56 protein-coding genes (1 of these 56 only partly in view) are annotated in these 56,321 nt (G+C 65.2%); 33 read left to right on the plus strand and 23 right to left on the minus strand.

Annotated features, from left to right (window positions below):
* Window positions 1–1,552 carry the 5' portion of a sensor histidine kinase gene (locus DWV00_RS06010; protein ID WP_115532616.1) on the minus strand. Its footprint begins 422 nt before the window's first position, so the window shows 1,552 of its 1,974 coding nt (coding positions 1–1,552); it begins with the start codon at window positions 1,550–1,552; its stop codon lies beyond the left edge, outside the window.
* Window positions 1,553–1,624: 72 nt separating this feature from the next.
* Window positions 1,625–2,932 carry a dicarboxylate/amino acid:cation symporter gene (locus DWV00_RS06015; RefSeq protein ID WP_115532617.1) on the minus strand — a complete coding sequence of 436 codons (1,308 nt, stop codon included), beginning with the start codon at window positions 2,930–2,932 and terminating at the stop codon, window positions 1,625–1,627.
* 285 nt (window positions 2,933–3,217) lie between these two features.
* Here DWV00_RS06015 and DWV00_RS06020 point away from each other — a divergent pair, with 285 nt between their 5' ends.
* Window positions 3,218–3,487: a BrnT family toxin gene (locus DWV00_RS06020; protein ID WP_425452723.1), complete on the plus strand. Its 270-nt coding sequence runs from the start codon at window positions 3,218–3,220 to the stop codon at window positions 3,485–3,487.
* Window positions 3,484–3,774 carry a BrnA antitoxin family protein gene (locus DWV00_RS06025; RefSeq protein ID WP_115532618.1) on the plus strand — a complete coding sequence of 97 codons (291 nt, stop codon included), beginning with the start codon at window positions 3,484–3,486 and terminating at the stop codon, window positions 3,772–3,774. The genes DWV00_RS06020 and DWV00_RS06025 overlap by 4 nt, the downstream gene beginning before the upstream one ends.
* 196 nt (window positions 3,775–3,970) lie before the next feature.
* Here DWV00_RS06025 and DWV00_RS34320 read toward each other — a convergent pair whose 3' ends face one another.
* Window positions 3,971–4,189 carry a hypothetical protein gene (locus DWV00_RS34320; RefSeq protein WP_220274664.1) on the minus strand — a complete coding sequence of 73 codons (219 nt, stop codon included), beginning with the start codon at window positions 4,187–4,189 and terminating at the stop codon, window positions 3,971–3,973.
* Window positions 4,190–4,571: 382 nt separating this feature from the next.
* Here DWV00_RS34320 and DWV00_RS06035 point away from each other — a divergent pair, with 382 nt between their 5' ends.
* Window positions 4,572–5,189 carry a Mu transposase C-terminal domain-containing protein gene (locus DWV00_RS06035; RefSeq protein ID WP_245964738.1) on the plus strand — a complete coding sequence of 206 codons (618 nt, stop codon included), beginning with the start codon at window positions 4,572–4,574 and terminating at the stop codon, window positions 5,187–5,189.
* The gene (locus DWV00_RS06040; protein WP_115532621.1) at window positions 5,186–5,929 is read left to right on the plus strand and encodes a TniB family NTP-binding protein; all 744 of its coding nucleotides are present in this window, start codon (window positions 5,186–5,188) and stop codon (window positions 5,927–5,929) included. Before DWV00_RS06035 ends, DWV00_RS06040 begins: the two co-directional genes overlap by 4 nt.
* A gap of 34 nt (window positions 5,930–5,963) precedes the next feature.
* Here DWV00_RS06040 and lipA read toward each other — a convergent pair whose 3' ends face one another.
* The 3 genes from lipA to DWV00_RS06055 form a co-directional block, all read right to left on the minus strand.
* A complete protein-coding gene (gene lipA / locus DWV00_RS06045) occupies window positions 5,964–6,971 on the minus strand; it encodes a lipoyl synthase (RefSeq protein WP_115532622.1) in 1,008 nt (335 codons plus the stop codon).
* Window positions 6,964–7,755, minus strand: a complete 792-nt coding sequence (gene lipB, locus DWV00_RS06050; RefSeq protein WP_115532849.1) for a lipoyl(octanoyl) transferase LipB — start codon at window positions 7,753–7,755, stop codon at window positions 6,964–6,966. The genes lipA and lipB overlap by 8 nt, the downstream gene beginning before the upstream one ends.
* 129 nt (window positions 7,756–7,884) lie before the next feature.
* Window positions 7,885–8,208 (minus strand): DUF2917 domain-containing protein, encoded by a 324-nt coding sequence (locus DWV00_RS06055; protein WP_115532623.1) that lies wholly within the window; start codon window positions 8,206–8,208, stop codon window positions 7,885–7,887.
* 128 nt (window positions 8,209–8,336) lie between these two features.
* Here DWV00_RS06055 and DWV00_RS06060 point away from each other — a divergent pair, with 128 nt between their 5' ends.
* Window positions 8,337–9,206, plus strand: coding sequence for a transcriptional regulator GcvA (locus DWV00_RS06060; protein ID WP_115532624.1), 870 nt, complete (start codon window positions 8,337–8,339; stop codon window positions 9,204–9,206).
* Here DWV00_RS06060 and DWV00_RS06065 read toward each other — a convergent pair.
* The 8 genes from DWV00_RS06065 to DWV00_RS06100 all read right to left on the minus strand — a co-directional run bounded on the left by DWV00_RS06065 (window position 9,190) and on the right by DWV00_RS06100 (window position 16,075).
* The gene (locus DWV00_RS06065) at window positions 9,190–9,459 is read right to left on the minus strand and encodes a DUF493 family protein (RefSeq protein WP_115532625.1); all 270 of its coding nucleotides are present in this window, start codon (window positions 9,457–9,459) and stop codon (window positions 9,190–9,192) included. The genes DWV00_RS06060 and DWV00_RS06065 overlap by 17 nt on opposite strands.
* Before the next feature lie 13 nt (window positions 9,460–9,472).
* Window positions 9,473–10,711 (minus strand): D-alanyl-D-alanine carboxypeptidase family protein, encoded by a 1,239-nt coding sequence (locus DWV00_RS06070; protein WP_115532850.1) that lies wholly within the window; start codon window positions 10,709–10,711, stop codon window positions 9,473–9,475.
* A 385-nt stretch (window positions 10,712–11,096) separates the two neighbouring features.
* A complete protein-coding gene (locus DWV00_RS06075) occupies window positions 11,097–11,723 on the minus strand; it encodes an alpha/beta hydrolase (protein WP_115532626.1) in 627 nt (208 codons plus the stop codon).
* A 43-nt stretch (window positions 11,724–11,766) separates the two neighbouring features.
* Window positions 11,767–12,108, minus strand: coding sequence for a (2Fe-2S) ferredoxin domain-containing protein (locus DWV00_RS06080; RefSeq protein WP_115532627.1), 342 nt, complete (start codon window positions 12,106–12,108; stop codon window positions 11,767–11,769).
* Window positions 12,109–12,336: 228 nt separating this feature from the next.
* The gene (locus tag DWV00_RS06085; RefSeq protein ID WP_425452725.1) at window positions 12,337–12,966 is read right to left on the minus strand and encodes an ABC-type transport auxiliary lipoprotein family protein; all 630 of its coding nucleotides are present in this window, start codon (window positions 12,964–12,966) and stop codon (window positions 12,337–12,339) included.
* Between the two features lie 86 nt (window positions 12,967–13,052).
* Window positions 13,053–14,018, minus strand: a complete 966-nt coding sequence (locus DWV00_RS06090) for an MlaD family protein (protein WP_115532628.1) — start codon at window positions 14,016–14,018, stop codon at window positions 13,053–13,055.
* A 54-nt stretch (window positions 14,019–14,072) separates the two neighbouring features.
* Window positions 14,073–14,951, minus strand: a complete 879-nt coding sequence (locus tag DWV00_RS06095; RefSeq protein WP_115532629.1) for an ABC transporter ATP-binding protein — start codon at window positions 14,949–14,951, stop codon at window positions 14,073–14,075.
* Window positions 14,948–16,075: an MlaE family ABC transporter permease gene (locus DWV00_RS06100; protein ID WP_115532852.1), complete on the minus strand. Its 1,128-nt coding sequence runs from the start codon at window positions 16,073–16,075 to the stop codon at window positions 14,948–14,950. The genes DWV00_RS06095 and DWV00_RS06100 overlap by 4 nt, the downstream gene beginning before the upstream one ends.
* Window positions 16,076–16,251: 176 nt before the next feature.
* Between DWV00_RS06100 and DWV00_RS06105 the strand changes: the two genes are divergently transcribed.
* The 3 genes from DWV00_RS06105 to DWV00_RS06115 are packed head-to-tail and all read left to right on the plus strand — an operon-like array spanning window position 16,252 to window position 18,339.
* Window positions 16,252–17,175, plus strand: coding sequence for a biotin--[acetyl-CoA-carboxylase] ligase (locus tag DWV00_RS06105; RefSeq protein ID WP_115532630.1), 924 nt, complete (start codon window positions 16,252–16,254; stop codon window positions 17,173–17,175).
* Complete coding sequence (locus DWV00_RS06110; protein WP_115532631.1) at window positions 17,172–18,080, plus strand: type III pantothenate kinase; 909 nt, start codon at window positions 17,172–17,174, stop codon at window positions 18,078–18,080. Before DWV00_RS06105 ends, DWV00_RS06110 begins: the two co-directional genes overlap by 4 nt.
* A 19-nt stretch (window positions 18,081–18,099) precedes the next feature.
* A complete protein-coding gene (locus DWV00_RS06115) occupies window positions 18,100–18,339 on the plus strand; it encodes a hypothetical protein (RefSeq protein ID WP_115532632.1) in 240 nt (79 codons plus the stop codon).
* Window positions 18,340–18,396: 57 nt separating this feature from the next.
* Here DWV00_RS06115 and rfaE2 read toward each other — a convergent pair whose 3' ends face one another.
* The 6 genes from rfaE2 to DWV00_RS06145 all read right to left on the minus strand — a co-directional run bounded on the left by rfaE2 (window position 18,397) and on the right by DWV00_RS06145 (window position 24,373).
* Entirely contained in the window at window positions 18,397–18,891 is a 495-nt protein-coding gene (gene rfaE2, locus DWV00_RS06120; RefSeq protein ID WP_115532633.1) for a D-glycero-beta-D-manno-heptose 1-phosphate adenylyltransferase, read from the minus strand.
* Complete coding sequence (locus tag DWV00_RS06125; protein ID WP_115532634.1) at window positions 18,891–19,763, minus strand: ferritin family protein; 873 nt, start codon at window positions 19,761–19,763, stop codon at window positions 18,891–18,893. The genes rfaE2 and DWV00_RS06125 overlap by 1 nt, the downstream gene beginning before the upstream one ends.
* Window positions 19,764–20,177: 414 nt before the next feature.
* Window positions 20,178–21,398, minus strand: a complete 1,221-nt coding sequence (locus DWV00_RS06130) for a patatin-like phospholipase family protein (protein WP_115532635.1) — start codon at window positions 21,396–21,398, stop codon at window positions 20,178–20,180.
* Between the two features lie 88 nt (window positions 21,399–21,486).
* Window positions 21,487–22,293 (minus strand): PhaM family polyhydroxyalkanoate granule multifunctional regulatory protein, encoded by an 807-nt coding sequence (locus DWV00_RS06135; protein ID WP_115532636.1) that lies wholly within the window; start codon window positions 22,291–22,293, stop codon window positions 21,487–21,489.
* A gap of 77 nt (window positions 22,294–22,370) precedes the next feature.
* Complete coding sequence (locus DWV00_RS06140; RefSeq protein WP_115532637.1) at window positions 22,371–23,219, minus strand: enoyl-CoA hydratase/isomerase family protein; 849 nt, start codon at window positions 23,217–23,219, stop codon at window positions 22,371–22,373.
* A 161-nt stretch (window positions 23,220–23,380) separates the two neighbouring features.
* Window positions 23,381–24,373, minus strand: coding sequence for a fumarylacetoacetate hydrolase family protein (locus DWV00_RS06145; protein ID WP_115532638.1), 993 nt, complete (start codon window positions 24,371–24,373; stop codon window positions 23,381–23,383).
* A gap of 148 nt (window positions 24,374–24,521) precedes the next feature.
* Between DWV00_RS06145 and DWV00_RS06150 the strand changes: the two genes are divergently transcribed.
* From DWV00_RS06150 to metH, 7 genes are all read left to right on the plus strand, one after another.
* Entirely contained in the window at window positions 24,522–25,397 is an 876-nt protein-coding gene (locus DWV00_RS06150) for an IclR family transcriptional regulator (RefSeq protein WP_115532639.1), read from the plus strand.
* A 166-nt stretch (window positions 25,398–25,563) separates the two neighbouring features.
* A complete protein-coding gene (locus tag DWV00_RS06155) occupies window positions 25,564–26,802 on the plus strand; it encodes a DUF3108 domain-containing protein (protein ID WP_115532640.1) in 1,239 nt (412 codons plus the stop codon).
* A gap of 300 nt (window positions 26,803–27,102) precedes the next feature.
* Entirely contained in the window at window positions 27,103–27,360 is a 258-nt protein-coding gene (locus DWV00_RS06160; protein ID WP_115532641.1) for a BTH_I0359 family protein, read from the plus strand.
* A 164-nt stretch (window positions 27,361–27,524) separates the two neighbouring features.
* Window positions 27,525–28,592 (plus strand): homocysteine S-methyltransferase family protein, encoded by a 1,068-nt coding sequence (locus DWV00_RS06165; protein WP_115532642.1) that lies wholly within the window; start codon window positions 27,525–27,527, stop codon window positions 28,590–28,592.
* Between the two features lie 32 nt (window positions 28,593–28,624).
* The gene (locus DWV00_RS06170) at window positions 28,625–29,719 is read left to right on the plus strand and encodes an AAA family ATPase (RefSeq protein ID WP_115532643.1); all 1,095 of its coding nucleotides are present in this window, start codon (window positions 28,625–28,627) and stop codon (window positions 29,717–29,719) included.
* Entirely contained in the window at window positions 29,719–30,390 is a 672-nt protein-coding gene (locus DWV00_RS06175) for a DUF4276 family protein (RefSeq protein WP_181885372.1), read from the plus strand. Before DWV00_RS06170 ends, DWV00_RS06175 begins: the two co-directional genes overlap by 1 nt.
* Window positions 30,391–30,424: 34 nt before the next feature.
* Complete coding sequence (gene metH, locus DWV00_RS06180) at window positions 30,425–33,142, plus strand: methionine synthase (RefSeq protein WP_181885373.1); 2,718 nt, start codon at window positions 30,425–30,427, stop codon at window positions 33,140–33,142.
* Between the two features lie 182 nt (window positions 33,143–33,324).
* Here metH and DWV00_RS06185 read toward each other — a convergent pair whose 3' ends face one another.
* The gene (locus tag DWV00_RS06185; protein ID WP_115532645.1) at window positions 33,325–33,651 is read right to left on the minus strand and encodes a DUF1840 domain-containing protein; all 327 of its coding nucleotides are present in this window, start codon (window positions 33,649–33,651) and stop codon (window positions 33,325–33,327) included.
* Window positions 33,652–33,927: 276 nt separating this feature from the next.
* On the opposite strand from DWV00_RS06185, the gene argS reads away from it, so the two are divergent.
* The 10 genes from argS (at window position 33,928) to DWV00_RS06235 (ending at window position 44,079) form a co-directional block, all read left to right on the plus strand.
* Entirely contained in the window at window positions 33,928–35,703 is a 1,776-nt protein-coding gene (gene argS, locus DWV00_RS06190; protein ID WP_115532646.1) for an arginine--tRNA ligase, read from the plus strand.
* Between the two features lie 132 nt (window positions 35,704–35,835).
* Window positions 35,836–36,675, plus strand: coding sequence for an SPOR domain-containing protein (locus tag DWV00_RS06195; protein ID WP_115532854.1), 840 nt, complete (start codon window positions 35,836–35,838; stop codon window positions 36,673–36,675).
* Window positions 36,676–36,837: 162 nt separating this feature from the next.
* Window positions 36,838–37,485 carry a thiol:disulfide interchange protein DsbA/DsbL gene (locus tag DWV00_RS06200; protein WP_115532647.1) on the plus strand — a complete coding sequence of 216 codons (648 nt, stop codon included), beginning with the start codon at window positions 36,838–36,840 and terminating at the stop codon, window positions 37,483–37,485.
* A gap of 24 nt (window positions 37,486–37,509) precedes the next feature.
* Window positions 37,510–38,280, plus strand: coding sequence for an SDR family oxidoreductase (locus tag DWV00_RS06205; protein ID WP_115532648.1), 771 nt, complete (start codon window positions 37,510–37,512; stop codon window positions 38,278–38,280).
* Window positions 38,281–38,333: 53 nt separating this feature from the next.
* Entirely contained in the window at window positions 38,334–39,137 is an 804-nt protein-coding gene (locus DWV00_RS06210; protein WP_115532649.1) for a helical backbone metal receptor, read from the plus strand.
* A 110-nt stretch (window positions 39,138–39,247) separates the two neighbouring features.
* Window positions 39,248–40,831, plus strand: a complete 1,584-nt coding sequence (locus DWV00_RS06215) for an ABC transporter substrate-binding protein (RefSeq protein ID WP_115532650.1) — start codon at window positions 39,248–39,250, stop codon at window positions 40,829–40,831.
* 83 nt (window positions 40,832–40,914) lie between these two features.
* The gene (locus DWV00_RS06220; RefSeq protein WP_115532651.1) at window positions 40,915–41,787 is read left to right on the plus strand and encodes a hypothetical protein; all 873 of its coding nucleotides are present in this window, start codon (window positions 40,915–40,917) and stop codon (window positions 41,785–41,787) included.
* Window positions 41,788–41,914: 127 nt separating this feature from the next.
* Complete coding sequence (locus tag DWV00_RS06225; RefSeq protein ID WP_115532855.1) at window positions 41,915–42,268, plus strand: YciI family protein; 354 nt, start codon at window positions 41,915–41,917, stop codon at window positions 42,266–42,268.
* Window positions 42,269–42,385: 117 nt separating this feature from the next.
* A complete protein-coding gene (locus DWV00_RS06230; RefSeq protein ID WP_115532652.1) occupies window positions 42,386–42,799 on the plus strand; it encodes a YciI family protein in 414 nt (137 codons plus the stop codon).
* Between the two features lie 2 nt (window positions 42,800–42,801).
* Entirely contained in the window at window positions 42,802–44,079 is a 1,278-nt protein-coding gene (locus DWV00_RS06235; protein ID WP_115532653.1) for an RNA polymerase sigma factor, read from the plus strand.
* A 95-nt stretch (window positions 44,080–44,174) separates the two neighbouring features.
* On the opposite strand, the gene DWV00_RS06240 is transcribed toward DWV00_RS06235, so the two are convergent.
* Together DWV00_RS06240 and DWV00_RS06245 are read right to left on the minus strand one after the other, a co-directional pair.
* Window positions 44,175–45,779, minus strand: a complete 1,605-nt coding sequence (locus DWV00_RS06240) for a methyl-accepting chemotaxis protein (protein ID WP_115532654.1) — start codon at window positions 45,777–45,779, stop codon at window positions 44,175–44,177.
* Between the two features lie 121 nt (window positions 45,780–45,900).
* The gene (locus DWV00_RS06245; RefSeq protein WP_115532856.1) at window positions 45,901–46,974 is read right to left on the minus strand and encodes an MBL fold metallo-hydrolase; all 1,074 of its coding nucleotides are present in this window, start codon (window positions 46,972–46,974) and stop codon (window positions 45,901–45,903) included.
* A 102-nt stretch (window positions 46,975–47,076) separates the two neighbouring features.
* On the opposite strand from DWV00_RS06245, the gene DWV00_RS06250 reads away from it, so the two are divergent.
* The 8 genes from DWV00_RS06250 (at window position 47,077) to DWV00_RS06285 (ending at window position 55,731) form a co-directional block, all read left to right on the plus strand.
* Window positions 47,077–47,538, plus strand: coding sequence for a MerR family transcriptional regulator (locus tag DWV00_RS06250; RefSeq protein WP_115532655.1), 462 nt, complete (start codon window positions 47,077–47,079; stop codon window positions 47,536–47,538).
* Window positions 47,535–49,388: a bifunctional isocitrate dehydrogenase kinase/phosphatase gene (gene aceK, locus DWV00_RS06255; RefSeq protein ID WP_115532656.1), complete on the plus strand. Its 1,854-nt coding sequence runs from the start codon at window positions 47,535–47,537 to the stop codon at window positions 49,386–49,388. The genes DWV00_RS06250 and aceK overlap by 4 nt, the downstream gene beginning before the upstream one ends.
* 79 nt (window positions 49,389–49,467) lie before the next feature.
* Window positions 49,468–50,229, plus strand: coding sequence for a carbonate dehydratase (gene can / locus DWV00_RS06260; protein ID WP_115532657.1), 762 nt, complete (start codon window positions 49,468–49,470; stop codon window positions 50,227–50,229).
* The gene (locus DWV00_RS06265; RefSeq protein WP_115532658.1) at window positions 50,222–51,427 is read left to right on the plus strand and encodes an acetyl-CoA C-acetyltransferase; all 1,206 of its coding nucleotides are present in this window, start codon (window positions 50,222–50,224) and stop codon (window positions 51,425–51,427) included. The genes can and DWV00_RS06265 overlap by 8 nt, the downstream gene beginning before the upstream one ends.
* A gap of 120 nt (window positions 51,428–51,547) precedes the next feature.
* On the plus strand, window positions 51,548–52,225 hold the full coding sequence (locus tag DWV00_RS06270) for an SDR family oxidoreductase (protein ID WP_115532659.1): 678 nt from the start codon (window positions 51,548–51,550) through the stop codon (window positions 52,223–52,225).
* A 128-nt stretch (window positions 52,226–52,353) separates the two neighbouring features.
* A complete protein-coding gene (locus DWV00_RS06275) occupies window positions 52,354–53,487 on the plus strand; it encodes an acyl-CoA dehydrogenase family protein (RefSeq protein WP_115532660.1) in 1,134 nt (377 codons plus the stop codon).
* Window positions 53,484–53,954, plus strand: a complete 471-nt coding sequence (locus DWV00_RS06280; protein ID WP_115532661.1) for a YchJ family protein — start codon at window positions 53,484–53,486, stop codon at window positions 53,952–53,954. The genes DWV00_RS06275 and DWV00_RS06280 overlap by 4 nt, the downstream gene beginning before the upstream one ends.
* 451 nt (window positions 53,955–54,405) lie before the next feature.
* Entirely contained in the window at window positions 54,406–55,731 is a 1,326-nt protein-coding gene (locus tag DWV00_RS06285) for a dienelactone hydrolase family protein (RefSeq protein ID WP_115532662.1), read from the plus strand.
* Window positions 55,732–56,321: the final 590 nt, after the last annotated feature.

The raw sequence follows: 56,321 nt of genomic DNA on the forward strand, positions 1-56,321 counted from the left end.
TTAGATCCAGCAGTTGGTAAGCGTTCGCATCGCCTGCCGTTTCCGGCGGCGGCGCATCCGGCAATTGCGGCACTTGCGGCACTTGCGGCAATTCCCCGGCGAGCTCACGTATGCGCACCTGAAGGGGGACGCGCTGCAGCCGCTCCCGCAGCAGTTGCAATGCGTTGCGCAGCGCCCGGGCGAGCGGCGAACACGCATTGCTCGGCTGCGCCCGGCCGACGAACAGCTTCAATTGATTCGTGATCTTCCCCATGCGATCGGTCAGCGCGGCGATCGCCTCCAAGTTTTCGCGCGCGTCGGGCAGCGCACCGCGCTCGATCAGGATGCGCGTGTTGTCGGAAAACGTGCGCAGCGCCGCGAGCGGTTGATTGAGTTCGTGCGTGATGCCGGCGGCCATTTGCCCGAGCGCGGCGAGCTTGCTCGTTTGCAGCAACTCGGCGTGCGCCGCGCGTAACTCGTTTTCGGCGCGCGTGCGCTCGGCCACCTCGGTCTGCAATTGCGCGTTGGCGGCGGACAGATCGGCCGTGCGGGCCTCGACACGCCGGTTCAATTCCGCGTAGGCCGCTTGCAGCATCGCGCGCCCGGTCTCCATATCGCGTGCCCGCGCGCGGCGCATGCGCCAGTAGAACGCGAGCAAGCACAGCGAGATGAAGCCGAACCCCACGGCGGCGGTCGCATTGCGCGCATCGTCGATAACCGAGTTCACCGGAGCCAGCGTCATCAACTGCCAATCGGGCACACTGATCGGACGCTGTGCCAGCAAGTAATACGGTGAAGGGCCGCGAGCGCCGATGCGCACGATTCGCGCACCGGGGGTATCGAGCGCACGCACCGGCCTGATCGGCAGCCGCGCGATCGGCGCCCCGTCATACTGGCGCGTCTGTTCTATTGAAGCCGCCACGCTGCTGGGCAGGTCCCGCACCGCGTGGTATTTCCAAGCGCGCACCGACGACAGAAAAATCACGCCGTGCTTGTCGACGACGAGCACCGGCTCATTGGCGTCCGTACCCGGAAACCATTCGAGATTGAGCTTGAGAACGGCCGCACCGACGATGCGCCCGTTGCGGCGAACGGGCTGCGAGATGTAGTAGCCGGGCACGTGCGAGACGGTGCCGATGCCGAAGAAGCGGCCCACGCGCGCGCCGATCGCATCGACGAAATACGGACGGAATCGGTACTGCGATCCGACGAAGCTGTCCGAGCGGTCCCAATTGCTGGCCGCGAGGCACAGGCCGTCCGCACGGATGATGTAGGTGACGTCTGCATGCGCGTGCGCGTTCGCGTCTTCGAGATAGCGATTGGCTCGCGCGATCGCGTCGGGCGAACCCGTATCGAGCGCCTCGCCGACGAGGGGATGGCTCGCCACCAGATAGGAAAGCGATTCGTAGCGCTCGAGCGTGTCGCCGAGCGCGCTGGCCGTGCGGTCGGCCCGCACGGCGGCCTGCTGCTGCAACACGTCGATCCCGCGCAGCCACGTGATGCGCCAGGTTGCGGCGCACACTGCGAGCAGCGCCGCGGAAAGCACGAGAACGACGGTCAGACGGCGCGTCACGATGGCGGATTCCGGACAAAAACCTGGCCTATTGTGGCATAGCCATCCGGCCGGACACCCGCCCCAAGCGCATCAAACGCCGGCGGTGTTCGTCTCCGCCCCGGCCTCGACGGCGCGGCCGCCGCGACCGAGCGCCGCGCGCAGCTTCGAGCGGTCGAGCTCCTTCTCCCAAGCCGAGACGACGACCGTTGCCACGCCGTTGCCGACGATGTTCGTCAGCGCGCGGCACTCGCTCATGAAGCGGTCGATGCCGAGGATCAGCACCATGCCCGAGAGCGGAATCGTCGGCACGACGGCGAGCGTCGCCGCGAGGGTGATGAAGCCGGCGCCCGTCACGCCGCTCGCGCCCTTGGACGTCAGCATCGCCACGGCGATCAGCGTGAGCTGCTGCATGAGCGTGAGATCGGTGTTCGTTGCTTGCGCGATGAACAGCACGGCCATCGTCATGTAGATGTTGGTGCCGTCGAGATTGAACGAGTAGCCCGTGGGCACCACGAGTCCGACGACCGAACGCGAGCAGCCGAGATTCTCGAGCTTGCCCATCAGTTGCGGCAGCGCGGCTTCCGACGAACTCGTGCCGAGCACGATCAGCATCTCTTCCTTGATGTAGGCGACGAAGCGGACGATGTTGAAGCCGACGAGGCGCGCGACAGTGCCGAGCACGACGAGCACGAACACGATCGAGGTCAGATAGAACGTGCCGATCAGCTTCATCAGCGGCAGCAGCGAGCCGAGGCCGTACTTGCCGATCGTGAAGGCCATCGCGCCGAAGGCGCCGATCGGCGCGAGCTTCGTCACGATGCGCACGATCCCGAACAGCACCTGCGAGAGGCTTTCGATGAACTCGGTGACGGGCTTGCCGCGTTCGCCGATCGTCGCGAGCACGCTGCCGAACAACAGGGCGATCAGCAGGATCTGGAGCACCTCCCCTTGAGCGAACGCATCGGCGATCGTGCTCGGGATGATGTGCATGAAGAAGTCGACCGCGCTCTGGCCGTGCGCCTTCGCCGCATACGAAGCCACGGCTTTGCCGTCGAGCGAGTGGACGTCGACGTTGAAACCCGCGCCCGGCTTCAGCACGTGCGTGGCGATGAGACCGAGCATGAGCGCGAAGGTCGAGATGACTTCGAAATAGAGCAGCGCCTTGCCGCCGACGCGGCCGACCTTCTTCATGTCCTCCATGCCGGCGATGCCGGTGACGACCGTGCAGAAGATGATCGGACCGATGACCATCTTCACGAGCTTGATGAATGCGTCCCCGAACGGCTTCATGTCGATGGCGAGGGCGCTCGAGTAGTGCCCGAGCACGACGCCGGCGATGATCGCCGCGATGACCTGCAGATAGAGGATCTTATAGAAGGGCTTCTTTAGAGGACGCATCGGTTGTCTCCCAGCTTAGGAATGATTCGAGAGGCCAGGGCGACCGCTCGTGGGGTCCATCGATTGCAAGGTCGATGCCAATGCGCAACGTGACACAAGTCGTTAATTTTATTGAATTTTTAAAAGCAAAAGACTTTCATTCGTCCAGGTTCCCAGAAAGCTGGAGAATCGACGTCCAGCCGCCCGGACTCCTCAATCCGTCTGAATCTCAAGCCTTGTAGAGTCGAATTCAATTTACGGGGGTACAAATAAGCATTGACAAGTGATTTATCGGGGGTACACTATTTGCTGGACATCTCGTACGATCCAAGCAAGAGCCGAGCAAACGTCATCGATCGAGGACTATCGTTCGAGGCAGCGCGTGACTTCGAAATGGCCGACGCATTGATAGTGGAAGACGGTCGAAGGGAGTATCCGGAACGACGGTTCCAGGCGCTCGGCTATATCGACGATCGGTTGCACATGCTGGTATTTACGCCTCGCGACGGTAAGGTGCACGTCATCAGTCTGCGCAAGGCGAACCAGCGAGAAATCAGGCGATATGAGGCGATATGAGCAAGCGAAAAGTGAATGAGCCAGCAGATGACAATCCCGCTTGGAGCGAGGCGGAGTTCACCCGAGCGCGCCCGGCGGAAGCGGTACTGCCCGAACTGTTCGGTCAGCCTGCCGCCGAACAAATGCTGAAGCGCCGCGGACGCCCCAAATCTGCGGACGCAAAAATCGCGCTGAAGTTACGAATCGATCCCGATGTCGTCGCAGCCTATAGAGCGCAAGGCGCTGGCTGGCAAACTCGCATCAACGACGCACTACGCGATTACGCGAAATCGCACGGGTTGCTTTAAGCCGTCGATTGAAGCAAAAACGCGGCGGCCCTAAGGCGAACGCCTCAAACCACGCCTTCTACTAACAATTACATCGCTCTTTTGTACTGGCCGAGATGCATCGCACCATGCCGGCCGACCTCCTGGCGGCCTGCTACCGGGACGAATGGCACCGAGCGGCCTTGATCCCGACCCTATGGTACCTAGTCTGGACGCATCAAATCGGCGCCAACCTGGACGAGACGCTGACCATGGCTTCACCGATCTGGAGCCTCGGCGTATGAACACCCTGACCCAAATGTCCTTCATTCCGGGAACCGAGGTGCTGTTCCTCGGCCGTCCGCACCGCATCGCGCAGGCCGTGGATTTCGACGAGGTGCTGCTGCGCGACCTCGAAACCAAGCAAGTGGTGCGCGCGAAGCTCATCGACCTTCAAATCGTTCAGCCCACGTCCGTGAGGCCCCGGCCGGACTTACTGTCGATCGAGGAATCCGACTGGTCGGAGGCCGAACGCCGCGAAGCGATCATCCGGCCGCTGCTCGCCCAGCACGGGCGCAAGCGCGACGACGTCGTGGCGCGCGCCGCAGAGTTCGGGCTGCACGCGAACACCCTATACAAATCGCTCAAGGCCTACGAGTCCGCGGGGCTCATGACCGCCCTGCTCCCCAAGCAGCAACGCAAGGACAAGGCCGCAACCAAGCTTCAGGCAGAGATCGAGGCGATCATCGAAGACGTCATCAAGACGGAATACCTGACGACGCAGAAGAAATCGAAGCAGTGGGTCTGCAACGAGGTGAGGCGCCGCTGCAGTGCCGCCGATGGCGATGTACCGCAAGGCCATCTTCGGCGACGAGCGCCAGCCCGGCGTCGGCCTGCCGGCGCGCATCCAGGACGAGGACCGGCTTCGGCTCGACCTGATGCCGTTCGAGGAACGGACCGTCCAGGACTACGGCGTCGTGATCGACGATATCCACTACTACAGCGACGTGCTGCGCCGCTGGATCAATGCGCCGGACCCGCAAAAGCCGAAGTACAAGCGCAAGCTCATGTTCCGCCGTGACCCGCGCGACATCAGCGCGATCTGGTTCTACGACCCGGAACTCGGCCAATACTTCACGATCCCGTACCGGGACACGTCGCACCCGCCCATCAGCGTGTGGGAACTGCGCGAAGCGAAGAAGGCGCTTGAAGATCAGGGGCGGCAGCACCTCGACGAGCGCGCCATCTTCGATGCCTACGAGCGCATGCGCGAAATCGAGCGCTCGGCACAGGCGAACACGACTGCGGCACGCCGCGCCCAGCAGCGGCGGAAGCTGGGGCTCGCCGCGCCGAAGCCACGGGGTAGCGCCACGCCCCCGATCGCACTGGCAGACGAAGTTCCGCCTGCGAACCCAGCGAGTATCCAGCCCTTCGACGAATTGGACGACATGGCATGAGCGTCGACCACCTGAACGAGGCGACCGCCAGATTGCTCGACCCCGACGACGCGGCGCGCATCGAGCGCATCCGCTCGCCGCGCTGGATAGGCCACCCGCGCGCCAAAGAGGTGCTGGCCAAGCTCGAGGATCTGCTGACTTACCCGAAGTCGCACCGTATGCCGAACCCGCTGATCGTCGGCGACACTAACAACGGCAAGACCATGCTGATCGAGCGCTTCTGCTCCCAGCATCCCGCCGACGACAACCCCGGCGGAGACGGCGTGATCGTTCCCGTGTTGTCGATCCAGGCACCGCCGGTCCCGGACGAGGGGCGCTTCTACAACGCCATCCTCGAGTTGCTGTTCGCGCCGTATAAGCCGAACGACCGAGTCGACAAGAAGCAGCTTCAGGTCGTCAAGCTGCTGCGCTACGTCGGCCTCAAGATACTGATCATCGACGAGATCCACCATGTCCTCGCCGGCAACCTGAACCGGCAGCGCGCGTTCCTAAACGTGCTTAAGTTCCTCGGCAACGAACTGCAGGTCCCCATCGTCGCCGCCGGCACGCGCGACGCCTTCCGCGCGCTTGAGCGCATCCATGATCTGGCTATCCGTAAACTTCGACTTCTTCATTGCGTAGAACTCCCTTTGCTGGAAATTCTACTTCTGATCCCGCTTACTCGACGGGGGTATTACCGTCCGCGTCACCCCATCCCCCAGTCGCTTTTATCGTTGCGTAGTCGCGCCGATCGTTGTTAAGTCGCGTTAATCGTTGGAAATGTCACCGAACGCCTCAAACCACGCCTTCGACGCCTGCGTCGTGCGCTTGTTGATCGGCGTGATAGCTCGAGCGCACCATCGCGCCCACGGCCGCGTGCGTGAAGCCCATCTTGTAGGCCTCTTCCTCGTACATCTTGAACGTGTCGGGATGCACGTACGACCGCACGGGCAGGTGATGCTCGGACGGCTGCAGATACTGGCCGATCGTCAGCATGTCGACGTCGTGCGCACGCAGATCGCGCATCACTTGCAGAATCTCTTCTTCCGTCTCGCCCAGGCCCACCATGATGCCCGACTTCGTCGGGACGTCCGGATGCAGCGCCTTGAAGTCCTTGAGCAGCTTCAGCGAGTGCGCATAGTCCGATCCGGGGCGCGCTTCCTTGTACAGACGCGGCACCGTTTCGAGGTTGTGGTTCATGACGTCGGGCGGCGCGGCGTTCAAAATCTCCAGCGCGCGGTCGAGACGGCCGCGGAAATCCGGCGTGAGAATTTCGATGCGCGTTGCAGGCGAATGCTCGCGAACCTGCCGAATGCATTCGACGAAATGCCCCGCTCCGCCGTCGCGCAAGTCGTCGCGGTCGACGCTCGTGATGACGACGTACTTGAGCTTGAGCGCCGCGATCGTGCGCGCAAGATTGCCCGGCTCTTCCGTGTCGAGCGGATCGGGACGGCCGTGGCCGACGTCGCAGAACGGGCAGCGGCGCGTGCACTTGTCGCCCATGATCATGAACGTGGCCGTGCCCTTGCCGAAACATTCGCCGATGTTCGGGCAGCTCGCCTCTTCGCACACCGTATGCAGGTTGTGCTCGCGCAGGATCTGCTTGATTTCGGAGAAACGCGAATTGCCCGTCGCCGCCCTCACCCGGATCCAATCGGGCTTTTTCAGCTTCTCGATCGGCACGATCTTGATCGGGATGCGCGCCGTCTTCGCCTGCGCCTTTTGCTTGGCGGTGGCATCGTATGGCGTTGCGGACTGCGGCGCGTCGGGAGCGCCGCTCGGGGAAGCGGTAACGTCAGTCATTCGGTGATCCAGTCGATGAGCGTGCGCGCAGCGCGCCGCCGAGGTTCGCGGCGAGGCTTGCCGCCAGGGTTTCGGCCACTTCGTTCCAGCCGGCGGCGACGCCGAGCGTCGCCATGTCGACCGTCTCCAGCCCCGCGTAGCCGCAAGGGTTGATCGCGAGAAACGGCCGCAAGTCCATCTTCACGTTCAGGCTCACGCCGTGATAGCTGCATCCGTTGCGGATTTTCAGGCCGAGCGCGGCGATCTTCGCGCCCTCGTGCCCGAGCGCCCCCTCTCCCGGCGCTACGTAGATGCCGGGCGCACCGGGCCGGCGCTCGCCGACGAGATTATACGCCGCGAGGGTGTCGATCACGCCTTGCTCGATCAGCGTGACCATTTCGCGCACCATCAGCTTGCGCCGGCGCAAATCGAGCAGCAGGTAGGCAACGACCTGCCCCGGGCCGTGATACGTGATCTGCCCGCCTCGATCGACTTTCACGAGCGGAATGGCTGGATCGGCCGCGAGCAGATGGGCGGGATCGCCGGCTTGGCCGAGCGTGAAAACGGACGGATGTTCGACGAGCCAGATTTCGTCGGGCGTTTCGGCGGTGCGCGAATCGGTGAAGGCACGCATCGTGTCGAAGCTGACGTCGTAGGGCTCAAGCCCTCGCCACCGGACGATCGGAGCCAAATCCGCGGCCGTCGCATCGAGCACGGCGGCACCGTTTGAAACCGCGTCCGGCGACGCCGCGTTCGAGGAAGACGGTAGCGCGGACACGGACGAAAGAGACGATGCGGCACACATGATGGCCGCCAGTTTACCGGAATCGGGCCCGGCTCGCCCGGGCCGGCCTTGGATCGCTCGCGCGAAATCAAGGCCGGGCCCGTCGACCGACAAACGAGGGAACGCGTCCGAAGGAACGCGTTTCTCGGCTCAGACCGTCCGCCACCCGCCCCAGCGCGTCGCCCACCAGTCGGACAAAGATCGGGCCAGATCCGCCAGCACCGCCGCACGCGAGAGCGGCGCGACGAACGCGACACAAGCCGTGCCCGGGCCTTCCGTGCTGAGCCAGAGCCGCTCCCCGGGCCGCAGGCGCAACGAGCGGCCGGGCTCGAGCCAGTAATCCTCGACATCGTTGCTGCGAGTGACCCACACCGGCGCGCCGCGCACAGCCAAACGCGTGCTGTGGGCCACCATCATCGGCATCGTTTCGCCAGGCGCGATTTCGAACGTGATACTTGAGGAAATTTGTCTCATGATCGTTCCACCCAAAAAGTGCTTCGTGGCTAGAATCCTAGGCAAGACAAGCCATTCGGCAAAACGATCAATTCTCACGCTTATGTGAGAAAAATTAACAATGCTCAACAACGGCTTCGAGGGTACCGGTGAATCTACGACAACTGCCCGCGCTCAACGCCTTGAGAACGTTCGAGGCCGCCGCGCGCCATGAAAGCTTCTCGCGCGCGGCCGACGAATTGTTCGTCACGCACGGCGCCGTCAGCCATCAGATCCGGGCGCTCGAGGACGCACTCGGCACGCCCCTATTCTTGCGCGAGGGCAAGCGTGTCCGCCTGACCGACGTCGGCTGCCGCTATGCCAAGGACGTGCGCGCCGCGCTGATGGCCCTGGCGGACGCTACGCGCGAGGTACGCGAGGGCCAGCGCGCGCGCCGGCTCGTCGTTTCGTCGTCGTCCTCGTTCTCCGCGCGCTGGATCACGCCGCGGATCGGCGGCTTCATCGAGCGGCACCCGGAGATCGATCTGGAGTTGTTGTCGACGAACACCTTGACCGATTTCACCCGCGAGGACGTCGACGTCGCCATTCGTTTCGGCGCCGGCCCCTATCCCGAGCTGCACGCCGAGCCGCTGTTGGATGAAGTGGCATTCCCCGTTTGCGCGCCGACGTTCAACGGCGGCGCGCTGCCGACAACGCCGGCCGAGCTGGCGGCATCGTCGCGGCTGCTGCGCTCGGACGATCAGATGTGGCGCGTTTGGTTCGAGGCGGCCGGCGTCGGCAACGTGCCCGAGCCGCGGCGCGGCGTGCTGTATCAGGATTCGTCGAATTTGCTGCAGGCCGCGGTGGACGGACAAGGCATCGCGCTCGTGCGCTTGTTCGAGATCGACGCGCGAAGCGCGTCGTCTCACTGGTTCGTCTGCCCGCAGCCGCTCCTGGCGAGTGCGCGGGTTCAGGCGTTCCGGATCTGGCTGATGGAAGAAGTGGAGCGCTTTCGCGCGCAGTTCACAGTACGACCTTGACCATCGGATGCCCCGTGAGGGCCCGATAGATGTCGTCGAGCTGTTCGCGGCTTTGCGCGCGCACCGTCACGGTCAGGCCCGTGTAGTTGCCGCCGCTCGAGGGCCGGATTTCGACGCGCGAAGCGTCGAATTCCGGATCGAATTGCCGCACGACGGTCGCGATCGTCTCGATGAAGTCGGGATGTGCCTTGCCCATGACTTTGATCGGAAAGTCGCAAGGAAACTCGAATAAGGACTCGTTCACCGGGCTCATGATCGCGCCTCCGTTACTTCTTCTTGCCGAACATCAGCAAGAGCGAATCCCAGACGCGGCCGCCGATACCGGCTTGCGGCACGGCCTGCAGCGCAACGACCGGGAACTGCGTGAGCGTCTTGCCGTCGGCGACGATTTGCACCGTCCCCACTGGCTGGCCGTTCGCGAGCGGCGCCACGAGCGGCTCGTTCAGCACGAACTGCGGCTTGATCTTATCGCCCATGCCGCGCGGCACGGTGATGTACTGATCGCTCTTCACGCCGACTTGCACGGTGTTGGCCGCGCCCTTGTAGACACGCGGCGTCTGCACGGGCTGGTTCGCCTTGAACAGGCGCACGGTGTCGTAAGCCGAGTAGCCGTAGTTCAGCATCTTCATGCTGTCTTGTACGCGCTCGTGCTCTTTGTCCTCGCCCATCATCACGCTCACGAGGCGACGCGACGCGTCGGCCACGCCCGGCAGCGGACGCTTGGCCGAAGCGATCAGGCAGTAGCCGGCCGCTTGCGTATGGCCCGTCTTCAAGCCGTCGACGGTCGGGTCGGTCCAGAGCAGCCGGTTGCGGTTCGGCTGCTTGATCTTGTTGTACGTGAATTCCTTGACCGCGAAGATGCTGTAGTACTCGGGGAAGTCGCGAATCAGATGGGCCGAGAGCACGGCGAGATCGGCCGCCGTCGTGTAGTGCCCCGGCGACGGCATGCCGTTCACGTCGGCGTAGTGCGTGCCCTTCATGCCGAGCCGCTGCGCTTCGGTGTTCATCATTTCGACGAAGTGCGCTTCGCTGCCGCCGACGAGTTCGGCCAGGGCGATCGCCGCGTCGTTGCCCGACTGGATGATCATGCCGTAGACGAGATCGTGCACCGTGACCGGCTTCTCGGCTTCGATGAACATCCGCGATTCGTCGTTTTTCACGCGGCGCACGGCATCGCTCGGGATCACGACCTGATCCATCGAAATCTTCTTCGTCTGCAGGGCTTCGAAGACGAGATAGGCCGTCATCAGCTTGGTCAGCGAAGCGGGCTCGACGCGCTCGTCGGCATTGCCGGACGCGAGCACTTGATTGCTCGTCGCGTCGACGAGCACCCACGACTTGGCCGTCACGGCCGGCGGCGGCACCTGCGCCGACGCGGCAGGCGCATAGGCGGCGCCCGCGATTAGCGTGGCGGCAACGAGCGCGCACACGGGCGCGGTGCGTTGAAGCGACGAGGGAACGAAGGACGAAGCAAACGACGGGAGGCAAAACGAGGAAGAACGCATAGATCGATTCGTGCAGAAGAGCGCCGCGCGCGATGCGCGCGATCGGGAAGTGCCGGCCGCCGATCGGCGGTTCTCGCCGCCCGTCACGACGCGCGATGAACGAGCGGCGCGCAAACGCGGCGCCCGTTGGACCGGCGGCGCGCGATTCGGTTCGCTCGATTCGCTCGCGGCGCCGTCAAGCGACCCGCGATGCATCGAGCAAGGCTTCGCCGACGGGGCGGTGCGAAAAAAATTGCGCCCATTATACGCGGCACATCTTGTCGAAAACGCGTCGAAAGCGCGTTTTTTCTCGGAGCGCGCGAATGCGGGCTCACGGCTCGGAAGCAGGCTGCACGGGCCTTGCGGCCCGCTCGATTCGTCAGCTTTATGGCAGTCGAATGTCAGCTCACCGCCAGGCATCGAGCATGATGCGTTTCAGGATGTGGAGCTTGCGATGAAGAAAGTGCTCCGCGCCGGGAATGACGACGATGGGCAGTTCCTGCGGCCGTGCCCAGTCGTAGACGGAACCGATCGGCACCGTGTCGTCCTGCTCGCCGTGAATGACGAGCGTATTTTCCGGCACGCTTGCCACGTCGAAGCGGCTCGCGGCCGTGCCGACGAACACCATCCGCTCGATGCTCTGCCCATGCTCGGCGAGCATGCGCGCCACGTGCGAAATCACCGCCGTGCCGAACGAAAAGCCCGCCAGCACGAGCGGCAGCGATTCCTGCCCCGGCTCGGCACGCATGTGCTCGAGCAGCGCGAGCAAATCGTCGCGCTCGCCGACGCCTTCGTTGAATTCGCCCTCGGTCTGCCCCACGCCGCGAAAATTCGAACGGTAGGTCGCGTAGCCCAGTTGCACGAGCGTGCGCGCGAGCGTTTGCGCGACCTTGTTGTCCATCGACCCGCCGAACAACGGATGCGGATGCGCGACGAGCGCGATGCCACGCGGCGCGCCCTCGGGTGCGTCGAGTGCGACTTCGATCTTGCCGACGGGGCCGTCGATCAGAAATTTCTTCGTATGAACGTTCATGGGCGGTGCCGCGCGAAAACGCTAAATTCGATCATTCGGCCGATCAGACGGGCCGATTGGGCGGGTCGATCAGCAGGCGCTCGACGACCTTGCCGTCCTTCAGGTGCGACTCGACGATTTCATCGAGGTCGGCTTCGTCGAAATAGGTGTACCAGGTGCCTTCCGGATAAATGACGACCGCCGGACCCTGCTCGCAGCGATCGAGGCAGCCGGCTTTGTTGATACGCACATTGCCCGGGCCCGCGAGGCCGAGCTTTTTCACGCGCTTTTTCGTGTGGTCGAGCATCTTCTCGGCATCGCAGCGCAGGCCGCAGCTCGGGCGCTCCGCACCGGGGTCGCGTTGATTCAAGCAGAAAAAGACGTGGTACTTGTAGAAGGAGTCCATGGTCTTGCCGTTCGCAGGGTGAGCCGGGCCGCCGCGCTTGCGGCATCGAGAACGCGCATCGCAGCGATGCGATGCGATCCTTGCGTCGCGACCGGCACGGGTGAGATGGGAAAGTCGGCCGATTATAACGAGCGTTGCGCGCGGCCGCTGGCGCCGATCAAACGACGCAGGCGGCGGATCCGGTGCCGGGCGCCGGTTCGGCGCGGCGAGGCCGCGCGCCGCCGCGCATCATTGCGTGACGGTGCCGGCCTGCATGCCGAGCCAGGCCACGAGCTGCGCCACGAATTCGTCGCTCGCGTCCGCCAGCGCCTGCACGCCGCCCGCGGCGTTGGGCATGCGCGCCGGCGCGCGCGCCACGAACGTCTGCTGCGCGATCAGCGAGCCGTTGCGCGTGAGCGTAGCCCGAGCCGTCAGCACGCCCTGGCTCTCGCTCTCGCTGTCGAACACCTGTTCGAACTGCTCGAGATCGATCGTGAGCAGCGGCGCGGTCACGGCCTGGCCGCCGCCGAGCACCGCCCCGTGCGACGCCAATGCACCGCGCACGCGCTCGGTCAACAACTGCGCGGGCCGCATCGTCCAGTGGCTGTTCGCATAGGCCGCCGTGCGGCGCGGGTCCGCATAACTCATGCGGTACAGGATGTCGTCGGTGTCGAGCGAGGCCGGCGCGCGCACGTCGAACAGACGCAGCGTCGTCATGGGGCTCGGGGAGGCCACCGGCTTTTCGGGGCCGAGGTCGTAGCGAACGTTGGCAATCGCAGCCGGCGTGCCCAACGCGCAGCCGCCCATCGCCACGATGAAACCGGCTCCCGCGAGTAGGCACGCGGCCGCGGTCAAGACGCGCGCGCGCGCCATGCGCATCGAGCCTGCGCGCCGCGCGCGCACGGACGCCGACGCGATGAGATCGGATGAACGTGCCATGCTTTGAGCTTCCTTTCGTTTTCGATTCAATGCTTAACGCCGGCGGCCGCCGGCCATGCGAAACCGGGTTCGCCCGGGCCGGGCTGCGCGCGCCCCACGCCGAACAGCAAGCTGCGCGGGCTCGTGCTGAACACGTCGGCCGCGCGGTCCACCGCGCGCGCCGCCCCGCTCACGTCGGTCGCGAGCGCGTTCATGCGCGGCAGCGTCTCGTAGTCGAGCCGCGCCGACATCTCCTGCAGCGACGCATTCATCGTCGAGAGCGCCGCGCCCGCGCGATCGGCCGCCGCCCCCGCCTTGTTCAAGTTCGAAACGAGCGGCCCGTTCGATGCGGACAGCTGCGTGACAAGCGCGTTCGTCGAGGCCAGGGTGCGCGACAGTTCGTTCATCGTGCCCGGCAACTGCATCATGGCCGGCTTGGCTTCTTGCGCCAGCTGCGTGACCGCATCGGCCGTATGCTGCAGGCTCAGAGCCGTCGCCATCAACTGCGCGCGGGTTTGGTCCGACAGCATCGCGTCGGCCTGCACGGCCACGTTCTGCATTTCGTGCAGCAGCGCGTCGCCGCGCACCTGCAGCTGATCCAGCAAGCCCGGGCGCATCGGCAACTGAGCGACATGTTTCGCCGACGTCGGCACCGGCGCGAGATCGGTGCCCGTATCGTCGAGTTGCACGAAGGCAATGCCGGTGACGCCCTGCAATCCGAGACTGCCGAACGTCGAGCGCGTGATGGGCGCGTTTTTATCGACGAGGATGCGGATGACGATCGTGCCCGGGTGCGCGCGATCGAAACGGATCGACTCCACCTTCCCCACTTCGAGCCCGCGATAGCGCACATCGGCGTCGGTCGACAGCCCCGTCACGTTCGTGTGCGAGATCAGGTCGTACGGTATGCGCACCGTGCGATCGAGATTGAACCAGAACACGGCCAGCGCGATCACGAGCCCAAGCCCGATCGTGAAGAGTCCGGCCCAGAATGCATGCGATTTGTTTTCCATTCGCTTTCGTCCCGTCGTTGCGCGCGCGGCGTCAGGAAACGGCGCGCCGTCGCGTCATAGCGGTACCTCGGCCGACGCGGCTTCGAGCGCCGCCGCCGGCAGCCTGGCACGGCGCTCGGGCGGCAGCGCCTGCAGCGCGCGCCGGCCGCGCCGGCCGAGAAAAAACTCGCGGATGAACGGATGATCCACCGCCGCCGCTTCCTCGATCGGTGCGGCGACGAGCACGCGGCGCTCCGCGATCACCGCGACCCGCGTCGACAGCGACGTCATCGTATCGAGATCGTGCGTGATCATGACGACGGTCAAGCCGAGCGCGCGATGCAGCGCCGCGATCAGCTCCACGAAATCTTCCGATGCCTTCGGGTCGAGGCCGGCCGTCGGCTCGTCGAGAAACAGCAGCTCCGGCTCGAGCGCGAGCGCCCGCGCGATGCCGGCGCGCTTGATCATGCCGCCCGACAGCGCGGACGGCATTTTCGACGCATGCTTGCACGGCAGCCCGACCATCTCGAGCTTGAGCATGACGATGTCGTTGAGCAGCGGGGCCGGCACGCGGCCAAGCTCGCGGATCGGCTGCGCGATGTTGTCGAAGACCGACATCGACGAAAACAGCGCCCCTTGCTGGAACAGCATGCCCACGCGGCTGCGCATGACGCGCGCCGCATCCTCGTCGATCGTCGACGTATCGCGCCCGAACACCTCGATGGTGCCCGACGTGGGTGCATCGAGCCCGAGAATCTGGCGGACCAGCGTGGTCTTGCCCGAGCCCGAGCCGCCGACGATCGAGACGACCTCTCCGCGCCGCACGTCGAAATCCAGATGCTCGTGCACGACCGTGGCGCCGTAGCGTTTGGTCAGATCGCGCACCTCGATCACGCGCTCGGCGATCGCGGGTGGCGGGCAGTTGCGTACGGCCGCGGATAGGGGTGTGCTCATAGTCCGACGTTCTGAAAGACAATGGCGAAAACCGCGTCGGCCAAGATGACGACGGTGATCGACGAGACGACCGACGACGTCGTTCCCGCCCCGAGGCTCTGCGAGTTCGGTTTGATCCGGAACCCGAAGTGGCAGGCCGTGAGCGCGACGAGCATCCCGAACACGACGCCCTTGCCGAGCCCGATCCATAGATTGGCGATCGGCACGACGCTCGGCAGCGCGCGGATGAAGAACGAGATGTCGATGCCGAGCACGAGCTTCGCCGACAGCGCGCCGCCGATCAGCGCCACGATGTTCGTCCACACGACGAGCAGCGGCATCGCCACCGCCAGCGCGACGACGCGCGGCAGCACGAGACGCAAGCCATGGGGAATGCCCATGACGAGCATCGCGTCGAGCTCCTCGGTGACGCGCATGACGCCGATCTGCGCCGTGATGGCCGAGCCCGAGCGCCCGGCCACCAGGATCGCAGAGAGCACGGGGCCCAACTCTCGGATCACCGAGAGCCCGAGGATGTTGACGATGAACTGATTGGCGCCGAACAGCCGCAACTGCTGGGCCGACAAGTAGCTCAGAACGATGCCGATCAAGAATGCGACGAGCGCCGTGATCGGCAGGGCCCTCGCGCCGGCGTTGTAGACGTTCGCCGAAATCTCGAGCCACGGCGCGCTCGACGGGCGGCGCAACACGGTCAGCAGATCGAGCACGAAGCGGCCGAACATCGCCAGGCCGCCGTAGGCGTGATCCGCGAAGCCCAGCACGGAACGGCCGAGCGCCGTGACGAAACCGACACGTTCGACGGCCTCCGGGCTCTCGCGCTGCGTCTCCAGCAGGGCGATGCGCGAGAAGATGTCCCGTTGGGTATCCGTCAGCGTGATCCGTTCGGGCATCCGGCGGCCCCACACGCGCCACAGCGCTTGTCCGCCGACGTGATCCATCCGTTCGACGGCCGACAAATCCCACTGCGCCGGCGCCGCGCGCGCGAGCGCCGCCAGACGCGACCGTGCGCCGGTACGGGCACGGTCGCGCGCGAGCGCCAGCGCCGTCCACTGTCCGGACAGCCTGACCAGCGGGCCCAGGCTGCTCGTTTCGATGCGCAAGCCCGGCGGAGTGTCGAAGTCCAAGGAAGGAAAGCCCCACGCGACGAACTGAACTCGCGCCATTGTAGCGGGCAAGGCGCCGCCGCGGCCTCCTAGCGGCCCTCGGTCGGGTGCGGCAGCGAACCGGCAGGCCGCTCGCGCCCGCCGCATGTTTGGCGCGGCGCCTCGCGCAGGCCCCACTCCCCCACTACAATACGGCCATGACCGATACCCTCTCTCCTCCCCCGGGCTCCGGCTCGCCGCCGAACGGCCGCGCCGACGACTGGCGCATCGACCGCGAGCGCGCGCGTGCCGGCGGCGCGAGCGCGATCCCGCCCGAGGCGCTCGAAATCGTCGACGAGACCACGTCGACCAACACCGACCTCATGGCGCGCATGAAGGCACTGCCGCGCGAGCGCGTCGCCTTCGGAGTACATGCCGTACGCGCCGCCTACAACCAGAGCGCCGGCCGAGGACGACAGGGCCGTAGTTGGCAGTCGACCCCAGGACACGCGCTGATGTTTTCGCTCGCATGCGTGCTGCCGCGTCCGCTCGCGGGGCTCGCCGGGCTCAGTCTCGCAACCGGCGTCGCCGTCGTCGACGCGTTGGCGCGCCTTTCCCCGAGCGAAGCGCAGCGGTTCGGGCTCAAATGGCCGAACGACGTCCTCCTCGACGGACGCAAGCTCGTCGGCATCCTGATCGAGACGGCTTGGAGCACCGCGAACGCCAGTGCCGTCGTCATCGGCGTGGGCATCAACGTGCGCCACGACGAGGCGCTCGAAGCGCAGTTGCAAGCCGCCGCCGCGACGATGCCCGCGCAAGCGCGCGCCACGCCGCCGACTGCGCTCTCGCAGGCACTGCCCAATGCGAATCTGACGGACACGCTGGCCGTGGTCGTCAAAGCGTTGACCGAGATGATCGAGCGCTTCGGCACGGACGGGTTCGCGCCGTTCGTCGACCGCTGGAACGCCTATCACGCGTACGCGAATCGCGAGGTCGTGCTGATCGAGAAGGGCGCGGAACTCGTGCGCGGCATCGCGACGGGCGTGGACGGGTCCGGCCAACTGCTGCTGTCCACCGACACGGGCATGCAGGCCATCGCGACGGGCGACGTCTCGCTACGGCTCGCCGGCAACGCGCCATGAACGGCCGGGCGCCGTTTCTGCTGATCGATGCCGGCAACAGCCGCGTGAAATGGGCGCTTGGCGATGGGCGGGGCGCGTTCCTGCACAGGGGTGCATTCGCGCATGGGCGGGACGCCGATTCTTCAGCCGATTCTTCGGGCGATTCCGCGGATTCCTCGGGCCGACAGGCGCCGGCTCGCAAGGATGACGGCGTGCCCGCCGCGCAAGCCGCAGGCACCATGGAAATCGCCGAATGGGCCGCACTTCCCGCGCCGAGCGGCGCGTGGATTTCGAACGTCGCGGGCGAAGCCGCCCGCGAACGGCTCACGCGGCTGCTCGATGCCCATTGGCCAGGTCTGCCTCGCGCGTTCGTCCGCGCGCGCGAGCGGCAATGCGGGGTCGTCAACGGTTATGGCGTGCCCGAGCGGCTCGGCAGCGATCGCTGGGCGGGCCTCATCGGCGCGCATGCGGCGTTTCCGGGCGAGGCGCTCTTGATCGCGACGCTAGGCACGGCGACGACGCTCGAAGCACTGACCGCCGACGGCCGCTTCGTCGGCGGCATGATCGCGCCCGGGTGGTCGTTGATGATGCGCTCGCTCGGCGAGCATACTGCGCAGTTGCCGACGCTGGCCGTCGACTCGGTACGCACGCGGGTGGGCGATGCGCTTGCACGGCATTGGTTCGCAACCGACACGCGCCATGCGATCACGGCGGGTTCGTTGCTCGCGCAGGCGGGGCTCATCGAACGCGCCTGGCGGGAACTTTGCCGGGCTTGGGATGTGCCGGTGCGGCTCGTCGTCGGCGGCGGCGCGGCCGGTGACGTGGCCGGCGCGCTCGGCGTGCCCCACACGTGTCACGACACGCTCGTGCTGTCGGGGCTCGCGCTGATCGCGGCGGAAGACGCCGCGGTTGCCAGAGAGATGTGAACGATAAGGAGACGTGACGATGTTGCGTTGGCTAATCGCCATTTTGTTTCTCGCCAATCTGATCGCATTCGGCCTTGCGAGCGGCATGCTCGGGCCGCTGCCGGCAGCCGGGGCGCGCGAAGCGCATCACCTCGAGCGCCAAGTGCACCCCGAGTGGCTCAAGGCACGGCCGATCTCGGAGGCGCAAGCCGCCGAGCAAGTCATCGTCGGCCAGCCCGACCCGACCCCGACGATCAGTTCCGCGCCGCTCGGCGGGTAATCCCAGGCGGGTAGCCTCGGCCCCGCAGGGGCTGCGAACAACGCTTTGCCGGCTCGCTTACGCGTTGCCCGGTTGCGCGCGCACCTTCTTGAGCAGCGCCGTCGTCGAGCGTTCGTGTTCGAACGCGATCGCAAGCGCCCGCCCGCCCCAGCCGCGCACGAGCGCCGATTCCGGCAGCGCGTCCATGTCGTAATCGCCGCCTTTGACGAGCACGTCCGGACGCAGCGCGCCGATCAACTCGACGGGCGTTTGTTCGTCGAACCGAACGACCCAGTCGACGCTCTCGAGCGACGCGAGCAGCGCCATCCGATCGTCTTCGCCGTTGATCGGCCGATCGTCGCCCTTGCCGAGCATGCGCACGGACGCGTCGGCGTTGACGCCGACGATGAGACACGCGCCGAGCGCTTTCGCGCGCGCGAGATACGTGACGTGACCGCGGTGCAGGATATCGAACACGCCGTTCGTGAAGACGACGGGCGCGGCGAGCGTGTCGCGCCGCGCGGCCAGCCCTTCGCGGGTGATGATTTTGCGTTCGAACGAAACGGAGGACATCAAGCGGGTTGGTGTTCGGCCGAACCCGTGCCCTGCAGACGCGCCGTCACTTCCTTGCGGTAGCGGTTCAATTCCTGCGCCGTCGTGAACGTGCGCTCGAACAGCAGCGACAGATTGTGCAAAATGCGCTCGACGACCTTCTTTTCCCAACCGTCGTCGAAGCGGATCTGCTCGTCGAGCCAGCGCTCAAGCCATTCCGGATCGGGCAGACGCGATTGAATCGTGTCGCGCGGGAACAGATCGCGGTTCACGTGCAGGTTGGTGGGGTGAAGCGGCTTTTCCGTGCGGCGCGCCGACGCCATCAGCACGCCGATCTTCGCGAAGGCAGAGCGCGCGACGTCGCCGCAATTGTTCAACGCCTTCTTCATGTAGCGCAGGTAGGCGCCGCCATGGCGCGCTTCATCGCGCGAGATCGTTTCGTAGATCTGCTTGATCACGGGCTCCGTGTGCCATTCGGCCGCACGGCGATACCAATGATTCAAGCGAATTTCACCGCAGAAGTGCAGCATCAGCGTCTCGAGCGGCGGCGCCGGATCGAACACGAAGCGCACCGCGTGCAGTTCCGCTTCCGTCGGCACCATCTCGGGCCTGAAGCGGCGCAGGTACTCCATCAGAACCAGCGAGTGCTTTTGTTCCTCGAAGAACCAAACGCTCATGAACGCCGAGAAATCGCTGTCGTGGTGGTTGTCGCGCAGGAACATCTCAGTTGCCGGCAGCGCCGACCACTCCGTGATCGCGTTCATTTTGATCGTCGTCGCCTGCTCGTCGGTCAATAGCGACGCGTCGAACTTGTCCCAGGGGATGTCCTTCTCCATGTCCCATCGGACCGACTCGAGCGATTTGTAAAGTTCCGGATAAAGCATGGTGTTCATAGGTCCCACCCCTGGTCTGCCCATTCCAACTTGTATGACAATTGCCGCACGCGCGATCGATCACCGCGCCGGCGCGGCGAAAAGCACATAATTTTACGCTGCGATTACGCCCGTTTATTGATCGAACTCAAGACCGGCCATGCGGCGAAACACCGCGCGTGAAGGCATCGGCCGGCGACGAGCGCCTCGGGCGATGATCGAACGCGGCGCCGCGCATCGCGCCGAGCCCCTAGTCGACTCCGGCGGGACGGCGGCGCGATCTGCCGCGATCATCGTTTTTCGCTGTTCGCCCACGGACCGTAATCTTTGAAATGATAGCACGCGTGGCGCGCACAACAGCCGCCTAGGAAGGCGCCCGACGCGCCGCTGCAACGCCGCGCCGGCGGCGCACCGCGGCATCCGGTACCGGCGCGCTCAGCGGCCGGGACGCGGCGCCTCGACGCCCACCGAAGCGCCGCCCGCGCCGACTGCCTTGTCCTCGGTCAGCGTCGCGCGAATCCACTCGGTCAGCCGCTCGCGCTGCGCCAGAGCATCTCGAAAACCGAGGTCGATCAGTTCCTTGGCGAATTCCGCCTCGAACAGCAGATAGCTCGCAAACGACGCGCCCGCGGCTCGATTGCCGCCGACGGCGCCCAGCAGTCCGCGCACCGCCAGCGGCAGACGCTTCAGGTGCCGCACGGCCATCAGTTCGATGCGCTCGCTCGGGGCGATCGGCAGCACGTCGACGTGACGCCATTCGCTCTCGGGCTCGACGTGCTCCGGCAGGTGGCGAATCATGCGGTTGATGTGCTCGATGCGTTCGATATCGGCGCCGATCGAATCGAGAAAGACGCTGGCCATGACCTGCTGGCCGATCTGCGCGAGCGAGGGATAGCCACTTTGGAGGCCGGCCGCCGCCGGCACTTCGGGACGCGGCGTCGCGGCGCCCAGCACGACGATGCGCTGCGCGCCGAAATGGATCGCGGGGCTCAGCGGCGCGATTTGCCGAATCGAGCCGTCGCCGAAGTATTCGGTGCAGCCGTCGAGTTCGAGCGGCACCGCGGGAAACAGAAACGGAATCGCGCTCGACGCAAGCAGATGCGCCGGCGTAAGCGACACCATGCGCGCACCGCGCTGGGCACGCCGCCACGACTGGATCGGCTCCTCGGCCTGGTAGAACGTCAAATGCCGGCCGCTCGAGTAGCTCAGTGCCGTAATCGACAGCGCGTGCAGCGCATGGGCGTCGAGCATGTCGGCGATGCGCGCGAAGTCGAGCGCCCCATGCAGCAAAGCAGCAAGCGGACTGTTGTCGAACAGCGCGCGCGGAGAGCGCCGCACGGCCCAGCCGAAGCTCATCGTCGCGAGCCAGCGCGCGCCGGCCGCCGCCACGCCGCGCCAATCGGTCCGATAGACCTGCTGCGCGCGAATGTGCGACCAGAAGTCGATGAGGCGGCCCACGCCGAGCGTGAAGTCGTCGGCGTGGCTCGCGATCGAAGCCGCGTTGATCGCGCCCGCCGACGTCCCGCAGACGATCGTGAAAGGCGACGCGCGCTCGAGTGGCGCGACTTCGTGCGCGATCTGCGCGAGCGCCTTGAGCGCCCCGACCTGGTAGGCGGCCCGCGCGCCGCCGCCCATCAAAACCAGGGCCAGGCGCATGGCGTGCCACCGCAAGAGAGGATCGAGCAAGCGCGCCGCGCGCTCGCCAAGACTGGCGCGCGACGTCCCCGACGCTTACCGGCGTACGTCATTTTTCTCCGCGCGCGGCGCCTCCTCCCGATTCCGGCGCACGCTTCGCCGCGCTCTTGCGCGCCGGTGCGCGCTTGGCAGCCGGCTTGGACGCCGACGCGGCGGGCTCGCCCGCGTCCTTGGCGCCCTGGGTGCCGTCGGCGCCGGCCTTTTTCGACGTATCCGGCTTCGCGTCCGCCTCGCCACCGGCGGCGCCCGGTTGCGTCATGGCGAATGCGGCAAGCTGATTGAACTGCGACTGCAGCAGGTTCCACCAGCCCGACGGATCGAACGCCGCACTCGCTTGTGCATCGGCTTGCGCGTCGTCGGCCTTCTGCGCGCGGTCGCTTTCGCCGGCGCCCTTATCGCTCGTACCGCTCGTACTGCCCGAGCGAGCCGACGCACTGCTCGTCGAAGTACCCCAAGGCGACGACGTACTCGCCGGGGCGGCGTCTGACGCCGGCTGCGTCATCGACGCCTGCGCGAACGCGCCGAACGCGCGCAGCGTCGAGAGCGTCGAGCGCTGCACTTCGAGCGCCTGGATGGCCGATTGCAGCATGTTCAAATTCAGCTTGAGCCATTGCTCGACGGCACGCAGATCGGTGATGCGCTTGTCGAGTTCCTCGACGTTCATGAGCGGCGCCATCATGTCCGACATCGCGGCCAGCGGCGCACCGAAGCCTTGCGCCGAGCCCGGCTGCATGCCGGGAAACGCGGTGCCGAACGGCGTGAGCCGCATCATGTCCCACATCTTGTCGAGCATCTCGGCGGGCGGAAAGCCAGGGAAGCCAGGGAAAGGCGGATTGCCGCCGGCGGTGTCGGTCATCGAGCGCTCCTCGGATAGATGAGAGGGATGAAGATGAGAGTTTTCGTGAAGAAACAGTGAGTCTCGGTCAGGCTGAATCAGGAAAGTTCGTCGCCGCCCGGGAAATCGGGCGCGCGCCGCTCGCGCAGCGAACGGATGCCCTCGTGCACGTCCGGGCCCGAGAAGCCCATGAATTCGAGCGCCAGCGACGTGTCGAACGTGGGCCCCGCCATGCGCAGCCAGTTGTTGAGCGCGTATTTGGTCCAGCGGATCGCGCTTTGCGAGCCCTGCGCGAGCCGCGTCGCCACCTCGAACGCCTTCGGCAGCAAGTCGGCTTCGTCGACGGCCAGCGATACCAGCCCGATCCGTTCGGCCTCGGCCCCGCTCACGGCCTCGCACAGCAGCAGGTAGTACTTCGCCTTGGCCATCCCGCACAGCAGCGGCCAGACGATGGCCGCGTGATCGCCGGCCGCGACGCCCAGGCGCGTGTGCCCGTCGATGATGCGGGCGTCGTTCGCCGCGATCGACACATCGGCCAGCAACCCGGCGACGAGCCCGGCGCCGACGGCCGGCCCATGCATCGCCGAAACGATCGGCTTGCTGCAGTTGATGACGTTGTAGACGAGGTCGCGCGCTTCGCGCCAAACGCGCGAGCGCACGTCGAAGCGATCGGCCATCTGCTCGACGAGGCCCAGATCGCCGCCCGCCGAAAAGCCCTTGCCCTCGCCGCGGATCACGGCGACGCGCGTGGCCGGGTCGCGGTCGATGTCGCGCCAGATTTCGGCGAGTTCGCGATGCATGTGCTCGTCGGCCGCGGCCAGCCCGCTCTTGTTCATCCCTGCCCCGCTCATGACGACTTCGAGCACGCCATGCGGATGGCGCCGCAAACGCAGCGACCGGTAATGCGCGTACGGCGTCAAATCGTCGGGAGGTGTCGTGTCTGTCATCCGTATCGGCTCGTGTGGGCTCGTGTCAGGTATGCCGGCGCTGGGCGGCGCCGCCGCTCCTTCGTCAGTGTAGGCCCGCGCGGGCGGCCTGGCATCAGGCCAAACCCGGCGCGGGAAGGACGTCAATGCGGGGCGTTGCCGCGAGACTTCACCGCGGGAAGTTACCGCGCGCGCTCGAGAGGCGCAACCGATTGCTCGATCGCGCCGAAGATCGACTTGCCGGCCTCGTCGAACATCTCGATCTTGACCGTGTCGCCGTACTTCATGAACTCCGTTTGCGGCGCGCCGTTCGCGATCGTCTCCAAGCAGCGCTTCTCGGCGATGCAGCAGTATCCGCGTTTCTCGTCCTTGTTCGAGACGGTGCCCGAACCGACGATCGAGCCCGCGCGCAGGTTGCGCGTCTTCGCCGCGTGCGCGACGAGCTGGCCGAAGTGGAACACCATGTCGACGCCTGCGTCGGGCTGGCCCACCTTCTTGCCGTTCCAATGGACGACGAGCGGCCGCTCGACGCGGCCCTCGCGCCAGTGCTCGCCGAGTTCGTCGGGCGTCACGGCGACGGGCGAGAACGCCGTGGCCGGCTTGCTTTGGAAAAAGCCGAAGCCTTTCGCGAGTTCGGCCGGAATCAGATTGCGCAGCGAGACGTCGTTGACGAGCATCAGCAAACGCACGGCCCTGAGCGCGGCCTCGGGCGCCGCGGCCATCGGCACGTCGGACGTGACGACGGCCACTTCGGCCTCGAAGTCGATGCCGAACGCTTCGGAGGCGCACACGATGTCGTCGCACGCACCGAGGAAATCGTCGCTGCCGCCCTGATACATCAACGGATCCGACCAGAACTCGGGCGGCATCTCGGCGCCGCGCGCGCGTCGCACGAGCTCCACGTGATTGACGTAAGCCGAACCGTCGGCCCATTGATATGCGCGCGGCAGCGGCGCCATGCAGTCCTTCGGCTCGAATGCGAACGTATTGCGGGCCCGGCCTTGGTTCAGCGCATCGTAAGTTTCAGCGAGCTGCGGCGCGTAGAAAGGCCAGTCGTCGAGCGCGCGCTGCATCGTCGGGGCGATGCCGTCGGCGATGGCGGCCGTGCGCAGGTCGCGCGAGACGACGATCAGTTGACCGTCGCGTGAACCATCTTTGAGCGTGGCAAGTTTCATGGTGCGAGGTTCGAAGCCGTGATGAGATGACGATAGAGGGAATCTATTTTACGATGGTGAATACGCGGCGCCGTTCGGGATGGTGCCGTGCGCCGCCCGCCTTGTTTTTTTTGCCGCTTTCGGCCCTTGCTCCTCTCATTGTTCGCCCATGTCCGCCACGCACGCTTCCTCGCCCGACACGCTCGATTCCGCGCTCGACGCATCGTCCGATGCGCTCGACGACGCCAACGACGGCGAAGAAAAAGTGCGCTCGGGGATTCAGTCGATCGAAGTCGGCTTCCGCCTGTTGGAGGTACTGACGAACGAGCCGGGCGCGATGATGCTGCGCGATCTGGCCAAGCGCGCGCAGATGAGCCCCGCGAAGGCGCACCGCTACCTCGTCAGCTTTCTGCGCCTGGGCGTCGTGGCGCAGGATCCCGTCTCAGGCCGCTACGAACTCGGCGGCTTCGCGCTGCAGATGGGGCTCGCGCGGCTCGCGCGCGTGGATGGCGTCAAGCTCGCGCGACTGGCGCTCGGCGAGCTGCGCGATCGGCTCGACGTGACGGTCGGCATCGCCGTCTGGGGTAATCTCGGACCGACCGTGGTCCATTGGACCGAGTCGAGCCACCCGGCAAAGGCGTCGCTCAAGCTCGGCGACGTCATGCCGCTGCTGGGCTCGGCCACGGGCCTGCTGTTCGCCGCCTATCTTCCGCGCGGCAAAACCGCGCCGATGATCGAGCGCGAACTGTCCGACTCGCGCCGTTCCGCGCATGCGACGGGGCCGCGCAGCGAGGCCGAACTCGAGCGCGCGCTCGACGACGTTCGCGCCCACGGAGCGGCGCGCGTGGCGGGCATGCTCCTGCCGACGATCCACGCCTTTTGCATGCCGGTGTTCGATGCATCGGGCGACCTCGCGCTGGGGCTGATCGCGCTGGGGCACGAAGGGGCGTTCGATCTGTCTTGGGATGGCGAAATCGCCGTCGCGCTGAAGACCTGCGCGAGCCAGCTCTCCTACGAACTCGGCTTCAGCGAAGCGCCGAGGTAGCGACCGCCCCCAACGGCCAATCGAAGGCAGCCCCATTGGAGGCGGGCGCTTTTCGCGCACTCAGCGCGACGCCCGGTTTGCGGGCATCATGTCGGTTTGTCTACGCATTCCCCGTCGTTTCGGCGCTCGAAACGTCGTCGTTCACTCGATGATCGAGCACCCCGCCATGTCGTACCCATTCTGTTCCGACACTGTCCGCACCGCCCCCCCCACCCGCGGGACGCATCGCCGTGCCTGGCGCTGGGGCATCGCCCTAGCGGGGGTCCTGGCGCTGCACGGCGTTGCCGTGTTCTGGTTCGCGCGATATCACGGCAGCTTTGCGCCCGAAAAGGTCGTACCGCCGGTGCAGGTGGCGCTCTTGACGCCGCAGCCGATCGCACGCGATACCGTGCGTGCGGCGCCCCGCCGTCCGGCCGTGCGCACCGAATCCGGCGGCGCCCATGAAGGCGGTACGCATCCGCCGGTGCTGCATGCGCTCGCGCCATCGAGCGTCGTGCCCCCTTTGACCGAAAATACCGATAAAGCCGAAAAGGCCGAAGCGGCCAGCGCGACGCAAAGCGCCACGGCGGGCCCCGGCAATGCCGCGGGCGCCTCCGGAGCCGCCGCGGCGCAAGCGGCCGCCCCCGCGCAGGCCAGCGCCGCGGCCGCGGGCATCCGTTTCTCGGTACCGCCGTCGGGCGATCTGCACTACAACACGTTTTACAACGGTGTGGAAAATGCGCCCGGCACGATCCACTGGGAGAGCAGCGGCGACGGCTACGAAATGATCGTCTCGGTGCCGCTGCCCTTCGTCGGTACGTTCACATACGAAAGCCATGGCCGCATCGATGCCTTCGGTCTTTCACCCGAACACTACATCGAAAAGCGCGGGCGCCGCCCCGAAGACGTGACGACGTTCGATCGAGCGGACAAACGCATCGGCTTCACGCGGACGAGCACGACGCTTGCGCTGCCCGACGGCGCGCAGGATCGCTTCAGCGTGGTGATGCAGCTTGCAAGCCTGGTGCGCGGCGACCCCGATGCGTATAAACCGGGCGTCACACGCTCGTTTTACGTGGCCGACAACGACAGCGGCGAGCTTTGGCCGATAGAGACGATCGGCGACGAATCGATCCAGACGGCCGAGGGCTACATCCAAGCGCGCCACTTCATGAGACTGCCGCGGCACGACGGCGACCGGCGCCGCATCGACGTCTGGCTCGCCCCGGCGCTGGGCTGGCTGCCCGTGCGGATCATGCAGACGGAACCGAACGGTTCGCAGATCGAGCTCGTGTGGCGGGGGCCGCTCAGAGCGCCGGGCGCGAAAAATGCGTTCACATCGGGCGAGACACCGGATGATGCGTCCGATGCCCCGGCGGCGGATACCGGGGCGGCCGAAGCCGGGCCGGCGCGCGAGCACCCCTAAACCAGCCGCCCGCGCGTGCCGTTATCAGGTGTATCGAAGCGCACGGACGATCCACGATGTTTTCCTTGCCGCTCGAACGTTTTGCCGGGTTTGGGTCTAATCTTATGTATAGGTCGACGACGCAGAGTTCGGAAATGAAGTACTGAGATCTATGACGAGCGGAACATGAAGAATATTTAGTTGCAATGTTCCAACCCGTTTTAAGCGTCGTTTAAGACCCACCCCTTGAAATTCCATGCAACACGCTCCAAGTACTGGGCAGAAAACGGCCAGGAGCCTAACGGAATAAGGAGTGTCGCCATGCAAATGATCTACAACAGCCCCAACTATTGTGTCGTCGAGTTCGCACCGCAAGCGGACCATCTAGCGATGAACGCCGGTGGCTACGAAATCGTAGACAAGAACACGCAGCGCGAGATCTTCATCGACGGTGCGATGGCGACGCAGTTTCGCGAACACGTCCGCAAGCTGATCGAAGAGGAACCCTCGCTCGATGAAGTCGACGAGTTCCTCGGTCAATTCGACAGCCTGATGACACAACCCGTCGTGCTTCACTGACGGCCGCCACGGCCGCAAGGCGGCGCGACATCCCCATCGAACCCCGTCCGGCGTACCGGGCGGGGTTTTCTTTTGCGCGCGGCGAAAGCCGGTCGCCTCCGGCAGGCCCCCCCGGCAGCCGCTACAATGTCAGATTCCCAGATTACGCACCGAGCCCGCTCGCCATGAATCCGTCCGCCGTTTCCGCCGTCTCGCCCGCCACCGGCACGCATTACACGCGAGGCGCGGCGCTGCCCGCGCTGCTCGCGTCGCGCATCGTGATCCTGGACGGCGCGATGGGCACGATGATCCAGCGCTACAAGCTCGACGAAGCGCGCTATCGAGGCGAGCGCTTCAAGGATTTCGGGCGCGACGTGAAGGGCAACAACGAGCTGCTCTCGATCACGCAGCCGCAAATCATCGGCGAAATCCACGAGCAGTATCTCGCGGCGGGCGCCGATATCATCGAGACGAACACGTTCGGCGCCACGACGGTCGCACAAGCCGACTATGGGATGGAATCGCTCGTGCGCGAGATGAATCTCGAATCGGCCAAGCTCGCGCGCGCGGCCTGCGACAAATATTCGACGCCCGACAAGCCGCGCTTCGTCGCCGGCGCGATCGGGCCGACGCCGAAAACGGCCAGCATCTCGCCCGACGTGAACGATCCGGGCGCGCGCAACATCACGTTCGACGAACTGCGCGCGTCCTACTACGAGCAGGCGCAAGCGCTGCTCGACGGCGGCGCCGATCTGTTCCTCGTCGAAACGATCTTTGACACGCTCAACGCGAAGGCCGCGCTGTTCGCGCTCGACGAGCTGTTCGACAATACGGGCGAAGTGCTGCCCGTCATGATCTCGGGCACGGTCACCGACGCATCGGGCCGCATCCTCTCAGGGCAAACGGTCGAAGCGTTCTGGAATTCGCTGCGTCACGCGAAGCCGCTTACATTCGGGCTGAACTGCGCGCTCGGCGCGGCGTTGATGCGGCCGTACATCGCCGAGCTTGCGAAACTGTGCGACACCTACGTGTCGTGCTATCCGAACGCGGGCCTGCCGAATCCGATGAGCGATACCGGTTTCGACGAAACGCCCGCGGACACGTCCGCCCTGCTGAAAGAGTTCGCGCAAGCGGGGCTCGTCAATCTCGCGGGCGGCTGCTGCGGCACGACCCCCGAGCACATCGCGGCGATCGCCAAGGCGCTGAGCGGCGTAAAGCCGCGCGCGTGGGCCAACTATCGCGACGCGGCTTGAACAAGCAGCAGACCTAAACGGGAAAACGGAACATGCCTGCCGTCCAGAATCTGACGATCGCCGGCTACAAGTCGATCCGCGAGCTGCGCGATTTCGAGCTACGCGACCTGAACGTCTTGATCGGCGCCAACGGCGCCGGCAAGTCGAACTTTATCGGCTTTTTCCGTATGCTCGCCGAGATGTACGAGCAGCGCTTGCAGCTTTATGTTCAAACGCAAGGCGGTCCCGATGCGCTGCTGTACTTTTCGCGCAAAGCGACTTCGCTCATGCATGCCCGGTTCGATTTTTCGGGAGAAGGCGGGTACGACTTCGCACTTGTCCCGACAAACGACAACCGGCTGATTTTCCAGAGCGAATTGGTTTGGCATCCACCGACTGGCAAGGGAGCTGGTCGGCCAACGATCATGCCTCTGGGAGCCGGCCATGCCGAGTCCGAAATCAAGAACTCGGAAAAGCAGCTCAGCGAGTACGTGCGCCCGACCATCGGCAGTTGGCGTGTCTATCACTTTCATGACACGAGCGACACAGCCCGTGTCAAGCAAGTGCATGCCACCAACGACACGTTGCGCTTGAAAGTCGACGGCGCCAATCTGGCGGCGTACCTCCGAATGCTGCGTGGCAAACATGAAGCACACTATCGAATGATCGTCGATACCGTGCGACTCGTCGCGCCTTTCTTCGGTGATTTCGTTCACCGCGACGACGATGCCTCGACGATCGAGCTCGAATGGACGGAAAAGAGCGATCCGGACACCCCGTTCAAAGCCCATATGCTTTCGGACGGCACACTGCGCTTCATATGCCTGAGCACGCTCCTCCTGCAGCCTTGGTCTCTAATGCCGTCGACGATATTGATCGACGAACCTGAACTCGGCCTCCACCCGTTTGCGATCAACGTCTTGGCGGATCTTCTGAAGCGCGCTGCCGAGCGCAAGCAGTTGATCGTGTCGACTCAATCCGTCGAATTGCTGAACTGCTTCGAACCCAGCGATGTCGTCGTCGTGGACCGAAAGGACAACGCGTCGACGTTCACGCGACTCGATGCGCATCGTTTGAGCGACTGGCTGGCGGATTACACCCTCGGCGAGCTATGGAAACAGAACGTCCTCGGTGGGAGGCCTGCATAATGGTCGAGTTGATCATCGTGTGCGAGGGGCAAACCGAAGAGACGTTTGTCACCGAGGTGCTTGCCCCAGTGCTGGCGCCGGCAGAAATCTATACCACGCCGCGAACGATCCATACGTCTCCGACATCGCGAGGCGGCGGGCTCAATCTCGATCGAGTCAAGCGGACTCTGCGCAACACGTTGCGCGAGCGGGCCGATACGTTCGTAACGACGTTCTTCGACCTCTACGCACTTGGCCCGACCTTTCGCGGATTCGCAGACACTAGAGGGCAGCCCCCCACCGAACGAGCGCGCACGATCGAGCAGTGGCTGCATGAAGACGTCGTCGCTTACGCTGAATGCCGGCCTGAGCGCTTCCTTCCTCATGTGCAACCGCACGAGTTCGAGGCGCTGCTGTTTTCCGATGTCGAGCGCCTGTGTGCAGTGGAGCCCGAGTGGGCTGTCCACGCGCAGGCGTTAGCCCGCGTGCGGGGCAGCGTCGACGATCCCGAATGGATCAACGACTCGCCACAAACAGCTCCATCGAAACGGCTTGAAGTACTCGCGCCAAGCTACCGAAAACGCCGACACGGCCCTGTTGCCGCAGCCAAGATTGGCCTCGACAAGATTCGTGAGCAGTGCCCGCATTTTCGCCAATGGTACGAGCGCATCATCGGCCTGCAGCCGATTTGACCAGCTCGCCCTAACGCCATCCATCGACGACACCATGACCGAACACATGATGCGCCTTGCCGGCCTCGAGCCGTTTAACGTCGCCTCCGGCGCGCTTTTCATCAACGTCGGCGAACGCACGAACGTCACTGGCTCGAAAGCGTTCGCGCGCATGATCCTGAACGGCCAGTTCGACGAGGCGCTCGCCGTCGCGCGCCAGCAGGTCGAGAACGGCGCGCAGGTCATCGACATCAACATGGACGAGGCGATGCTCGATTCGAAAGCGGCCATGGTGCGCTTTCTGAATCTGATCGCCTCGGAGCCCGACATCGCCCGCGTGCCGATCATGATCGACTCGTCGAAGTGGGAGGTGATCGAGGCGGGCCTCAAATGCGTCCAAGGCAAGGCCATCGTCAACTCGATCTCGCTGAAGGAAGGTGAGGACGCGTTCCGCCATCATGCGCGCCTCATCCGCCGCTACGGCGCGGCGGCCGTCGTGATGGCATTCGACGAAACGGGCCAAGCCGATACGTTCGAACGCAAGACGCAGATCTGCAAGCGCTCTTATCGGCTCCTCGTCGACGAAGTGGGCTTCGCGCCCGAAGACATCATCTTCGATCCGAACATCTTCGCCGTCGCCACCGGCATCGAGGAACACAACAACTACGCCGTCGATTTCATCGAGGCCACGCGCTGGATCAAGCAGAACCTGCCCTACGCGAAGGTGAGCGGCGGCGTGTCGAACGTCTCGTTCTCGTTCCGCGGCAACGACCCGGTGCGCGAAGCGATCCACACGGTGTTCCTCTATCACGCGATTCAAGCGGGGATGGACATGGGCATCGTCAACGCCGGCCAGCTCGGCGTGTATGCCGATCTCGACACCGAGCTCAGGGAGCGCGTGGAAGACGTCATCCTCAACCGCCGTGCCGATGGCACGGACCGCCTGCTCGAGATCGCCGATAAGTTCAAGACGGGCGCGGCGAAGAAGGAAGAGAACCTCGAATGGCGCAATCAAGGCGTCGAGGCGCGCCTGGCCCATGCGCTCGTGCACGGCATCACGAACTTCATCGTCGAGGACACCGAAGAGGCCCGCCAAAAGATCGACGCGGCCGGCGGCCGGCCAATCAACGTGATCGAAGGCCCGCTGATGGACGGCATGAACGTCGTCGGCGACTTGTTCGGCCAAGGCAAGATGTTCCTGCCGCAGGTGGTCAAATCGGCGCGCGTCATGAAGCAGGCCGTGGCGCATTTGATTCCGTTCATCGAAGAAGAAAAGAAGCGGGTCGCCGAGGCGGGCGGCGACGTGCGCGCGAAGGGCAAGATCGTCATCGCCACAGTGAAGGGCGACGTGCACGACATCGGCAAGAACATCGTCTCGGTCGTGCTCCAGTGCAACAACTTCGAAGTCGTCAACATGGGCGTCATGGTCCCGTGCAACGAGATCCTCGCGAAGGCAAAAGTCGAAGGCGCGGACATCGTCGGCCTGTCGGGGCTCATCACGCCGAGCCTCGAGGAGATGGCTTACGTCGCCTCGGAAATGCAGCGCGACGAGTACTTCCGCATCAAGAAGATCCCGCTGCTGATCGGCGGCGCGACCACCTCGCGCGTGCACACGGCCGTGAAGATCGCCCCGAACTACGAAGGGCCCGTCGTCTATGTGGCCGACGCGTCGCGCTCGGTGTCGGTCGCCTCGAATCTGCTCTCCGACGAAGGCGCGGCGAAGTATCTCGACGATCTGAAGACCGAGTACGACCGCATTCGCCTGCAGCACGCCAACAAGAAAGCGCAGCCGATGGTGACGCTCGGCGAAGCGCGCGCGAACAAGGCGAAGATCGATTGGGCCGCCTATGAACCGGTCAAGCCCGCGTTCGTCGGCCGGCGCGTGTTCAAGAACTACGACCTGAACGAGCTCGCCCAATACATCGACTGGGGCCCGTTCTTCCAGACGTGGGACCTCGCCGGCCCCTATCCGGCCATCCTCAACGACGAGATCGTCGGCGAATCGGCGCGGCGCGTGTTCTCCGATGCGAAGTCGATGCTCGCTCGGCTCATTCAAGGCCGCTGGCTGTCGGCGAGCGGCGTGATCGCGCTGCTGCCGGCAAATACCGTCGGCGACGACGACATCGAGATCTACACGGACGAGTCGCGCACTCAGGTGGCGCTCACTTGGCACAACCTGCGCCAGCAAAGCGTGCGGCCCGTCGTGGACGGCGTGATGCGGCCGAACCGCTCGCTCGCCGATTTCATCGCACCAAAGGATTCGGGCGTGGCCGACTACATTGGCATGTTCGCGGTGACGGCGGGGCTCGGCGTCGACGTGAAGGAAAAGCAGTTTTTGGCCGATCTCGACGACTACAGCGCGATCATGTTCAAGGCCCTCGCCGACCGCCTGGCCGAAGCCTTCGCCGAAGCGATGCACTCGCGTGTGCGGCGCGAGTTCTGGGGTTACGCGAAGAGCGAGACGCTCGGCAACGAGGCACTGATCGCCGAGCAATACACCGGCATCCGTCCCGCCCCCGGTTATCCGGCCTGCCCCGATCACCTCGTCAAACGCGACCTGTTCACGGTGCTCAAGGCCGACGAGGTCGGCATGACGGTGACCGAATCGCTCGCCATGCTGCCTGCCGCGAGCGTTTCGGGCTTTTACATCGCGCATCCGGAAAGCCGCTACTTCTCGGTCGGCAAGATCGCCCGCGATCAAGTGGAAGACTTCGCGAACCGCAACGCGATCGCCCTGTCCGACGCCGAGCGCGCGCTCGCGCCGCTGCTGTGATCCGCTGCAGCCGCCGTAATCGCTAGGCACGCGCAACGCTCGCGCCGGCGCGCGGATCCGCTAGCGGACGCGGCAAAAAGCAAGAGCCCGGTTCACGCCTGCCAGCGGGAACCGGGCTCTTTTTTCGGATCAAAACGGCAACGCTTACCGCGCCGCCTGCCGCCTGGGCGTCAGCCCTTGGCTCACACGCCCCAGAGGACGTCGGCGTTTTCACGCTGCGCTTCGCGCAGCATGTCGAGGAACGGATACGCGCGCTGTGCCAGGCCGATCGGCAGTTCGTGGCGCTCGTGCCCTTCTTCCCCTTCGTGGAAATGCCCCTCATGCTCGGCGATCTCCCGCTTGTCGGTCACGATCGCCGCCTCGAGTTTCGAGATTGCCGTGGGCAGTTCTTCGTGCGTAATCACGCCGCGCGCGCCCAGGTGCTTGCCGACGATGCCGACAAGGTACTGAGCCAGATTTTCGAGCATGACGACGTCCGGCGCCGCACGACATTTGAATGTAATCAACATGATGGACCCATATCTTTCGTTTTGTTTACCACGCCTGACGGCGCCGCGACGTCACTTGCCCCGGGCTTCGCGGCATGCGCCGAATCGCGCGAACCGCACGCCCCTTGCCGGGCGCCTCATTGAGACATATTAGCACCTGCTAAAATCTGCCTAGACACAAACGCGCGCGCCCGCGACACGCGAGCGCGAATGCGGCGGGCGCCGCCCGCTTGCCACTGCGCCAACCCTTTGCGTCCGCTTTGCGCGGATCGCCACAGCCGACCGTACAGAAACAGCATGCTGCCCGCACATAAACTGAGTCTAGAAGCCTTGCTCGCCGCCGGCGTCAAGCAAGTGGTCACCGAATCGAACGGCGATGCCGCCGGCGCGCCGGCCATCGCGCTCGAGCGCCCGAAGGCGGCCGCGCACGGCGATGTCGCCTGCAACGTCGCCATGCAATTGGCCAAGCCGCTGCAAAAGAACCCGCGCGAACTCGCGCAGCGCATCGTCGACGCCGTGCTCGCTCAAGCAGCCGCGAAGGACTTGATCGAAGCCGCGGAAATCGCCGGCCCCGGCTTCATCAACCTGCGTCTCACGCCGAAGGCGAAGCAAGCCGTCGTCGGCGCCGTCATGGCCGAAGGCGAGGGTTTCGGGCGCTCGGCGCACGGCACGGGCAAGCGCGTGCTCGTCGAGTTCGTCTCCGCCAATCCCACGGGGCCGCTGCACCTCGGCCACGGCCGCCAAGCCGCGCTCGGCGATGCCCTGGCGAACGTCATCGCGAGCCAAGGCTATGCCGTGCATCGCGAGTTCTACTACAACGACGCCGGCGTGCAGATCCACAACCTCGCCGTCTCGACACAAGCGCGCGCGAAAGGCCTTTCGCCCGGCGAAGCCGGCTGGCCCGAAGCGGCCTACAACGGCGAGTACATCGCCGACATCGCGCGCGATTACGTGAACGGCGAGACAGTCGCGGCCAAGGACGGCGAACCCGTCAAGGGTACGGGCGACATCGACGATCTCGACGCGATCCGCAAGTTCGCCGTCGCCTACCTGCGCCACGAGCAAGACATGGACTTGCAGGCGTTCGGCGTGAAGTTCGACCGGTACTACCTCGAATCGTCGCTCTATACGGAAGGCCGCGTCGCCAAGACGGTGGACGCGCTCGTCGCGACGGGCAAGACGTTCGAAGAAGAAAACGCGCTGTGGCTGCGCACGACCGAATACGGCGACGACAAAGACCGCGTGATGCGCAAGTCCGACGGCACCTACACCTATTTCGTGCCCGACATCGCCTATCACGTCACCAAGTGGGATCGCGGGTTCGAGAAGGTCATCAACGTGCAGGGCTCCGACCATCACGGCACGATCGCGCGCGTGCGCGCGGGCTTGCAGGCGCTCGGCGTCGGCATCCCGCAGGGCTATCCCGACTACGTGCTGCACAAGATGGTCACGGTCATGCGCGACGGCCAGGAAGTGAAGATCTCCAAGCGCGCCGGCAGCTACGTGACCGTGCGCGACCTGATCGAATGGTCGGGCGGCGCTACGCCGGGGCAGGAAGCTTCGCCCGATCTGCTCGACGAAGCCACCATCACGCGCGGGCGCGATGCCGTGCGGTTCTTCCTCATCTCGCGCAAGGCCGATACCGAGTTCGTGTTCGACGTCGATCTCGCGCTGAAGCAGAACGACGAGAACCCGGTCTATTACGTCCAATACGCGCATGCGCGGATCTGTTCGATCCTGACGGAGTGGAAGTCGCGCTTCGGCGGCGACGAGGCGGTGCTGCCGAGCATCGACGTGTCGGTGCTCACGAGCGATCGCGCCATGTCGCTGATGAACAAGCTCGCCGAGTATCCCGACATGCTCACGCATGCCGCGCACGAACTCGCGCCGCATGCGATCGCGTTCTATCTGCGCGACCTCGCCGGTGAATTTCACTCGTTCTACAATGCCGAGCGCGTGCTGGTCGACTCGCAGCCCGAGCGCGACGCGCGCATCGCGCTGCTCGCGGCCACCCGGCAGGTGCTCGCCAACGGCCTCGCGATGATCGGGGTCTCGTCGCCGGCGAAGATGTAACTGTAACGATCCCGCACGTTCGCCGTGCGGCGCCACGCGCCGTCGCTATAATCGATGGCCGCCCTCGTGCGGCATCAGCTTGGCGCACGCCGGGCGCCGCTCTCCGGGTTTCTTTCGCAGGTGATTCAGATAATGGCAAAACCGAGCCGTACTTCGCCACGCAGCACGTCGAAACAGCACGCCAAGGGCACCTCCGGGGCGTCGAAGCAAACCGGGAGTACGTTCCTCGGCATCGTGCTGGGCCTGATCGTCGGCCTCGCCATCGCGGTCGTCGTGGCGCTCTACATCACGCGCGCACCCACGCCGTTCGTGGCGAAGGTCGCGCCGTCCGGCGCGTCCGATGCGGGCACGATCCAGCAGCAATACGATCCGAACCGCTCGCTGCAGGGCAAATCGCCGGGGCAGCCCGTCCCGCAGGCGGCCCAGCAAACGCCTCCGCCGAACACGGCGCCGGGTCAATCATCGGCACAGCCGGCGCCCGCGCCGGCGCAAGCGCCGGGCATGCTGCAGGAGCCGCAGATCGTCGAAGTGCCGTCCGCGAACGGTGCCTCGAACACCACGGCCGGCAACGCCCAAGCGCAGCCTCAAGTTCAAACTCAAGCTCAGCCGAACGCCAACGCACCGGGCCAGGAAAAGAAGCCCCCGCAGGTAGCGAACGTGGCGCCGGCCGCACCTAACGCCAACAACGCCGCGCATCCGAATAGCAGCGCGGCGCCCGGTGCGAACGACGCGAATACGGGCTACTTCCTGCAGGTGGGCGCCTACAAGACCGCGGCCGACGCCGAGCAGCAGCGTGCGCGCCTGGCATTCCAGGGTTTCGAGTCGAAGGTGTCGCAGCGCGATGCCGGCGGCGTCACGTATTTCCGCGTGCGTATCGGGCCGTTCTCGAAATTCGACGACATGAATGCGACGCGCCAGCGCCTGTCCGACGCGGGCATCGATACGGCCGTGATTCGCTTCACCAAACAGTAATAGACCGTAATGCATAGCCGAGCCCGAGCCGTCCGCCGCTGAACCATGCGGCGGCGGCGAGGGTCTCAATCGGCAGCCGTTTGATGCGCGCGCAAGCCGCGGCGGCTACCGCGGCTTCGCCGAACCGGCGTTCCACGTTTATCGTACCCACGAGCCAACACAATGAAAAAATTGATCCGCACGCTGTTGTTCTCCGTCAGCCTGGCCGTCGTCGGCGCGGGCGTCGCACAGGCTTCTCCGGCCGCGCCTGTCGCCGGCAAGGACTACACCGTCCTGAAGGCGCCGCAGCCGGTCGACGTTCCCGCCGGCAAGATCGAAGTGATCGAATTCATGTGGTACGGCTGCCCGCACTGCAACGAGTTCGACCCGTATCTGGAGAAGTGGGTCGCGACGCTGCCGCCGGACGTCGTCTTCAAGCGCGTGCCCGTCGCCTTTCGCGACGATTTCATTCCGCATTCGAAGCTCCTACACGCACTCAATGCGCTCGGTCTCGAGCAGAAGCTGACGCCGGACGTGTTCCATGAAATCCACGTCAACAAGAACTACCTGCTGACGCCGGACGATCAAGCCAAATTCCTGGCGACGAAGGGCGTCGATTCGAAGAAGTTCCTGGCTGCCTACAACTCGTTCTCGACGCAAGCCGAGGTGAATCAGGACAAGCAAATGATCCAGGACTACAAGATCGACGGCGTGCCGACGCTGGCCATTCAAGGCAAATATGAAACGGGCCCGGCCACGACGGACAGCCTGCCCGGTACGATTCAGGTGCTCGACTACCTCGTCGCGCAAATCCGCGCGAAGAAGATGTAATTCATCTTGCACGCGAGCGCCGGTATGAACTCACCGTTGAAGGTTTTCATCACCGGCGCCTCGAGCGGCATCGGCCTCGCCCTTGCCGAGCAGTACGCACGGCAAGGCGCCGCACTCGGGCTCGTGGCGCGCCGCCTCGATGCGCTCGCCGAGTTTGCCCGGCGCTTTCCCCAGCTTTCGATCTCCATCTATTCGGCCGACGTGCGCGACGAAGCCGCCGTTGCGCATGCGGCTTCGCAATTCATCGGCGAACATGGCTTGCCCGATGTCGTCATTGCCAATGCCGGTATCAGTAAAGGCGTGGCGACGGGCCACGGCGATCTCGAGACGTTTCGCGAAGTGATGGACGTCAATTACTTCGGCATGGCCGCGACGTTCGAACCGTTCGCCAAACTCATGGCGGAGAATCGGCACGGCACGCTCGTCGGGATTGCAAGCGTTGCCGGCGTGCGGGGGCTGCCGGGGTCGGCGGCCTACAGCGCGTCGAAAGCGGCCGCGCTGGCCTATCTGGAATCGCTGCGCGTCGAGATGCGGCCGTTCGGCGTTGCCGTCGTGACGATCGCGCCGGGCTATATCCGGACGCCGATGACGGCCCACAATCCCTATCCGATGCCGTTTCTGATGGACGCCGAGCGGTTCGCCGAAAAGGCCGCCGGGGCGATTGCGCGCAAGGCGCGGTTTGCCGTGTTTCCTTGGCCGATGCGGATCGTTGCGACCCTGCTCGGGTGTCTGCCGAGGTGGCTTTACGATCGGCTCTTCGAAAAGGCGCCGCGCAAGCCAAGGGCGGCCGGCTAGGAGAAACGCGGCCGTACGTTCACCACCGAGCACTTACGTTCTTGGCCATCCCCATGTCCCGAACCGACGCCGCTGGAATCGAGCATCCGCCTGCTGACTCAAACGCCCGCATCGTCTCGCTCGTCCCTAGCATCACCGAGTTGCTCTTCGCGCTAGGGCTAGGCGATCGCATCGTCGGACGCACGGGCTTTTGCATCCATCCGCGCGAAGCGGTGCGCGCCGTGCCGAAAGTCGGCGGCACGAAAGCCGTCAAACTCGATGCCGTCCGCGCGCTCGCCCCCACCCACGTGATCGTCAACATCGACGAAAACGAGAAGCCGACGATCGACGCGCTCGCGCAATTCGTCCCTCACGTCGTCGTTACGCATCCGCTCGCGCCGCATGACAATCTCTCGCTCTATACGTTGATCGGCTCGATCTTCGGCTGCGAACCCGCCGCGCGAAAACTAGCTGACGCCCTCTCCTTGCGCTTGAACGCCATCGCACTTGAACCCTGGCCCGAACGCAACGTGCTCTACGTGATCTGGCGGGATCCATGGATGACCGTCGCGCGCGACACCTACATTTCGGCCATGCTGCGGCTCGTGAACTGGCAGACCTGGCCCGCGGCGACGAGCGGCTTTGCCGGCGCGGGCCGCTACCCCGCGTTCGACTTCGACGCGCCGTGGTTCGGAAGTGTCGAACGAATCTTGCTGGCGTCGGAGCCATACCGCTTCACGGCCAAGCATAGAGACGAACTCGCCGCCGATCCACGGCTCGCCGGCAAGACGATTCAACTCGTCGACGGCGAAACGATTTCCTGGTACGGCTCGCGGGCCATCGAAGGGATCGACTACCTGCGCGGTATATCCATATAAGGGACCCATCGTTGTCGACGCCGCCCGCTTCGGCTAAGCTCATCGGCTCGATCCGTCGCAGTCTCTACATCCGGCCGCCCCTCGTCTGAAAGGGAGAAGAAGGAGTACTCATGAACGTCAAACTGCTCGCCGCCACGCTCGCCGTCTTGCCCGCCCTCGCGTTCGCCAAACCCCTTACCGTTTGCACCGAGGCGAGCCCCGACGGCTTCGACGTCGTTCAATTCAACTCGCTCGTCACGACGAACGCATCGGCCGACGTCATCTTCAATACCCTGGTCGATTACGACGAGGCAGCGAAGAAGGTCGTCCCGGCCCTCGCCGAAAAATGGGATGTGAGCAGCGACGGCCTGACCTACACGTTCCATTTGCGTCCGAACGTAGCGTTCCAGACCACGGACTATTTCAAGCCGACGCGCACGCTCGACGCCGACGACGTCGTCTTCACGTTCGATCGCATGCTCGACAATGCGAACCCGTGGCACAAGGTGTCTGGGCCCAACGGCTTCCCGCACGCGCAATCGATGGGGCTCGTGAAGCTGGTGAAGGCGGTCAAGAAGGTCGACGACCACACCGTCGAATTCGACCTGAACGAGCCGAACTCGACCTTCGTCGCCATGCTGACGATGGGCTTCGCGTCGATCTATTCCGCCGAGTATGCCGACCAGCTGCTCAAAGCCGGCAAGCAGGCCGACCTGAACGCCAAGCCGATCGGCACGGGTCCGTTCGTGCTGAAGCGCTACACGAAGGACGCCGTGATCCGCTACGACGCGAACCCGACCTACTGGGGCCCCAAGCCGAAGGTCGAGCGGCTCATCTATGCGATCACGCCCGATGCGTCCGTGCGATTTCAAAAGGTGAAGGCCGACGAATGCCAGATCGCGCTTTCGCCTAAGCCCGAGGACGTCGCGGCCGCGAAGAGCGACCACTCGCTTGCCGTCGTGCAGACGCCCGCGTTCATGACGGCATTCGTCGCCTTGAACACGCAGCACAAGCCGCTCGACGACGAGCGCGTGCGGCAGGCGATCAACATGGCGTTCGATCGCAGCACCTACCTGAAAGTCGTCTTCGACAATACGGCCACGCCCGCCGTGAATCCCTATCCGCCCTCCACCTGGAGCTACGACAAGGCGATCGGCGCCTATCCGTACGACCCGGCAAAGGCCAAGGCGCTGCTCGCTCAGGCCGGCTATCCGAACGGTTTCTCGACGACGATCTGGCTGCGTCCCCAGGGCAGCGTGCTCAATCCGAAGCCGAAGGCTGGCGCCGAGCTGCTGCAAGCGGATCTCGCCAAAATCGGCGTGAAAGCCGACGTCAAGGTCATTGAATGGGGCGAACTGATCAAGCAGGCCAAGCAAGGGCAGCACGACATGCTGTTCATGGGATGGGCCGGCGACAACGGCGACCCGGACAATTACTTCGCGCCGCTGTTCAGCTGCAACGGGGTCAAATCGGGCATCAACTTCGCCCGCTTTTGCGATCCGAAGCTCGACAAGCTGATCACCGACGCCCGCTCGACGTCCGACCAGGCCACCCGCACGAAGGACTACGAAGCCGCGCAGAAGATCGTCCATGACGAAGCGCTCTGGATCCCGCTCGGGTACCCGACCGCCAGCGCCATCACGCGCGCATCGGTCGGGGGCTATCAGGTCAGCGCCTTCGGACGGCAGAACTTCGCGGACGTCTCCGTCAAATGACGCGGCGCCGTTCGTCCGTTGACGCCTGTCATCCGGGCGCCGTAATCTAGGCGCCCGGAATTGACGATACGATCGACGCTGTCATGCAAAACCTCGGCCGCACGATTGCGGCTTTCATGATCTGGGCCGCGGCGGCCGCCGCCTTTGCCCAAACGGCCCCGCAATCGGCGATGGACTATTCGACGGCCGGTGATCCGGCTGCCGGCCCGCCCGTGGCGGCCGATCCGGCGGCGGGCGCTCCGGTGCCGGAGGGCTCGGTCACCGGCGATCAGCCGGCCGACACGCCTCGCGCAGTCGCACCGATGATAGTCACGCAGGTGACCGTCACGCCCACGACATCCACGACACCCGCGCCGATGCCCTCGCCGCCCGTCGCGCCCGTTCGCACCGGGCCGCCTCCCATGGTGGACGTGCCCGAAGCGGTGTACGTCACGGATTTCATCGCCGTGCCGGCCGGCGCGCCGCCCTCGGGCTTGCTGGCGCGCATGCGCGCCGCGTTGCACGCGCACGCCGCCGGCCGCGACGCGGGGCTCGTCGCCCAAGCCGTCGTGCAACGGCTCAACCATGCGGGCCTCGCGGCGCGCTATCTCGCGCCGGGCGAGCCGCCGCCCGTACAGGGCTGGCTGATCGGCGGCGTCTTTCATGTGCAAGGCGAGCCGAGCGCCGCGGCCGCGAGCGGCGCCGCGTCCGCCAACGAGGTGCTCGGCGCGGACGTGTCCGTCACCGTGGCCGATCTCGGGCACAGCGCCGATACGCCGTTCGCCGTGATCGGCGCACCGCCGGCCGCACCGGACGGCCAGAGTCAATGGCACCCGTACCTCCTGCCGGCCAAGCTCTCGTTCGAACACGCCGACCGCAACGCGGCCGTCGCCGCACTCGCGCAGCAGATCGCCGATACCTTCGCCGGCAACATGCTGGTTCTGCGGCGGGCCGACGCCAGAGCGATTTCGCCCTAGGACGGCCTGGCGCACTGCGTAGACGACCACGGAGGCTTGCGCGCCTGGTGGCAACGCCGGCGCGGCTGCTCTATCCTCTTTGGCGAATGCCGCGCCGGCCCCGGCGCGCGCCGCCAAGGAGCCCACCATGTCCTACCTGCTGTTGATCGTCGAGCCCGTCGGCCAGCGCGCCGAGCGCACGCCCGACGAAGGCCGTGACGCCTACGACACGATGCTGCGCTTCGGGGAGGATCTGAAAGCGCGCGGTCTGCTGGTCGCGGCGCAGTCGCTCGCCTCAACCGACGAAGCCGTGCGCGTCGAGATCCGCGGCGGCGAACGCCGTTTAATCGACGGTCCGTTCGCCGAGGCCAAGGAGATGGTCGGCGGCTTCTATCTGCTCAACTGCGACCGCGAAGAAGAGGCGCTCGCCATCGCGGCCGAGTGCCCGGCGGCCCAATGGTGCACGGTCGAAGTCAGACGGTTGGCCCCCTGCTCCGAATAAGTCCGAGGGTTTTTACCGGGATTCGTCGCGCCGATGTCGAATGCGGCGCGTTTCGTTCGTCGTAACGACAGGAGTCCGACAGGCGGCCTCCCTTACCTTACCTTCGAGGAGCGAAACATGCGTTTCATGATCATGGTCCGGGCCAACGCTCAAAGCGAATCGGGTGCCCTGCCCGAACAAGATTTGATGGCCGCGATGATGGCCTATCACGAAGAGCTGGCGAAAGCGGGCGTGCTGCTCGATGCGAACGGTCTGAAGCCGAGCACCGAGGGCTGGCGCGTGCAGTATTCGGGAGGCAAACGGACCATCATCGATGGGCCGTTCGCCGAAACGAAGGAACTCATCGCCGGCTACACGCTGATCCAAGTGCGTTCGCGCGAGGAAGCACTCGAGTGGGCACGACGCTTTCCCGCACCGTTCGGCGAGATGGCCGAGGGTGAAATCGAAGTAAGGCCGGTGTTCGAACTCGAGGATTTCGAGCCGAGCGCGGATATCGAGCGCTGGCGCCAACTCGAGGCAAACTGGCCCTGACCATGGCCAATCCGACCCATCGCGCGATCGAAGCGGTCTGGCGCATCGAAGCGGCACGCGTCGTCGCCCATGCCGCGCGGCTCGTGCGCGACATCGGCGTGGCCGAGGAGCTGGCGCAGGACGCGCTAGTCGCCGCGCTCGAGCATTGGCCGCGCGACGGGGTGCCCGACAATCCGGGCGCCTGGCTGATGGCCACGGTCAAGCATCGCGCGCTCGACAAGCTGCGCCAGGACGCGCTGCACGCAAGGAAGCACGAGGCGATCGGACGCGACCTCGACGCACTCGAAACCCATGTCGTGCCCGATTTCGTCGATGCGATCGATGCCGCGCGCGCCGACGATATCGGCGACGATCTGCTGCGCCTGATCTTTACGGCATGTCACCCGGTGCTGTCGACGGACGCGCGCGTCGCGCTGACGCTGCGGCTGTTGGGCGGGCTCGCGACGCACGAGATCGCGCGTGCGTTTCTCGCGCCGGAGCCGACGATCGCGCAGCGCATCGTGCGCGCCAAGCGCTCGCTGCGTGAAGCCCACGTACCGTTCGAGGTGCCGCGCGCCGAGGCACGCGCGGCAAGGATGGCGTCGGTGCTCGAAGTCGTCTATCTGATTTTCAACGAAGGGTATGCGGCCACGGCCGGCGAGGATTGGATACGGCCGGCACTGTGCGACGAGGCGCTGCGCCTGGGGCGGATCCTCGCCGAACTCGTGCAGGACGACAGCGAGGTGCATGGCCTCGTCGCGCTGATGGAGCTGCAGGCTTCGCGGCTGCATGCGCGCGTCGATTCGAACGGCCGTCCGGTGCTGCTCGCCGACCAGGACCGCTCGCGCTGGGATCCGCTGTTGATACGCCGCGGCCTAGCGGCGCTGGCGCGCGCCGAAGCGCTGGGCGGCGCCCTCGGTCCGTATGCGCTGCAAGCGGCACTTGCCGCTTGTCATACGCGCGCGCATCGCGCCGAGGACACCGACTGGGCTCGAATCGTCGCGCTTTACGATGCGCTTGCGCAAATCCATCCATCGCCGGTGGTCGAACTGAATCGCGCGGTCGCGGTCGGGATGGCCTATGGCCCGCAGGCGGCCTTTGCGATCGTCGAGGCGCTCGCAGCCGATCCCGCGCTCGCGCGCTATCACTGGCTGCCGAGCGTGCGCGGCGACTTGCTCGCGAAGCTCGGCCGGCATGACGAAGCGCGTTCCGAATTCGAGCGCGCGGCCGCGATGACGCAAAACGCGCGCGAGCGCGAACTGCTGCTCGTGCGCGCCGACACGATGCGCGGCGAACGCTGACTCCGGGGGGCGGTCGGCTGGCTGGGGGCGGATGGCGCGGTGGCCGGCGGGGCGGCTCGCGTGCGGAGACGTGGGCCGGCCCGCCGCCGCCAACTTCACGCCGCCAGCCGTGTCGTGCGCGATGACGGGCTTGAACTCGACCTCACCGCGGAGAGATGCGTGGGGCGGTGCGCCACGGCAGCCTGCGACGTTTCGCCGACATTGAACATCGCGATCGCGTCACGCAGCGCTTGCATCTGCTGAGCCATCGACTGCGAAGCGGCCGACAGCTCTTCGACGAGCGCCGCATTTTGCTGCGTGACTTCATCCATGTGGCTGACCGCTTGATTGACCTGCGCGATGCCGCGACTCTGCTCGCTCGATGCGGCCGAAATTTCATCGACGACGTCGGCCACTTTACCGGCACCCTGCTGGATCTCGGCCATCGTGCGCCGGACCTGTGCCGCTTGCGACTCGCCGGTGGTGACCGTCGTGACCGACGACTCGATCAACCCCTTGATTTCCTTGGCCGCGCTCGATGCGCGCTGCGCGAGGCTGCGCACTTCGCCCGCCACGACGGCGAAGCCTCTGCCTTGCTCGCCGGCGCGCGCCGCTTCCACGGCGGCATTGAGCGCGAGGATGTTCGTCTGGAACGCGATGCCCTCGATCAGCGCGGTGATTTCTCCGATGCGCGACGAATGCCGGCTGATCTCGGCCATCGTCCCCACCATCGCCTCGACGACACCGTGCGCCGTATGAGCGACCGATGAAGCGTTGCCGGCCAGCGCGCTCGCCGCCTTGGCGTTCTCGGCGTTCTCGGCGTTCTGCGACACGGTAGCCGTCAGTTCCTCCATGCTCGCCGCGCTTTCTTCGAGCGAAGCGGCTTGCGTCTCGGTTCGGGCCGACAGATCGGCATTGCCGGCGGCGATTTCATGCGTCGCGCTGTTGGCCGATTCGGAGGCCGTCCACACTTCGCGCAGCGCAGCCGACACGCGTTCGATCAGATCGTTGAATGCGATGGCGATGCGCGTCAGTTCGTCGTTGCCGAGCACCGGCGCGCGCAGCGTGAAATCGCGCGAACCGCTGATGCGCTCGATCGCCCCCCGCAGCGAGGTAATACCGGCGTTGAGGGAGCGCGAGAGCTTGAAGATCATGGCGCAGACGATTGCCATGCCGGTCAGCATGACCGAAAGCACGATGATGAACACCGTATCGACGAGCGAGTGCGCATCGGCGCTGCGCCGCTCGGCGACCTTGTTCATCTCCGTCGCCATCTTTTCGAGGTCGTGCTGGAACGGCTCGAAATCGGAGTGATAGAGGGCCGTCGTCTGGTCGGTGGCGCCCTTCGCGTCATGCGTCGCGAGGTCGAACAGCGCATGCGACTTCCGGTCGTACGCGGTCCACTTGGCGACGATGGCGCGGAACGCGTCGGCACGCGTGGGATCGACGATCGTCGAGTTCAACGTCGACGACCACTTGTCGACGTTGTGCTCGGCGTCCGAGAAGATCTTCTTGGTATCGTCGGCCGTCGGATCGAGCTGAATCGTGGAGAGCGCGCTCGCCTTGATTTCGGTGACGCCCTGCAAGACTTTCTCTCGTTCGTGCGAGACGTCTTCGGCCTTCATCGCCGCATTCAGGCCGATTGCGCATATGAGAACGCCGGCGCCCATCGAGAGCACGGTCACCAGTGAAAACACTTGCAGCTTGCGCCGAATATTCATCGTAGGCCTCGCGATTAGGATGGCGGACATGGACGCGCGCACTGCCTGTTGCGGGTCGTCTCATGTCTTTACGGCGGGCCGCCGATGAACATTGAGTGCGGACAAACACCAAAAAATCCTACTACGCAGGCGCAAACCGCACGACGCCGTCCCCGCCCTCCTGCCGCTCGAGTTCGCCCGCCAGCCACAGCAGGTGCAAGTGAGCGAGCGCCTCGCCCATCGCGAACGTCGTCTGATGAATATCCAGCGCGCGCTTGAACATCAGCGGCACGATGTCGGCCGCGCTCATCGGCCGGGCGGCGCAGGCCTCGCTCACCTCGGCCAGCCGCGCCACGTGATGCGCGCGCAACTGAGCGATACGCGTATGCAGGCCGCGGAACGGCTTGCCGTGCGACGGCAGCACGAGCGTATCGGCCGGCATCTGCTCATAGCGCCCGAGCGATTCCAGATACAGCGCCAGCGGATTGCCCTCCGGTTCGATGTCGAAGACGGAGACGTTCGTCGAAATACGCGGCAGCACCATGTCGCCCGAAATCAGCACGCCGGTGGCCTCGCAGAAAAGCGCCGCGTGTTCGGGCGAGTGGCCGTACCCCGTGACGACGCGCCAAGCATTCCCGCCGATGGGCACGACATCGCCTTCGCGCATGCGCCGATACTGCGTCGGCATCGACGGGACCAGCTTCGCGTAGTAGTCGCGCCGGTTGCGCAGCTTATCGAGTGCGACGGGATCCGCCAAACCGTGGCGAGCGAAGTGGCGCGCCGCGCCCTCGCCTCCGGCATTCGATCCGTCGCCGGCGGCCATCACGCGTCCGAGCATGTATTCGCCGAGCGTGATCCACAGCCGCACGTTCCAGCGCTCGCGCTCGCCGCCCTTGCAGATCCAATCGGCCAGCCCGAGATGATCGGGGTGACAATGCGTGACGATCGTGCGCAAGACGGGCAGCCCCCCCAGCTCGTGCTCGAAAACGTGCTCCCAGTTGGCTTTGATGGTGTCGTCGGCAATGCCGCAATCGACGACGGTCCATCCTGCCCGGCCGTCGATTTCGTCACGGAGCAGCCATAGATTGATGTGGTCGAGCGCGAACGGCAGCGGCATGCGCACCCAATAGACACCGGGCGCAACCTCGTGCAACCGCCCCGGGTCGGGCAACGTATCGGTGAACGGATAATCGAGTTGGTGTTCCAACGCATTCATCGGCAAAATCTCGGTCGAACGCAACCGGCCCATCGCCAGTTGCACAATATTCAAGTTGACGATAACGTAAACGTCCGTCGATTCTACCCCGACGCACCCGCCATGAACCAGCACTTCACGATCACCGAACTCGCACGCGAATTCGACGTCACGCCCCGCGCCATCCGCTTCTACGAAGACCAGGGGCTGCTCGCGCCGCGCCGCGAGGGCTCGAGCGGCCTGCGGCGCGTTTATTCGAATCGCGACCGCACGCGTCTGAAGCTGACGCTGCGGGGCAAACGGCTGGGCTTCACGCTGTCCGAGATTCGGGATTTGCTCGACCTGTACGAATCGCCAACCGATACCGTACCGCAATTGCATGCGTTCCTCGCGACGATCGCCGAGCACCGCCAAGTGCTCGAACGTCAGCTCGAGGATTTGACGGCCACGCTCGAGGATCTCGCGCAATACGAAACGCAGTGCCGCTCGATGCTGGCCGAGAACGGTATCGACTGCGTGCGCAGCGGTAGTCGTACCGATGCCTCGAACGACAATCTCGCCCAATCCGAGTCCGAGCGCCCATGAAGCACTTTCCCAAACTGCTGTCGTCGCAGATCGGCTTCGACGTCGCGCAGACGATGCTCGAGGGCTTTAATGGCCATTACAGCAATTTTCGCGCGGCGGCCGTGCATGCGAAGACGCTGTTCGAAGCCGCCGACTGGCTCGCGCTGCAGACGCTCGCGCGCGACCGGATCGCATCGTACGACGATCGCGTCGACGAATGCGTGCGCCTGCTCGAGGACGAATACGACGCCGAGAACATCGACGACGAAGTCTGGCAGCAGATCAAGCTGCACTACATCGGCCTGCTGACGAACCACCTGCAGCCCGAATGCGCCGAAACGTTCTTCAACTCGGTCTGCTGCAAGATCCTGCACCGCTCGTACTTCAACAACGACTTCATCTTCGTGCGGCCCGTGATTTCGACGGAATACCTCGAGAACGAGGAGCCGGCCGCCAAGCCGACCTATCGCGCCTACTACCCCGGCAAGGACGGCCTGCCCGCGACGCTCGAGCGCATCGTCACGAATTTTCAGCTCGAGCCGCCCTTCGAGGATTTGACGCGCGACGTCGCCTGCATCATCGATACGATCCACGACACGTTCGGCGCGTTTTCGGAAGCGTTCAACTTCCAGGTGCATGTGCTGTCGTCGCTGTTCTTCCGCAACAAAGCCGCCTACATCATCGGCCGCATCATCAACGGCGAAGTCATGGTGCCGTTCGCCGTGCCGATCCGCCATGTGAAGCCGGGCCTGCTCGCGCTCGATACCGTCCTGCTCAAGCGCGAACAGCTCCTGATCATCTTCAGCTTTTCGCACTCGTACTTTCTCGTCGACATGGACGTGCCCTCGGCCTACGTCGATTTCCTCGGCACGGTCATGCCGGGCAAGCCGAAGGCTGAAATCTATACGTCCGTCGGTTTGCAGAAGCAAGGCAAGAACAACTTCTACCGCGATCTGCTCAAGCATCTTTCGCATTCGAGCGACCACTTCATCGTCGCGCCCGGGATCAAGGGGCTCGTGATGGTCGTGTTCACGCTGCCGTCGTTCCCGTACGTCTTCAAGATCATCAAGGACGTATTTCCGCCGCCGAAAGATACGACGCGCCAGAAGATCCAAGACAAGTATCTGCTCGTGAAGCGCCACGACCGACTCGGGCGCATGGCCGACACGCTCGAATACTCGAGCGTCGCGCTGCCGCTCTCGCGCCTGGACGAGATGCTCGTGCGCGAACTCGAGAAAGAAGCGCCTTCGATGATCGAGTACGAAGGCGACTGCCTCGTCATCAAGCACGTTTATATCGAGCGCCGCATGGTGCCGCTCAACATGTTCCTGCAAAACGGCAACGAAGCCGACATCGAACACGCGATCAAGGAGTACGGCGATGCGGTCAAGGAGCTCATGCAGGCGAACATCTTCCCGGGCGACATGCTCTACAAGAACTTCGGCGTGACGCGCCACGGCCGGGTCGTCTTCTACGACTATGACGAGATCGAATATCTGACGGACTGCAACGTGCGCCACGTGCCGCAGGCGCGGACCGAGGAGGATGAAATGTCGGCCGAACCCTGGTACAGCGTCGCGCCGAACGACATCTTCCCCGAAACCTATTCGACGTTCCTGCTCGGCGATCCCACGGTGCGCCAGTACTTCATGCGCCATCACGCCGATTTCTTCGACCCCAAGCTCTGGCAAAAACACAAGGATCTGCTGCTCAAGGGCGAATTGCCCGACTTCTTTCCCTATGACGGCGGCGTGCGCTTTTGCAATCGCTTTCCCGCGCGGTTCGCCGCGCCGCGCGATGCCGATACGGTGCAAGACGCCGCATCGGCGCGCGCGGACGGCAGCGGCCCCGACGCCGCTCGCGCGGCATGAGCGACGAGCGACGCATACCCGGCCGCCGTCCCCCCGATAGCCCTTCAGGGCTCAACCACCACGACGCAGACGACGCACTATGAACGATCAGAACCATCCGCTCGCCCAGCTATTCGCCAACAACGAAGCATGGGTCGAGCGCAAGCTCGCCGAAGACCCGCAATACTTCGCACGCCTTGCCGATCAGCAGGCGCCCGAGTATCTCTGGATCGGCTGCTCCGATTCGCGCGTGCCCGCGAACCAGATCATCGGCCTGCCGCCGGGCGAAGTGTTCGTCCACCGCAACATCGCGAACGTCGTCGTCCACTCGGATCTGAACTGCCTGTCGGTCATCCAGTTCGCCGTCGATCTGCTCAAGGTCAAGCACATCATGGTGGTGGGGCACTACGGCTGCTCCGGCGTCGGCGCCGCGCTGCACGACCGCCGCGTCGGCTTGGCCGACAACTGGCTGCACCACATCCAGGACGTGCGCGCCAAGCATGCCGCACTGCTCGAGGAGTGGCCGATGGTGACGCGTCATCGCCGCCTCGTCGAACTCAATACGATCGAGCAAGTCGTCAACGTCTGCCGCACGACGATCGTCACCGATGCCTGGGCCCGCAGCCAGCCGCTCACGGTGCACGCGCTCGCCTACGGCGTGCACGACGGACGCGTGCGCAACATGGGCATGACCGTATCGGGCGCCGACGAGCTCGAGCCGACCTATCAACGCTGTATCGCCGCGCTGTCCGCCAAGCAGGCGGGATCGGCGCAGAACGACGTCCTCGCCGCCGACGCCGCGAGCCTCGCCGAGATCGAGGGCATCGCCAAGGGCGTGATCAAGGAGATCAAGCATGACTGATGCAACGCGCAACACGAAGGATCCGATCGTCATCGTCTCGGCGGCCCGCACGCCGATGGCGGCCTTCCAGGGCGAGTTCGCCTCGCTCACGTCGCCGCAGCTCGGGTCGAGCGCCATTGCCGCCGCGGTCGAACGCTCGGGGCTGAAAGCCGAGCAAATCGAGGAAGTGCTGATGGGGTGCGTGCTGCCCGCGGGCCTCGGCCAAGCACCGGCACGGCAAGCGGCATTGGGCGCGGGCCTGCCGCTCGCGACGGGCTGCACGACCGTCAACAAGATGTGCGGCTCGGGCATGCGCGCGGCGATGTTCGCGCATGACATGCTGGCGGCCGGCTCGGTCGACGTCATGATCGCGGGCGGCATGGAAAGCATGACGAACGCGCCGTATCTGCTGCCCAAGGCACGCGGCGGCATGCGCATGGGACACGGGCAAGTACTCGATCACATGTTCCTCGACGGCCTGGAAGACGCCTACGACAAGGGCCGCCTCATGGGCACCTTCGCCGAGGAGTGCGCGAGCGCCTACGGCTTCACGCGCGAGCAGCAGGACGCGTTCGCCATCGAATCGCTCGTGCGTGCGAAACGCGCGAACGAGGACGGCTCGTTCGCATGGGAGATCGCCCCGGTAAAGGTGGCGGGCCGCAAGGGCGACGAAGTCACGATCTCGCGCGACGAGCAGCCGTTCAAGGCCAATCTCGACAAGATTCCGACGCTCAAGCCGGCCTTCAGCAAGACGGGCACCGTCACGGCCGCGAACGCGTCGTCGATCTCCGACGGCGCTGCCGCGCTCGTCATGATGCGCGCGTCGACCGCCGAGAAGCTCGGCCTCGCGCCGCTCGCTCGCGTCGTCGGCCACTCGACGTTCGCGCAAGAGCCGTCGAAGTTCACCACGGCGCCCGTCGGCGCGATCCGCAAGCTGCTCGAAAAGAACGAGTGGCGCGCGAACGACGTCGATCTCTATGAAGTCAACGAAGCGTTCGCCGTCGTCACGATGGCGGCGATGAAGGACCATGCGCTGCCGCACGAGAAAGTCAACGTGAACGGCGGGGCCTGTGCGCTCGGCCATCCGATCGGCGCGTCGGGCGCGCGCATCCTCGTCACGCTGATCGGCGCGCTGCGCAATCGCGGCGCCAAGCGCGGCGTCGCGAGCCTGTGCATCGGCGGCGGCGAGGCGACGGCGATGGGGATCGAACTCGTTTGATCGAAGGCGTGCCGTGCCGGCGCGTCGATCGGCGCGCCGGTCAAGGTCGAGGTCGAATCGAAGGCATCGGGCGTAAGGAACGCATTCAACGCGTCCAACGCATCGGAAAGGAGGTGATCGATGAAGACAGTCTTGATCGTCGGCGCATCGCGCGGCCTCGGTCATGAGTTCGTGCGCCAGTACGACGCGGCCGGATGGCGCGTGATCGCCACGGCGCGCGACGACCGCGCGCTCGCCGAACTCGATTCGTTGAACGCCACGTCGATTTCCCTCGACGTCACCGAGCCGGACGACATCGCCGCGCTCGAATCCAAGCTCGCGGGCGAGCGGCTCGACACGGCGCTGATCGTGGCCGGCGTCTACGGACCGGCCACGGAAGGGGTCGAGCCGTTCACGGTCGAGGATTTCGATTACGTCATGACGACGAACGTGCGCGGCCCGATGATGCTGATGCCGGTGCTGCTGCCGCTCGTCGAATCGGCGCATGGCGTGCTCGGTGTCGTGTCCAGCCGCATGGGCAGCATTGCCGAAGCGACGGGCACGACGGGCTGGCTCTATCGCACGAGCAAGGCCGCCCTGAACTGCGCGCTGCGCGTCGCATCGTTGCAGACGCGGCGCGCGACCTGCCTCTCGCTTCACCCTGGCTGGGTGCGCACCGCCATGGGCGGCGCGCAAGCGGCGATCGACGTCGAGCGCAGCGTCTCGGGCATGCGCGCGGTCATTGCAGCGGCATCGGTCGATCGCGAGACCTATCACGGCCGGTTCGTGCAATACGACGGCACGGCGATCGATTGGTAGTCCCGGTAGTTCCGGTAGTTCCGGCGAACGTCATGCTCGGCGCGCACCGGCCTCGCTGCGACCTCACGCCGGCCACAATGATTAGAAAGCAGTCCTAACCAAATACGGAATTCACGGAGACATCCTCCATGGTGCTCGACCAAGACCACTCGATGATACGCGACGCCGTGCGCACGTTCGTGCGCGAGGCCATCGCGCCGCACGCGGCCGCGTGGGATCGCGAGCGCACGTTCCCGAAAACCGTGCACAAGCAGCTTGCCGAACTCGGCGCCTACGGCGTGCTCGTGCCGAGCGAGTATGGCGGCGCGGGGCTCGATGCGCTCGCGCTGGCGATCATGCTCGAGGAAATCGCGGCAGGCGACGGCGGCACGTCCACAGCCGTCTCCGTCAATAATTGCCCCGTTTGCAGCATCTTGCTCGCCTACGGCAGCGAGCAGCAAAAGCGCGAATGGCTCACCCCGCTCGCGAGCGGCGACATGCTCGGCGCGTTTTGTCTGACCGAACCGCAAGCGGGGTCGGACGCATCGGCGCTGCGCACAGTCGCCGTGCGCGACGGCGACAGCTACGTCATCGACGGCGTCAAGCAATTCATTACGAGCGGCAAGAACGGCGACGTCGCAATCGTGATGGCCGTCACCGACAAAGCCGCCGGCAAGCGCGGCATCAGCGCGTTCATCGTGCCGACGAATGCGCCCGGCTACATCGTCGCCCGGCTCGAAGACAAACTCGGCCAGCATTCGTCGGACACGGCGCAGATCGTCTTCGAAGGCTGCCGGATCCCGGCCGCCAATCGGATCGGCGCCGAGGGCGAAGGCTACAAGATTGCGCTCTCGGGGCTAGAAGGCGGACGCATCGGCATCGCGGCGCAAAGCGTCGGCATGGCGCGCGCGGCGTTTGAGGCGGCGCTCGCCTATGCGCGCGAACGGGAAAGCTTCGGCCAGCCTCTGTATGCGCACCAGGCCGTTCAATTCCGCTTCGCCGAGATGGCCACGCAACTCGAAGCCGCGCGTCAGCTCGTCTGGCATGCCGCCTCGCTCAAGGACGCGGGCCTGCCGTGCCTGACCGAAGCGGCGATGGCCAAGCTGTTCGCCTCCGAGGCGGCCGAGCGCATCTGCTCGAGCGCGATCCAAGCATTCGGTGGCTACGGCTACGTCAGCGACTTCCCCGTCGAACGCATCTATCGCGACGTGCGCGTTTGTCAGATCTATGAGGGCACGAGCGATATCCAGAAGATTCTGATCGCGCGAGGCCTGGCGCAATGACAACGGCGCCGACAACAGCGGCAGCCGACGCGAGCAAGCAGGCGCCACTCGAATGTCCGTGCGCGGGCACGGCACCGGGCCGCCCGGGGGGTGCGCGGGCGCCGCGGTTCGACGCCTGCTGCGGCCCCTACCTCGACGGCCGCGCCGTGGCCCCGACCGCGCTCGAACTGATGCGTTCGCGCTACACCGCCTATGTGCTCGGTCACACAGACTACCTGCGCGCGACATGGGACCCTGCCACCTGTCCCGCCGATCTCGACGTCGAGACGGACGCACCCGATGCGCCGCGCTGGCTCGGCTTGCAAGTGAAGCGATTCGAACCGCAAGACGCCCGGCACGCGATCGTCGAATTCGTCGCCCGCTACAAACAGGGCGGACGCGGACATCGACTGCACGAGGTCAGCCGCTTCGTGCGCGGCGACGACGAACGCTGGCGCTACGTGGACGGCGACGTCAGCGAGCGCTAACTTGCGCCCTTTTTCAGGCGATCTTTGCGCAGGCAAAGGTTGCCGACACATCGACCCGGACCGCTCGCGCGCCCCGGGTTCTCCTGCATTGCGCGTTTCATTTCGGCGACGCTACGATGGCCATGCTTGTGGTGCATCGGTGTTTTGGGGCGTCTTCGTTTCTTGACGGCCTAGCCGGCTGCAAATGCCGGTGACACAACCGCGCAATGGATTAAGCCCTTGTTTAATTCTTAGCGGCTCACCGCCACGCACCCCGTTCCCGCCGTTTTGCACGATCGGCTGCCGCCGTCCCGCCGCCGATGGGCCAAATTGCGGCCGGTGCCGGCCTCTTTTCGGGTAACGGCGTCACGAACGGCTCGCGGATACTGGCTAGATCGGATTGATCGATCGATTGATCAATCGGACCGGATAGTCCCCGCGACGCAAATTTGTAATCAGGGCAAACACGCGCATGAGTTTTAAAAACGTATTCGTCGGTTGTTTGTGCGCGTGCGCATGGGCCAGCGCTTTTGCCGGCGCGGACGTATCCTCGCCGAGCGATACGCACGCCATGCGCGAAATGACGATCGCCTCGAACGATGATACGAGGCCGCTCGGCCGCGCGAGCGTCGCACCGCTCGACTTCGGCACCACCGATTATGCGTTGCCCTCGCTCGCGGGCAACATGAACGAGCACATCGTGCGCATCCCCGTCGATGCAGCCGGAACAATTACGCTCGAGGCGACCATCTACAAACCCGACGGCGAGGGTCCGTTCCCGCTTGTCGTGTTCAACCACGGAAAGATCGAGGGCGACCCGCGCGCGCAGCCGCGCAGCCGTCCGCTCTCGTTCGCCCGCGAGTTCGTGCGGCGCGGCTATGTCGTCGTCGCGCCGAATCGCGAAGGTTTTGCCGATTCGGGCGGCACCTACCAGCAGGAAGGCTGCGACGTCGAAAAGAACGGCGTGGCGCAAGCCGCCGACGTGAAAGCGACGATCGCCTATATGTCGGGCAAATCGTACGTCGATGCATCGCACATGGTCGTGGCAGGCACGTCGCACGGCGGCCTGACCACGATGGCGTACGGCATGAACGCCGCGCAGGGCGTGCGCGGCCTCATCAATTTCTCGGGCGGCCTGCGGCAAGACGCCTGCGCCGGCTGGCAAGACAACCTCACGCACGCGTTCGAGCAGTACGGCGAGAGCGTGCACGTGCCTTCGCTGTGGATCTACGGCGACAACGATTCCGTTTGGAGTCCTAACTTGACGAAGCGCATGTACGCCGGCTACGTCGAGCACGGCGCGCGCGCCAAGATGGTTGACTTCGGCGATTACAAGAACGATGCGCACCGGCTCGTCGTCGATCGCGACGGCGTGCGGATCTGGTGGCCGACCGTCGAGGCATTCCTCGAGCGGATCGGCATGCCCACGCGTGTGCAGTACGAAGTGCAGGCGCCGGCGATTCCGCAGCCGTCGGGCTTCGCCGCGATCGACTCGATCAATGCCGTGCCTTACCTCGACGAGGCCGGCCGCGCCGCCTACCGCACGTTCCTCGAGCAGTACCCGACGCGCGCGTTCGCCGTATCGTCCACGGGCGCATGGTCCTGGGCCGAAGGCGGCGACAATCCGATGTCGACCGCGCTCGCCAACTGCAGCAAGGAAAACGGCAACTCGCCGTGCCGGCTCTACGCCGTCGACAATCACGTCGTTTGGAACGACAAGTCTTCCTCCACTTCGCAAACCGCATCGTCGACGACGCACGAGGACGCGGACGAATCCTCGCTGGCTAGCCGCGACTGAACCCGGCGATCGGGTTCGAGCGAATTCAAGCGAGTTCGCCAGCGGCCGTCGGTTTCAAGCGGCGCTCTCCTTGCGTTTGACGACCTGCGCCGTCGGCAGGCGTCGATCACCCATCACTAGAGAAACCGGACAGCAACACCGCCCGAAAATGCCCGGGCGCGCTCGAGGCTAGCCGTTCGTTTACCCCTATCCCTCCGACGTTTGAGAAGCCAGGCAGGCCGCCTGCGAACCGGTTTTGCCCACCGAGCCGAAAAAAATTTTCCGTGGGGGGTCCCGCTCTGCCGTCGCTAACTGAGTCCATTTCAATCGATTCCCCCAAAAGCGTCGCCAGATGGTCCCAACTGCGTCCAAGCGCCCGTCGGACCGCCGTCCAGGGGCAGGTGCAATCGCGCGCCGAACGCGTTAATCTCACGCCGTTTTTGTCCACGCGGCGCCTGTCGAGCATGGCGAATCGACAGACCTGTCGCGCGTTTTCCGCATGAATAGGGCGCGACCGCGCGCCGCTTTCGCGCGATGGAGCGGTGATTGAACAGACAAGCAACAGACGAACGTCAAGCGCGGGACCACGCCCACCACGACGCAGCCGAACG

The organism is Trinickia dinghuensis (assembly GCF_003367175.1).
Classification (GTDB): domain Bacteria; phylum Pseudomonadota; class Gammaproteobacteria; order Burkholderiales; family Burkholderiaceae; genus Trinickia; species Trinickia dinghuensis.

Bases quoted from the DNA above. Each gene is read 5' to 3' on its own strand.
- DWV00_RS06110 (WP_115532631.1), top strand. From the start codon at position 17,172: ATGAACGGCCGGGCGCCGTTTCTGCTGATCGATGCCGGCAACAGCCGC.
- DWV00_RS06160 (WP_115532641.1), top strand. From the start codon at position 27,103: ATGCAAATGATCTACAACAGCCCCAACTATTGTGTCGTCGAGTTCGCA.
- DWV00_RS06205 (WP_115532648.1), top strand. From the start codon at position 37,510: ATGAACTCACCGTTGAAGGTTTTCATCACCGGCGCCTCGAGCGGCATC.
- DWV00_RS06185 (WP_115532645.1), bottom strand. From the start codon at position 33,651: ATGTTGATTACATTCAAATGTCGTGCGGCGCCGGACGTCGTCATGCTC.
- DWV00_RS06015 (WP_115532617.1), bottom strand. From the start codon at position 2,932: ATGCGTCCTCTAAAGAAGCCCTTCTATAAGATCCTCTATCTGCAGGTC.
- DWV00_RS06090 (WP_115532628.1), bottom strand. From the start codon at position 14,018: ATGGAAAACAAATCGCATGCATTCTGGGCCGGACTCTTCACGATCGGG.
- can (WP_115532657.1), top strand. From the start codon at position 49,468: ATGAACGATCAGAACCATCCGCTCGCCCAGCTATTCGCCAACAACGAA.
- aceK (WP_115532656.1), top strand. From the start codon at position 47,535: ATGAAGCACTTTCCCAAACTGCTGTCGTCGCAGATCGGCTTCGACGTC.
- DWV00_RS06150 (WP_115532639.1), top strand. From the start codon at position 24,522: ATGTCCGCCACGCACGCTTCCTCGCCCGACACGCTCGATTCCGCGCTC.
- DWV00_RS06210 (WP_115532649.1), top strand. From the start codon at position 38,334: ATGTCCCGAACCGACGCCGCTGGAATCGAGCATCCGCCTGCTGACTCA.
- DWV00_RS06175 (WP_181885372.1), top strand. From the start codon at position 29,719: ATGGTCGAGTTGATCATCGTGTGCGAGGGGCAAACCGAAGAGACGTTT.
- DWV00_RS06165 (WP_115532642.1), top strand. From the start codon at position 27,525: ATGAATCCGTCCGCCGTTTCCGCCGTCTCGCCCGCCACCGGCACGCAT.
- DWV00_RS06275 (WP_115532660.1), top strand. From the start codon at position 52,354: ATGGTGCTCGACCAAGACCACTCGATGATACGCGACGCCGTGCGCACG.
- DWV00_RS06085 (WP_425452725.1), bottom strand. From the start codon at position 12,966: ATGCGCATGGCGCGCGCGCGCGTCTTGACCGCGGCCGCGTGCCTACTC.
- DWV00_RS06095 (WP_115532629.1), bottom strand. From the start codon at position 14,951: ATGAGCACACCCCTATCCGCGGCCGTACGCAACTGCCCGCCACCCGCG.
- DWV00_RS06075 (WP_115532626.1), bottom strand. From the start codon at position 11,723: ATGAACGTTCATACGAAGAAATTTCTGATCGACGGCCCCGTCGGCAAG.
- DWV00_RS06130 (WP_115532635.1), bottom strand. From the start codon at position 21,398: ATGCGCCTGGCCCTGGTTTTGATGGGCGGCGGCGCGCGGGCCGCCTAC.
- DWV00_RS06235 (WP_115532653.1), top strand. From the start codon at position 42,802: ATGGCCAATCCGACCCATCGCGCGATCGAAGCGGTCTGGCGCATCGAA.
- DWV00_RS06225 (WP_115532855.1), top strand. From the start codon at position 41,915: ATGTCCTACCTGCTGTTGATCGTCGAGCCCGTCGGCCAGCGCGCCGAG.
- DWV00_RS06070 (WP_115532850.1), bottom strand. From the start codon at position 10,711: ATGCGTTCTTCCTCGTTTTGCCTCCCGTCGTTTGCTTCGTCCTTCGTT.
- DWV00_RS06140 (WP_115532637.1), bottom strand. From the start codon at position 23,219: ATGACAGACACGACACCTCCCGACGATTTGACGCCGTACGCGCATTAC.
- DWV00_RS06200 (WP_115532647.1), top strand. From the start codon at position 36,838: ATGAAAAAATTGATCCGCACGCTGTTGTTCTCCGTCAGCCTGGCCGTC.
- DWV00_RS06135 (WP_115532636.1), bottom strand. From the start codon at position 22,293: ATGACCGACACCGCCGGCGGCAATCCGCCTTTCCCTGGCTTCCCTGGC.
- DWV00_RS06245 (WP_115532856.1), bottom strand. From the start codon at position 46,974: ATGAATGCGTTGGAACACCAACTCGATTATCCGTTCACCGATACGTTG.
- DWV00_RS06215 (WP_115532650.1), top strand. From the start codon at position 39,248: ATGAACGTCAAACTGCTCGCCGCCACGCTCGCCGTCTTGCCCGCCCTC.
- DWV00_RS06280 (WP_115532661.1), top strand. From the start codon at position 53,484: ATGACAACGGCGCCGACAACAGCGGCAGCCGACGCGAGCAAGCAGGCG.
- DWV00_RS06040 (WP_115532621.1), top strand. From the start codon at position 5,186: ATGAGCGTCGACCACCTGAACGAGGCGACCGCCAGATTGCTCGACCCC.
- DWV00_RS06035 (WP_245964738.1), top strand. From the start codon at position 4,572: ATGGCGATGTACCGCAAGGCCATCTTCGGCGACGAGCGCCAGCCCGGC.
- DWV00_RS06145 (WP_115532638.1), bottom strand. From the start codon at position 24,373: ATGAAACTTGCCACGCTCAAAGATGGTTCACGCGACGGTCAACTGATC.
- DWV00_RS06065 (WP_115532625.1), bottom strand. From the start codon at position 9,459: ATGAGCCCGGTGAACGAGTCCTTATTCGAGTTTCCTTGCGACTTTCCG.
- metH (WP_181885373.1), top strand. From the start codon at position 30,425: ATGACCGAACACATGATGCGCCTTGCCGGCCTCGAGCCGTTTAACGTC.
- rfaE2 (WP_115532633.1), bottom strand. From the start codon at position 18,891: ATGTCCTCCGTTTCGTTCGAACGCAAAATCATCACCCGCGAAGGGCTG.
- DWV00_RS06285 (WP_115532662.1), top strand. From the start codon at position 54,406: ATGAGTTTTAAAAACGTATTCGTCGGTTGTTTGTGCGCGTGCGCATGG.
- DWV00_RS06125 (WP_115532634.1), bottom strand. From the start codon at position 19,763: ATGAACACCATGCTTTATCCGGAACTTTACAAATCGCTCGAGTCGGTC.
- DWV00_RS06240 (WP_115532654.1), bottom strand. From the start codon at position 45,779: ATGAATATTCGGCGCAAGCTGCAAGTGTTTTCACTGGTGACCGTGCTC.
- argS (WP_115532646.1), top strand. From the start codon at position 33,928: ATGCTGCCCGCACATAAACTGAGTCTAGAAGCCTTGCTCGCCGCCGGC.
- DWV00_RS06220 (WP_115532651.1), top strand. From the start codon at position 40,915: ATGCAAAACCTCGGCCGCACGATTGCGGCTTTCATGATCTGGGCCGCG.
- DWV00_RS06055 (WP_115532623.1), bottom strand. From the start codon at position 8,208: ATGAGACAAATTTCCTCAAGTATCACGTTCGAAATCGCGCCTGGCGAA.
- DWV00_RS06080 (WP_115532627.1), bottom strand. From the start codon at position 12,108: ATGGACTCCTTCTACAAGTACCACGTCTTTTTCTGCTTGAATCAACGC.
- DWV00_RS06195 (WP_115532854.1), top strand. From the start codon at position 35,836: ATGGCAAAACCGAGCCGTACTTCGCCACGCAGCACGTCGAAACAGCAC.
- DWV00_RS06265 (WP_115532658.1), top strand. From the start codon at position 50,222: ATGACTGATGCAACGCGCAACACGAAGGATCCGATCGTCATCGTCTCG.
- DWV00_RS06115 (WP_115532632.1), top strand. From the start codon at position 18,100: ATGTTGCGTTGGCTAATCGCCATTTTGTTTCTCGCCAATCTGATCGCA.
- DWV00_RS06250 (WP_115532655.1), top strand. From the start codon at position 47,077: ATGAACCAGCACTTCACGATCACCGAACTCGCACGCGAATTCGACGTC.
- lipB (WP_115532849.1), bottom strand. From the start codon at position 7,755: ATGTGTGCCGCATCGTCTCTTTCGTCCGTGTCCGCGCTACCGTCTTCC.
- DWV00_RS06270 (WP_115532659.1), top strand. From the start codon at position 51,548: ATGAAGACAGTCTTGATCGTCGGCGCATCGCGCGGCCTCGGTCATGAG.
- lipA (WP_115532622.1), bottom strand. From the start codon at position 6,971: ATGACTGACGTTACCGCTTCCCCGAGCGGCGCTCCCGACGCGCCGCAG.
- DWV00_RS06025 (WP_115532618.1), top strand. From the start codon at position 3,484: ATGAGCAAGCGAAAAGTGAATGAGCCAGCAGATGACAATCCCGCTTGG.
- DWV00_RS06170 (WP_115532643.1), top strand. From the start codon at position 28,625: ATGCCTGCCGTCCAGAATCTGACGATCGCCGGCTACAAGTCGATCCGC.
- DWV00_RS06230 (WP_115532652.1), top strand. From the start codon at position 42,386: ATGCGTTTCATGATCATGGTCCGGGCCAACGCTCAAAGCGAATCGGGT.
- DWV00_RS06105 (WP_115532630.1), top strand. From the start codon at position 16,252: ATGACCGATACCCTCTCTCCTCCCCCGGGCTCCGGCTCGCCGCCGAAC.
- DWV00_RS06155 (WP_115532640.1), top strand. From the start codon at position 25,564: ATGTCGTACCCATTCTGTTCCGACACTGTCCGCACCGCCCCCCCCACC.